We start from the raw sequence: 57,671 nt of genomic DNA on the forward strand, positions 1-57,671 counted from the left end.
CGTGACCGAGCCGGTCGACAGCAGCGTGGCCCCCTTGGGCTGGCGCACCAGCTGGTAGCCGACGAGACCGGGGACGATGAAGCCCAGGGCCCCTCCGGATTCCACGGACAGCTCGTACGCCCCGTCGGGACGGGCGTCCGCACCAACTTCGTCACCGCCCGGGCCGCCATCCGGCGCATGGCCGAGGCGGGCTCCGGTGTGGTGCTCACGCTCAACAGCGGCTCGGCGCACGCCGGTCCGATGACGGGCGGCACCGGACCGGCGGACGCGGCGATCGACACCCTGGTGCGGAACCTGGCGACGGAGCTGGGACCGCGCGGACTGCGGGTCGTGGGCCTGTGGGCGGCCGGGGTGCCCGAGACGGCGGACGCCCGTACGGCGGACAGCGGCGGGCGGGAGAACGGCGGCGGGCGGGAGACCTGTTCGGTCTCCCGCCCGCCGCCGTGGGCGCCGGCCCGGCAGGTCGGCGCCCCTGTGTTCGCGGACCGGCCGTCCGCGGATCACGCGGTCACGGACCACGCGTCCGCGGACCACCCGCTCACGGACTACGCGGTCGTCGCCTGCGCGTCCGCCGCCTGCGCCTTCAGGGCCCGCTCGACGCCCGAGCGGGACTCCGAGACGAGTCGGCGCAGGGCGGCGCTGGGCTCGGCCGAGGCCAGCCACGCGTCCGTCTTGGCGAGGGTCTCCTGGGCGACCAGGATGCCCGGGTAGAGACCGGTGGCGACCTGCTGCGCGATCTCGTGCGAGCGGGTGTCCCAGATCTCCTTGACCACGGCGAAGTACTTGTCCGTGTACGGGGCGAGCAGTTCACGCTGGTCGGTCTGGACGAAGCCCGCGATCACCGCTTCCTGCACGGCGTTCGGGAGCTTGTCGGACTCGACGACCGAGGCCCACGCCTCCGCCTTGGCCTCCTCGGAGGGACGGGCCGCACGGGCCGTGGCCGCGTGCCGCTCACCGGCGGCCGTCTTGTCGCGCTCGTACTCGGCGGTGATCTCCGCCTCGTCGAAGCGTCCGACGGCCGCGAGACGCTGCACGAACGCCCACCGCAGTTCGGTGTCGACCGCGAGACCCTCGATGGTCTCGCGGCCTTCGAGCAGCGCCTCCAGGAGGTCCAGCTGCTCCGGCGTGCGCGCGGTCGCCGCGAAGGCGCGCGCCCAGGCCAGCTGGTGGTCGCCGCCGGCCGCGGCCGAGCGCAGGTGGGCGAGCGTCGCGTCCGTCCAGCGGGTCAGCAGCGCCTCGCGGGCGGTCGGGTCGGCGTACAGCTCGATCGCCAGCTTCACCTGCCGGTGCAGCGACTGCACGACACCGATGTCGGACTCCTTGCCGATGCCGGACAGCACCAGCGCCAGGTAGTCACGGGTGGCGAGCTCCGCGTCGCGGGTCATGTCCCAGGCCGAGGCCCAGCACAGGGCGCGCGGGAGGGAGGACTCGAAGTCGCCGAGGTGCTCGGTGACGAAGGCCAGCGAGTCCTCGTCGAGGCGGACCTTGGCGTACGACAGGTCGTCGTCGTTGAGCAGGACCACGTCGGGGCGGCGCCGGCCGACGAGCTGCGGTACGGCGGTCAGCTCACCGTCCACGTCCAGCTCCAGGCGCTCGTCGCGCACCAGCTTGCCGCTTCCGCCGTCGAGGTCGTACAGGCCGACCGCGATGCGGTGCGGGCGCAGCGTCGGCTCGCCCTGGGCGCCTGCGGGCAGGGCCGGGGCCTCCTGGCGGATGGCGAAGGAGGTGATGACGCCGTCGGCGTCGGTCTCGACCTCCGGGCGCAGGATGTTGATCCCGGCGGTCTGGAGCCACTTCTGCGACCAGGTCCCGAGGTCGCGGCCGGAGGTCTGCTCCAGGGCGCCGAGCAGGTCGGAGAGCCGTGTGTTGCCGAAGGCGTGGGCCTTGAAGTAGGCCTGGACGCCGCTGAAGAACTCGTCCATGCCGACGTAGGCGACGAGCTGCTTGAGGACGGAGGCACCCTTGGCGTACGTGATGCCGTCGAAGTTGACGAGCACGTCGTCGAGGTCGCGGATCTCGGCCATGATCGGGTGGGTGGACGGCAGTTGGTCCTGCCGGTACGCCCACGTCTTCATGGAGTTGGCGAAGGTGGTCCAGGAGTGCGGCCACCGGCTGTCGGGGTGGTAGGCCTGGCACGCGATGGAGGTGTAGGTGGCGAACGACTCGTTCAGCCAGAGGTCGTTCCACCACTCCATGGTCACGAGGTCGCCGAACCACATGTGGGCCAGCTCGTGCAGGATCGTCTCGGCGCGCAGTTCGTACGCGGCGTCGGTGACCTTGGAGCGGAAGACGTACTGGTCACGGATGGTGACCGCGCCCGCGTTCTCCATCGCGCCCGCGTTGAACTCGGGCACGAAGAGCTGGTCGTACTTCCCGAACGGGTACGCGTAGTCGAACTTCTCCTGGAACCAGTCGAAGCCCTGCCGGGTGACCTCGAAGATCGCGTCCGAGTCGAGGAACTCGGCGAGCGAGGGGCGACAGTAGATGCCCAGCGGCACCGACTTCCCGTCCTTCTCGTACACGCTGTGCACGGAGTGGTACGGGCCGACGATCAGCGCGGTGATGTACGTCGAGATCCGCGGCGTCGGCTCGAAGACCCAGACGTCGTCCTTGGGCTCCGGGGTCGGCGAGTTGGAGATGACCGTCCAGCCGGACGGCGCCTTCACGGTGAACTGGAAGGTGGCCTTCAGGTCGGGCTGCTCGAACGACGCGAAGACGCGGCGCGCGTCCGGCACCTCGAACTGGGTGTAGAGGTAGGCCTGCTGGTCGACGGGGTCGACGAACCGGTGCAGGCCCTCACCGGTGTTGGTGTACGCGCAGTCCGCGACGACACGGACGACATTGCGCCCCTCCAGGAGACCGGGCAGCGCGATCCGGGAGTCCTTGAAGACCTCGGCCGGGTCGAGCGGATCGCCGTTGAGGGTGACTTCGTGGACGGCCGGGGCCACCAGGTCGATGAAGGACTCCGCGCCGGTCTCGGCGGAGTCGAAGCGCACCGTGGTCACGGACCGGTAGGTGCCGCCCTCCTGCGCGCCGGAGAGGTCGAGATCGACCTCGTACGAGTCAACGGTGAGCAGCTTCGCGCGCTGCTGCGCCTCTTCGCGGGTCAGGTTTGTGCCAGGCACGCGGTCATCTCCTCGTTATGTGTGGGTTGCGCCATCCTTCCACGGGACCCGCACGGAACGCGATGTCCGTTTCCCGCCGGTGCCGGGCACGCGCGGGCGCGAGCCTGGACGTATGACGACGTACACCGCACACCCCATCGGCCCAGCCGTCCTGAAGGAACTCCGCGAGAGCGACGACGCGGGCCGTCCGCTCGCCCCGCTGACCGACGAGGAGGGCGGCGCCCCGCTGCGCTGCTGCCTGCGCCGCAGCGAGCCCGGCGAGCGCATCGCCCTGGTCTCCTACGCTCCGCTGCGGCGCTGGGCCGCGGAGACGGGCGCCGAACCGGGCGCGTACGACGAGCAGGGGCCGGTCTTCATCCACGCGGACGAGTGCGCGGGCCCGGCCGGGGACGACCTCCCCTTCACGAACGCCCACCGCACGCTGCGCCGCTACTCGGCCGAGGGACGCATCCTGGGCGGACGGCTGGTCCCCACGCCGGACGCGTTCGACGAGGCCTTCACGGCGGCGTTCACGGACCCGGAGGTGGCACTGGTCCATGTGCGGGCAGTGGAGTACGGCTGCTTCCTGTACGAGGTGCGCCGGGGCTAGCTCCGGTAGGAGGAGCAGCGGGGCCGTCCCCGTACGGGGTACGCCGGGCCCGGGGACTCCGCTCGGGCCGGGGCGCCCCGGACGGCTCCCGGACGGCCGGGGCGGAGCCGGTGGCGGGCGGGGCAGGGCCGGTCACGGCCGGGGCGGACCCGGCGGCCGGGCGCACTCTCAGCTGGCCGAACAGCGTGGCCCCGAACGCCAGTGTCATGCCCGCCATTTGCACCGGCGTCAGCGCCTGCCCCAGCGCCGCCCAGCCGATCACCGCCGCGGTCAGTGGCGAGAGCGGGCCGAGGAACGTGACCTGGGTGGCGGTGAGCCGGCCGATGCCCCGGAACCACAGCCAGTACGCCACCGCCGTGTTCGCCAGCGCGAGGTACAGGTAGCCGCCGATCGCCCGGCCGTCCAGCGCGGGCGGCGCGCCCTCGGCCACCAGGGCGACCGGCGCGATCAGCAGCCCGCCGGCGGTCAACTGCCAGGCGGTCAGCGCCAGTGGGCCGATTCCGTCCGGCCGCCCCCACCGTTTGGTGAGCACGGTGCCGGTGGACATCGAGGCGGTGGAGGCGACCGCGGCGAGAACACCCACGGGGTCGAGCGCGCCCGCCGCCTTCAGGACGACGAGGCTGACACCGAGGGCCGCCGCGACGCCGGTGAGGAGCGTCCGCAGGGTCGGCCGGTCGCCGAGCAGCAGCACCGAGAGACCGGCCACGAACAGCGGACCGGCCGACCCGACCACGGCCGCCGTTCCGCCGGGCAGCCGGTACGCCGAGAGGAACAGCAGCGGGAAGAACGCGCCGATGTTCAGCGCGCCCAGCACGGCCGCCTTCCCCCACCAGACGCCGCGCGGCAGCACACGCGCGAGCGCGAGCAGCAGGAGCCCCGCGGGCAGGGCACGCAGCACGGCCGTGAACAGCGGCCGGTCGGGCGGGAGGAACTCGGTGGTCACGGCATAGGTGCTGCCCCAGGAGACGGGGGCGAGCGCGGTGAGGGCGATGACGGCGGAGCGGTTCGCGTCCACGGGACACCCGGTTTCGAGGAGGCCGGCGGATGAGGGCCGACGGGAGCGGGTCGGTGGCGGGTCGGCAGCGGGAAGGTGGCGGAGGCAGATCACCGGAGGTGACGTACAGGAGCTGAGCAGGCCGGCACTAAATAGCTTAGCTCTAATCTACTTAGAAGCAAGTTGCTTGCTGGCGACCCGCTCCGGGGTGATCCACTCGCTGCCGAGCCACTTCCTCCCGACCCACTCCCTTCCGAGCTACTTTCTTGCGGCCGACCTGCGACGCGGCGGATACTCGCCCCCATGAGCACCCCCAAGGACCCCGTCGACGCGATCATCGAGCAGTGGGCCGCTGTCCGGCCGGACCTCGACACCGCCGCGATGGAGGTCTTCGGGCGCGTCTTCCGGCTCTCTCGCGCCATGGGCGACCGGATGGAGAAGGCGTACGCGCGGTACGGGATCTCGCGCGGGGAGTTCGACGTGCTGGCGACCCTGCGCCGCTCCGACGCCCCCTACACGCTCTCGCCGCGCCAGCTCTCGGCCACGCTCATGCTGACCACCGGCGGCATGACCGGGCGCCTGGACAAACTGGAGCGCGCCGGACTGCTCCGCCGCTCCCCCGACCCGCACGACCGGCGCGGCCTCCGGGTCACGCTGACGGACGAGGGCCTGCGGCTGATCGACGAGGCCGTCGGAGCGGGGCTCGACGTCCAGACGGCCGCGCTCTCGGCCCTCGACAACGAGCAGGCCGTCCAACTGGCCGGCCTGCTGCGCCCGCTGCTGGCAGCCACCGCCTCCTAGGGCGCGTCCGGCGCACCCACGGCGGCGGCGAGGGCCGCCTCGACCTCGGTGGCGTCCGGGGACTCGGCGGCCCAGGCCACGTGTCCGTCGGGCCGCACCAGCACCGTCGTACGCCGCCCACCCGCCCAGCTCTCCACGGCGAGACGGCCCGCGCGTTCCCCGGCCCGCCCGACCTCCCCGATCTCCCCGGCCTCGTACGGCCGCGGGGCGATCAGGACGAACCTCCCGCCCCGCAGGGCCTCGTAGAGCCGGCCGCTCTTCAGGGCGATGTCGGGGGCGCGGGTGCCGACCATCGGGTGAGCGCCACGCGGCGCCCCGTACGCGTATCCGATGCCCGTGATCCGGCCTACCGCCCTGCGGCGCACGGGGCCGACATGCCCGAGGACCGCGGTGACCGCCGCGCGCAGCGCCCGTGTCCAGGGGCGCTTGGCCATCGCGAGCCGCACGATGCCACCGCTGCTGCGCACCACGGACGCGCCGACGGGGTGGCGTTCGGTCTGGTAGGTGTCCAACAGGGCCGGGTCCGCCTGCCCGTTGCAGACGGCCGCCAGCTTCCAGCCGAGATTCGCCGCGTCCTGGAGCCCGGTGTTCATGCCCTGGCCGCCGGCCGGGGTGTGCACATGCGCGGCGTCGCCCGCGAGGAAGACGCGGCCCACGCGATAGGCGGGCGCCTGGCGCTCGTCGCTGTGGAAGCGGGACATCCAGCGGGCGTCGCGCATGCCGTAGTCGCGCCCGAGTGCGAGCCGGGTGATCTCCTTGACCTCGTCGAGTCCGACCGGCTCGCTGTCCGGGACGTCCCGGCCGCGGTGCCAGCCGATCACTCGGTAGTAGCCGTCTCCGAAGGGCGCGATGAAGGCGAAGGCGTCACCGACGGCGTTGGCGGTCAGCACCGACTCCGGTCGCTCGTCGAGCCGGACGTCCGCGAGCACGACGGACCGGATGACCGACCTGCCGGGAAACGGCAGCCCGACCGCCGCCCGCACCGCACTGCGCATTCCGTCCGTCCCGACGACGTAGTCGGCCGCCAACCCCTCCGGCTCCCCGCCCGCGCCCCGGACTTCGAGCGTCACCCCGCCCGCGTCCTGCCTCAGCCCGGTCACCTCCGTCCCGTACGTGAACCGCACCCCGGCCTCCTCCGCCCGGTGCCGCAACGCCTCCTCCACCTCGTACTGCGGAATCACCAGCAGGTGGTTGAAGCGGGAGGGCAGCGTGTCCAGTACGAGCGCGAGTCCGCCGAAGAGCCGGATGCGGTCGAGGGCCTCACCCTTGCGCTCGAGGTCGTCGGCGAGTCCGCGGGCGTCGAGCTGCTCCAGGGTGCGGGCGTGCAGGACGAAGGCGCGGGAGAGATTGCTGATCCCGTGGGGGCGCTTCTCGACAAGCGTGACCGGGACGCCGGCGGCGGCGAGGTCGCCGGCCAACAGGAGGCCGGTCGGGCCTGAACCGACGACGACCACCTGCCGGGGGGCAGCGGGGGGCGTGTGCGTGTTGCCGGTCATGACGGCCTCCTCGTGATGCCAACGCTTGTTGGCCAACGCTTTGTTCGCCAACATAGGAGGGCGCTACTGGACTGTCAACACGTGTTGGCCTACGGTCGTTGGCATGCCAGTCGAGGAACAGCACGAGTCCGACTCCGGGTCCGGGTCCCGGTCCGGCTCCGGCGCACTCCCGGGGTCCGGCGTGGCGCCTGCGACACCCGTGTCCGCTGCCGGTCCGGCAGCGCGCCGCCCGGCAGCCGGCACCGCACCCGCGGTGGCACCCCGCCGCTCCGACGCCACCCGCGGCGCGATCCTCACCGCCGCCCGCGAGCGCTTCGCGGCCGACGGCTACGAGCGCGCCACGATCCGCGCGATCGCCAGGGACGCGCGCATCGACCCCTCGATGGTCATGCGCTACTACGGCTCGAAGGAGGGGCTGTTCGCGGCCGTGCTCGACGTCGATCTGCGGCTGCCCGATCCGGCGGCCCTCGACCCGGACGACGTGGGCCGTGTCCTGGTGAGCCACTTCCTCGACCTGTGGGAGGAGAACGAGGTCCTCACCGCCATGCTCCGGGTCGGCGTGACCAACCAGTCCGGCGCAGAACGGATGCAGAGCATCTTCAGGGACCAGCTCACGCCGGTGGCGCAGCGCGCCTGCCCCGACCCCGAACAGGCTCCGGCCCGCGCCGCGCTCTGTGCCTCACAACTGCTCGGACTCGCGCTCGCCCGCTACATCCTGCGACTGGCCCCGGCCGTCGCGCTGCACCGCGAGGAGATCGTGGCGTGGCTCGGCCCGACGATGCAGCGCTATCTGACGGCACCGCACCCCTAGGCCGCGTCCGGGCGGACGACCGCGGCGGACACAAGGCCCGTGACGCGCGGCTCGGGGCGCCGCGGGTCGGGGCGTGGCGAGTCGGGGCGTGGCGAGTCGTGAAAACGCGTCGAGGGAGTCCCCGCACCGGTGGGTGCGCGGACTCCCTCGACGGAGAGTTCGGTGCGAAGAGCGGGGCTCAGCCCTGCTTCGGCTGCTTGTCGGACTTGTCCAGGACCATCACGAGGCCGGCGATGACCAGGAACAGCGCGATCGGCGCCGCGACGTAGAGACCGAGCGTTTCGATCACGCTCAGGCCGGAGCCGGGGTCGTCGCCGTCGTCGCGGGTCAGCGCGAGCGCGGGGGACGACATGAGCAGCATCATCAGCGTCGTACCGGCGGCCAGGGCACCGGCGCGCAGAGCGTTCTTCTTGTCCACGGTGCAAACGTAGCGAACACCTGACTGAGCCGCGCGCCCGGGGGTGCCGTACGGAGGTCAAGGGGCACGGCGCGGAGGGGTCCCGGGCGCGCCGGCCCGGCCGCTCTCCGCCCGCACCACGTCGATCAGGGCGTGCAGCCGGGGTGACGCGGCGAGCTCCTCCAGAGTCACCGGACGGCCCTCGGCATCGGCGATCGGCAGGCGCCAGTTGGGGTACTGGTCCCAGGTGCCGGGGAGGTTCTGCGGGCGGCGGTCACCGACGGCGTCCGGGAGCCAGACGCCGATCATGTGGGCCGGGGTGCGCAGCAGGAAGCGGTGCACGGCCTGGATCTCGGCCTCCTCGGCCGTCGCGGGGGCCCCGCCGCCCTCGCCGCGCAGCAGCCCCAGCCGGGAGAGCAGCGCCAGCCACTCCCGGGTGTCCGCCGCGGCGGCCGCCCGCTCCTCGTCGAGGGAGCGGGTCAACAGGCCGAGCCGGTCGCGGAGTTCGACGTGTTCGCCGGTGAGCCGGGCCGCGGTGGGCGGCAGGTCGTGGGTGGTGGCGGTGGCCAGGCAGTCGGCGCGCCAGCGGTCGAGCGGCAGGGGCATGCCGTCGCCGTCCCAGTCGCGCTCGAACCACAGCACCGAGGTGCCCAGCACTCCGCGCTCCTGGAGCGCCTCGCGCACCCCGGGTTCGACCGTGCCGAGGTCCTCGCCGATCACCAGCGCTCCGGCCCGCGAGGCCTCCAGTACCAGGATCGCGAGCATCGCCTCGGCGTCGTAGCGGACGTACGAGCCCTCCGTGGGCGGCTGCCCCTGGGGGATCCACCAGAGCCGGAACAGGCCCATGACGTGGTCGATGCGCAGGGCGCCCGCATGCCGGAGGAGCGCGCGCAGGAGGCGGCGGTAGGGGGCGTATCCGGAGGCGGCGAGCCGGTCGGGGCGCCAGGGCGGCAGGCCCCAGTCCTGGCCGCGCGCGTTGAAGGCGTCCGGGGGCGCGCCGACGGACATGCCGGCCGCGAAGTACTCCTGCTGGGCCCAGGCGTCGGCCCCGTCGGGGTGGACGCCGACGGCCAGGTCGTGGACGAGCCCGATGGTCATGCCCGCGTCGCGCGCGGAGCGCTGGGCGGCGGCGAGCTGGGCGTCGGTGAGCCAGGCGAGCCGGCTGTGGAAGTCGACGCGGTCCATCAGTTCGCCCCGCGCGCGGGCGGTTTCGGACGAGCGGGGGTCGCGCAGGCCGGCGGGCCAGCTCCGCCAGTCGGAGCCGTGCGCCTCGGCGAACGCGCACCAGGTGGCGTGGTCCTCCAGCGCCTGGCCCTCCTCCGCGAGGAAGTCGGCGTACGCGGCCCGGCGTCCGGGTCCGAGCGGCACCGCGCGGACGGATTCGAGCGCCTCGCGCTTGAGGTCCCACACGGCGTCACGGTCGATCAACGCGCCCTTGCCCAGGACGGACTCGCGCAGCAGTCCGGCGCGCTCCAGCACCGTACGCAGGCCGTCGCGGTCCTCGGCGTACGGGTACTCGGGGATGTCCTCGACGCGCAGGTGCACCGGGTCGGGGAAGCGGCGGGAGGAGGGCCGGTACGGGGAGGGGTCGGTGGGGTCGCCGGGCACCGCCGCGTGCAAGGGGTTGACCTGGACGAATCCGGCGCCGAGCGCCCGGCCCGCCCAGGCGGTCAGTTCGGCGAGGTCACCGAGGTCGCCCATGCCCCAGGAGCGGCGGGAGAGCAGGGAGTAGAGCTGGACGAGCAGGCCGTACGTGCGTCCGGGCGGCGCGGGCAGCCGGGCGGGAGCCGCGACGAGGTGGGCGTCGGCGGTGCGGCCGTCGGGGGCGGTGGCGTGCAGCGCGTGGACGCCGGGCGGGAGCTGTCCGGCGGAGGTGCGGGTCTCGCCCTGTTCGGTGGTGACGCGCAGCCGGGTGCCGTCCGGCAGTCCGGCCAGCGCGGCGGGGGCGTGGCCGTCCCAGCTCACCAGCGTCGGCGGCAGCAGCCGTTCGGCCGTCTCGGCCTCATGGTGCGCGAGGGCGGCGCGTACGGCGTCCGGGGTGCTCGCGTCGACACCGAGGGACGCCAGGATCGCGACGAGCGCGGCGTCCGAGGCCGCGACCGTGCGGTCCGGGGAGGGGCTGTAGGCGGGGGCGACGCCGTGCAGTTCGGCGAGCCGGGACAGGGAGGTCCGCGGCGCCGGCTCCGATGGCGTCCGCGGCGGGTCGGCGGGCCCACTGTCTGCCATCAGACCCCCGACGCGGCGCCGGTCGAGGTGGGCTCACTCGTCAGGTGCGCGGCGTCGGCCAGCGGCGGCTCGCTGGTCAGCGGTTCCGCGTCGGGCAGCGGGGGTTCGCTGGTCAGCGGCACCTCGGTGCAGGCGCCTTCCGCGCTGAGCAGGCACAGGTGGGCGCCCTCGGGCTCGACGGACGCCCGTCCCGCGCGGGGGCCGGGGACGGACGGCTCCGTTCCGCGTTTGGACAGGGCCGAGAGGAGAAGGTGTGCCGATGCGGCCACGGGGGCCTCCTTGTCGAGGTCGGATACGGCGGCCGAGGGCATTCCGGCAGATCGTGCCGGAAACGGATGCCCTGGCGGTCACCGCAGCCCTACCCCGTGGGCACGACGGCAGACGCATACGGACGAACAACGTGCCTCTGGTCACATCCTGTCGCCGTCCCACACCTCCGGGCCGCCCCTCCAGGCTGGGGCAATCCTGGCACTTCGGCCACTCTCGTTGACACCTTCACCGCCCGGATGGTGGGCTCGGCGACACCCCGACGCTGCGGTCGGGGCGGCGAGACACCAGGGGGGAACGTGCGGCTCCGGCGTGGAACAGGGGCGACCGCGCTCGCGTTCGCCGTCGTCGCGAGCGCACTCGGCACGGCGCCCGCCGCTGTCGCGGCGCCTCCCGGCCCGACGGCCACCGCGGACGACCGCGAGCCCACCGGCAGCGGGGTGCCCGCCGTCTGGCCCCGCCCGCAGTCCCTGCGCGCGAACGGCGCTCCGGTCACCGTCACGGACGAGGTCGTCCTGATCACCGGCACGACGGGCCCGGCGGCGTCCGGCTCGCTCCGCGGCGCGCGCTCCGGCTCTCCGGCCGGCTCGTACTCCCCCGGCGTTCCCCTCGCTCCGTACGCCCCCGGCGTGGCCATCGACCCGCACGCCTCGGACACACCGCTCGACCCGTACGCCCTCGAAGCGTTGCGCGGCCTGCTGCGGCAGGCCGGCGCCCGCAGGATCACGACGGCGCGCGACGGCGACGCCCTCCCGGCGCACGCCCTGGTGGTGCGCGCGGGCGCGGAATCGGCGAACACCGGCGGGCGGGGCGCGCGGGGCGCGAGCTCCTTCTCCGGCACGCCGGCCGCGTCGGGCTCCCTGGAGCGGGCGCTCACGGCGCTCGGCGCCGCGCCCCGCGCCGATCTCCCCTCCGGCGGATACCGGCTGGCCGTCGGCCGGGCCGACGGCCGCGACACCGTCGCTCTCGCGGGGGTCGGCGAGGACGGCCTGTACCACGCGGTGCAGACGCTGCGTCAGCTCCTCGGGGCCGACCGCCGGATCGCCGGTGCCGTCGTCCGGGACTGGCCCGGCACCGCCGTGCGCGGCACGACCGAGGGGTTCTACGGCAGTCCCTGGACCCCCGAGCAGCGCCTCGCGCAGCTGGACTTCATGGGGCGGACCAAGCAGAACCGCTATGTCTACGCACCCGGTGACGACCTCTACCGGCAGGCGCGCTGGCGTGAGCCGTACCCGGCCGGGCAGCGCGCCCATTTCCGGGACCTGGCGGAGCGCGCGCGCCGCAATCACGTCACGCTGACCTGGGCGGTGGCCCCCGGGCAGGCGATGTGTTTCTCCTCGGACGCCGACGTGAAGGCACTCACGCGCAAGCTCGACGCCATGTGGGCGCTCGGATTCCGCGCGTTCCAGCTGCAGTTCCAGGACGTCAGTTACACCGAGTGGCACTGCGGGGCGGACGCGGACGCGTTCGGCTCCGGCTCCGGGTCGGCGGCGAAGGCGCAGGCGCGGGTGGCGAACGCCGTGGCCCGGCACCTGGCCGCACGCCACCCGGACGTGGCCGCGTTGTCCCTGATGCCGACGGAGTACTACGAGGACGGTTCGACCGCCTACCGCCGGCAGCTCGCGAGCGCCCTGGACGAGGGCGTCGAGGTCGCGTGGACCGGCGTCGGCGTCGTGCCGAAGACGATCACGGGCGGCGAACTGGCGCGCACCCGCGAGGTGTTCGGCAGCCACCCGCTGGTCACCATGGACAACTACCCCGTCAACGACTACGCGCAGGACCGGGTGTTCCTCGGCCCCTACCAGGGACGCGAACCGGCGGTGGCCACGGGCTCGGCGGCGCTGCTGGCGAACGCGATGCCCCAGGCGGAGGCCTCCCGCATCCCGCTGTTCACCGCGGCCGACTACGCCTGGAACCCCCGGGACTACCGGCCCCAGGAGTCCTGGGGTGCCGCGATCGAGGACCTCGCGGACGGCGACGCCCGGAGCGCGGACGCGTTGCGCGCGCTGGCCGGGAACGACGCCTCCTCCGTCCTGGGCGGCGAGGAGTCGGCGTATCTGCGCCCGCTCATCGAGGCGTTCTGGCAGGCGCGGACGACCACGGACCGGGCCGCGAACGAGAGCGCGGCCGAGCGGCTGCGCGCGGCGTTCACGGTCATGCGCGAGACGCCCCAACGCCTGGCGGGGCGTCCGATCGCCACCGAAGTGGAGCCCTGGACCGAGCAGTTGGCGCGCTATGGCGCGGCCGGCGAGACGGCCGTCACGCTGCTGAGCGCCCAGTCGAGCGGTGACGCGACGGCGGCCTGGACGGCGTACCGCACCCTGGAGCGGCAGCGCGCCGACCTCGCGGCGAGCGGGGTGACGGTCGGCAAGGGCGTGCTCGACCCGTTCCTGACGAAGGCCCGCACGGCGTACGAGCAGTGGGCGGGCCTCGACAACGATCCCTCCACGGGCCGCGACGCCGGGAAGGACACCGGAGCGACGGCGGACGGCGGCGCGAGGACCGGCGACGACGCGGCGGACGGCGGCGGTCCCCCGGACGACGGCGGGACCCCGCGGGACGGCCTGCCGCAGGACGACGGCACACGGGAGAACGGCGGCGCCGGTCAGGACGGGCGCGTCGTCCGCCTGACGCGCCCCCGCACGCTCACCGCGGTGAGCGTGCTCACCGATCCGGGCACGGCGGGTTTCGTCGAGGCGCATGTCCCGGGCGAGGGCTGGCGGTACCTCGGCGCGCTCGATGCCGGGGGTGCGACGGAGATCGGCGCGGCGGGCGTGCGCGCGGACGCGCTCCGGGTCGGCGGTCCTCCGCGTTCCCAGGTCCGCCATCTCGTGCCGTGGTTCGCCGACTCCCCCGCCGTGGCGCTGGAGCTGGCCCGCTCCGTGACGGACGTGGAGATCGGCGGTACGCAGCGGGTGACGGCCCGGCTGTCGTCGCTGCGTCCCTCAGACGTCAGGGGTGAACTGACCGCGCGGGCCCCGAAGGGCATCGAGGTCAAGGTCTCCCAGCCCTCGCCGACCCTCCCGCGCGGCGCCGTCGTCGACAGCCTCGTCGAGGTCACGGTCCCGCCGGGGACGCCGTCGGGCTCGTACGACGTCACGGTCGCCCTCGGCTCGCAGACCCGCACGCTGACCGTGCGCGCCTTCCCGCGCACGGCGGGCCCCGACCTGGCCCGCACCGGCACGGCCTCCTCGTCCGGCGACGAGACCCCCGACTTCCCGGCGTCGGCGGCCAACGACGGTGATCCGGGGACCCGTTGGTCCTCCCCCGTCGAGAACGGCGCCTGGTGGCAGGTACGGCTCGCCGAGCCGACGCGCCTCGGCCGGCTCGTGCTGAGCTGGCAGGACGCGTACCCGTCCACGTACCGCGTCCAGGTCTCCGCCGACGGACGCGTCTGGCGCACCGCGACGACGGTGACCGACGGCCGCGGCGGCCGCGAATCCCTCCGCTTCGACGAACGCGACGTCCGCTACGTACGCGTCCAGGGCGTCGAGCGGGCGACGCGGTACGGGTACTCGCTGTGGTCGGCGGAGGCGTACGCGGTCGCGGAGAAGGCCGCCGGGCAGGAATCCTCGGCGGAGTGAACCGATGACCCCGAGGTGATCGATAGACGGGGTGTGAGACTGTTCCGCCCCTTGAGGGGCCACCGGCAGGACGACTCGGACGCGGCGCTGCTGCGGGCCGTCTCGGACGGGGACTCGGCGGCGATGGCCGCGCTGTACGACCGGCACGCCGGCTGGCTGCACATGCGGCTGACCCGGCGCTGTGCCGATCCCGAGGTCGTGCGCGAGGTGCTGCAGGACACGTTCGTGACCGTGTGGCGGTCGGCCGGCACCCACCGGGGAGCGGAGGCCGGCGGCTGGCTGTGGACGATCGCCGCGCGGCGTCTGGTGGATGCGCGACGGGTGCAGGAGCGGGCGGCGCGCGTGGAGTACGCGGCGCCGGTGCCCGCACCGTCGGCCGAGGACCACGTGCTGGCGGAACTCGAGTACGGCGACGTGGGCACGGCACTGGACCGCATCTCCCCCGAACTGCGCGAGGTGCTGCGGGCCACGGTCGTGGACGGGCTGTCCACGCGCGAGACCGCTCGTCTCCTCGGCATCCCGGAGGGCACGGTCAAGACGCGTGCCATGCGGGCCCGCGCCGAACTCCGCGCCGCCCTCGCCCAGCTGAACCCGTCGCAGAACCCCTACCTGCATCCGTCCCTGGCTCCGTCCCCGCTGGGAGGCCCGGCATGACCGGTTGGCACGCCCCCGACGACCTCGTCGCCCGCTACGCGGACGGCTCCCTTCCGGAAACGGACGCCTGGTCCCTCGAGAAACACCTGGAACATTGCGGTTCCTGCGCCGCGCGCGTCTCGCACGCCGTCCGGGCGGGCTCGGCGGGCGTGGTGCTTGCGGAGGTCAGGGACGCGGTCCTGACCGCGGTGCGCGAACCGGCCCCGGCCGCCGCAACCGCCCAAGTCCCGGTCGCCGTACGTCCGGCTGCCGCACCCGTACCGGGCCGCGTGCCGATGCCGGTCCCGCCATCGGCCACGGAGCCCGCGCCGGTTCCGGCCTTCGGGCCCGCGCCGACGGTACCGAGGGCCGCGCGAGCCGTCGGGGGGCGGCTCGCGCGGCTCGTCTGGGCCGCCGGGCCCGCCGTACGCGGAGCCTGGGCCGGTGCCGTGGTGCTGGTCGCCGTGGGGGCGGTCGCGCTCGCGTACGGGGGCGGATGGACGAGCGCACGGCCCTGGCTGCTGGCCGCCGCCCCCGTCGTCCCCGTGGCCGGAGTCGCCCTCTCCTACGGACGGCACGCCGATCCGCTGCATGAGATCGCCGCGTCCGCCCCCTCCGGCGGGCTGCGCCTCCTGCTGACACGAACGGCCGCCGTGCTGGCGGTCAGCCTGCCGCTGCTGACGGTGGCGGGGCTGCTCCTGCCGTCCTCCGGCCCGCACCTGCCGACCGGACCCGCCACGGCCGGCTGGCTGCTGCCGGGACTGGCCCTGACCCTGGCCTCGCTCGTGCTCTGCGGGTACGTGGGCTGCCGTACCGCCACGGCGGTGGTCGGCGGGGGCTGGGTGCTCGCCGTCACGGCTCCGCTCTTCGCGGCCACCGGCACCCGTCTGACGGCCCGCCTCACCGATCAGCTCTCCCTCTACTTCACCGGTGCCTCGTCCCAGGGGGGCTGGGCCGCGGCCACCGTGCTGTGCGCGCTCCTCCTCGCCGCGCGCCGCACCGCGTACGACCGTCTGGAGACGATGTGAACATCCCTGGTACGACCGGTACACCGGCCCTCGACGGCGACGAACGCCCCGGAACCCACCCGGCCGAGCACGGCGGGGGCGGTCCCCGGACCGCCGCCGTACTGGTCTCCGGACTGACCGTCAGGCACCGCAGGACCACCGCCCTGGACGCCGTCGACCTGGACTTCAGCCCCGGAGTCCACGGCCTGCTCGGCCCCAACGGCGCCGGCAAGACATCCCTCATCCGCGTCCTCGCGACGGTCGCGGCTCCCACGGCGGGCCGGGTGGAGATGCTCGGCAGCAACCTTCGCGGCCACCGGGAGCGCAGCGCGGTGCGCCGGGAACTCGGCTATCTGCCCCAGGACTTCGGGTACTACCCGGGCTTCACGGTGCGGGAGTTCGTCGCCTACGTGGCATGGCTGAAGGAACTGCCGCCCGCGGCCGCCCCCGGCGCGGTCGAACAAGCCGTGGCCCGGGTCGGCCTCGCCGACCGCATCGACACGAAGGTCAAGACCCTGTCCGGCGGCATGATCCGGCGCGTCGGCATCGCCCAGGCCATCGTGAACGACCCCCGTCTGCTGCTGCTCGACGAGCCCACCGCGGGTCTCGACCCGGAACAGCGCGTCGAGTTCCGCGCGTTGCTGCGGGAGCTGGGCAGGACCGCCACCGTGATCGTCTCCACCCACCTGGTGGAGGACGTGGCCGCGGCCTGCACGGACGTGACCCTGATCGAGGCCGGACAGGTCGCCTACCGCGGCACGCCCCGCTCGCTCGCCGCGCTCGGCGCGGACGGCGACGAGTCCGACGGCAACGCCATCGAACGCGGCTACACGACGGCCCTGCGCGGCCACCGCACGGCGACGGGAGCCGGCCGATGAACATACGTGTCCAGTCCGGCGGGGACGGTCCGGTCGGCCCGCCCTCGCAGGCCGACGGAGACCTCGGTATGAGCCGGGGGACCGGGCCGGACGACGGCCGCCCGACGGTCGTACAGCCTCATGAAGGCCACCCGACCGACACGCTGACCGAGCAGAGCCCGGCGGGCCTCCGCGGTTCGCAGGCCGTGCGCCGGGGCACTGCCTCCGCCCCGAGCCCCGGCTCCGCCCCCCATCCCCTCCGCGTCGAGTCGCTGCGCGGCTTCGCCCCCTGGGCGGCCGCCGGTCTGCTGCTCGCTCTCGCGTGGGCCGTCGCCGCCAAGTCGGCCGAGTGGCAGGGCAGCTGGGGGTCGACGACCGACCTGCTGAGTACCGCGGCCGCCATGATCGGCGTTCCGTTCGCGCTCGCCGCGGGCTCCTGGCAGGGCGGCCGGGAGCGCAGGCTGCGGATGACGGAGCTGCGTTCCTCGTCCGCCCGTACACCGCTCGTCCAGCTCCTGGTGGCCGCACTGCCGCTCGCCGGCTGGCTGGCCGCGGCCTACCTGCTGGTGGTCGCGGGGGCCGTGGCGGCCTGCGCTCCGTACGCGTCGGCCGGCGGTCCGGCGTTCACCGTGTACGCCGGGAACGCCCTCTCGCTCGCCGCCTGCGCGGTCCTCGGTCACGTGGCCGGGCGGGTGATCTCCTTCCGGCTGACCGCTCCCCTGCTCGCGATCAGCGGGTACGTCGTCGCGGGCCTGCTCGGTACCCAGCGGTCGGACCTGCGCCACCTCGCGTTCTGCGCGGTCCATGTCTTCGGTGACAGCGACCTCGCCCGCTGGTGGTACCCGCTCGTGTCCGCCCTGTGGGCGGCCGGGCTCGCCACCGCCGCGGTCCTGGCCCTGGCCGCGCACCGCCGTGTCACCGCGCTGCTGCCGCTCGCGGCCGCTCTCGGCGCCGCCGTCCTCCTCGTCCAGACGGGCGACGGCCTGCTGCGCGACAACCCGCTCGCCCATCGCCAGGTGTGCGACAACTCGACCACCCCGGACGTCTGCGTCAACGCCACCTATCCGGGGATGCTGCCGAAGGTGACCCGGGCGCTCTCCGGCCTCACCGACCGGCTGAAGGACGTAGAGAACCTGCCGGTCCGCTACGAGGACCTGTGGCGGTCCCCGCGCCGGGACGAGGCGCAGCTGCCGAACCTCACTCCGCTCGGCTGGAGCGCCGTCCGCGGCGAGGTGGCCGATCCGGAGCGGTACGCGTGGGAGGCGGCCCACATGCTGGTCCGCCCGGACTGCGCCGGGTCGCCGACCGCGCAGCGGATCCAGGTCACCGACGAAGCCGTGCTGCGCTGGCTGGGCCCGGACGCATCGGCCGAGAAACTACGGGGGCGATTCGTGGCGAGGGCCCGGCAGCAGGGTGACACGAAGGAACTCGCGAGGTACCGGGCGGAGGACCGTGCGTACGCGCGACTCACGGCCATGACCGACCACGAACGCCGCTCCTGGCTCGGCCGCTACTTCGCGACGGCCGGCACGTGCGACCCGAAGCCGAGCGAGGTGCCCTCCCTGTGAACACCCCGCAGACACTCCAGAAGCCCGCGCACACGCCCGGGCTCCGCCCTCTCGCCCTCTACTCACGCTCGCGGGGTGTCCCGACGGCCCTGGCGGCCCTGGCCGGCGCCGCGCTGCTCACCGTGTGGGTGGCGGGCCGTCCGGACGCCTACCTCGACCCGAACCGCAGGGTGCCGCTGGTCGCGCTCGCGCCGCTGCTCGCCTCGGCCGTGATCGGCGTGAGCCTTCACACGTACACCCGCGACCTGGACGACACCGCCGTACGCCCCTGGTGGCCGAGGCGCCTGGCCCACCTGCTCGTCCTCGGCGCTCTGGCGGCGGCGCTGCTGGCCCTCGCCGTGCCGGGGCACTCCCAGGTGTTCGGCGCGGCGGCGATGGTCCGCAACACACTGGGGGCCGTCGGCCTCACGGCGACCGCGGCGGTGCTGCTCGGCGCCCGGCTCAGCTGGTTGCCGACGACGCTCTACTTCAGCGCCGTGTACCTCTCGGCCTCCTCGCCCCGTGTGAGTAACGCGACAGTCCTGGCCTGGTTCATGCAGCCCGGCCCCCAGCGTGCCGCCTGGGTCGCCGGACTCGCACTCTTCGTGACCGGGACGGCACTCTGCGCGGCCCGCGGTGCCCGCCCCGAAGGACCCCGCGGCTGACGCAGGGCCTCACGGGCCGGGCCTCGCGAGCCGACACAAAAGCCCGGATCGTCAGGCGGAAATGCCGTCGATCCGGGCCATCGCGTCGTCCGCGCCGTACGGCTGCAGGTAGGGCAACCAGCGTGGGTCCCGGTGCCCGGTTCCGATGATGCGCCATGCGAGCCCCGACGGCGGGGCCGGTTTGTGGCGCAGGCGCCAGCCGATCTCGACCAGGTGGCGGTCGGCCTTGGTGTGGTTGCAGCGGCGGCAGGACGCCACCACGTTGTCCCAGGCGTGCTGACCCCCGCGTGAGCGCGGGATGACGTGGTCGACGCTGGTTGCGACGCCACCGCAGTACATGCACCGGCCGCCGTCGCGGGCGAACAGAGCTCGCCTGGTCAGCGGGACGGGCCCTCGGTAGGGAACCCGTACGAACCTCTTCAGCCGGACCACGCTGGGTGCGGGGACAGTAACGGTCGCGCTGTGCATGAAGGCGCCGGATTCCTCGAGAGAGACGGCTTTGTTCTCAAGGACGAGGACGAGCGCGCGGCGGAGCGGTACGACGCCGAGGGGCTCGTACGACGCGTTGAGGACCAGGACATGCGGCACGGATGCCTCCTTGTACGCCGGCGGCGCGTGGCTCGCGCCGGGACGATCTGCAGTCAGTCTCCCCTCATGCCTGGTGGAAGCGCCACCATGTCCCGGTAACGGGCTGGGAGTGTTTTCGACCACACCCCCTTCATCCCCAGGTGAGCAGCGCCTCTCCCCTGAACATGGCAACAATCCACACACGATGCCCCGTTAGTGTGGTGGTTCTGCCCGAACGGCGCCCCTCATGTCCCCTGCCGTGGGCAGACCGCTACGCCTGGAGGTACCTGCTGTGTCCCTGCCCGTCCTATTGGCCCTGGCCACCGGTTCGACCCCGTCGCCGTCTCCCTCGACGACGACCGGTCCGGTGACCCCCACGCTTCAGGACGCCCAGGAAAGCGCGACCAACGCAGCCAGCTGGGTCGAGGAGAACTGGTCGACCTGGCTGGCGATAGGTCTGCGTGTACTGCTGATCCTGGTGATAGCCGCCGTACTGAGAGTGGCCGTGCGGCGGGCGATCACCAAGCTCATCGACCGGATGAGCCGCACCGCCGAGGCCGTCGACGGCACGGCGCTCGGCGGTCTGCTGGTGAACGTGGAGCGCCGCCGGCAGCGCTCCCAGGCCATCGGGTCGGTGCTGCGCTCCGTCGCGTCCTTCCTGATCATGGGTACGGCCGCGCTGATGATCCTCGGCACGTTCGAGATCAACCTGGCGCCGCTGCTCGCCTCGGCCGGTGTGGCCGGTGTCGCGATCGGTTTCGGTGCCCGCAACCTGGTCACCGACTTCCTCTCCGGTGTCTTCATGATCCTCGAGGACCAGTACGGCGTCGGCGACACGATCGACGCGGGCGTCGCCTCCGGCGAGGTCATCGAGGTGGGCCTGCGCGTGACCAAGCTGCGCGGCGACAACGGCGAGATCTGGTACGTCCGCAACGGCGAGGTCAAGCGCATCGGCAACCTCTCCCAGGGCTGGGCCACGGCGGGTGTGGACGTCACCGTCCGCGCCTCGGAGGACCTGGACCGCGTCCGGTCCGTCATCGACGACGTCGCCGAGACCCTCAGCAAGGAAGAGCCCTGGAACGAGCGCCTGTGGGGCCCGATCGAGATCCTGGGCCTGGACAGCGTCCTCCTCGACTCCATGGTGGTCCGCGTCTCGGCGAAGACCATGCCGGGCAAGGCCCTCTCCGTGGAACGCGAACTCCGCTGGCGCATCAAGCGGGCCTTCGACGCGGCGGACATCCGCATCGTCGGCGGCGCGGCGGCCGAGCCGGAGGAGGAGCCGGCCCCCGACCCGACGGAGAACGTGGCCGCACCGTCGGCCCAGGCGAACCCGGCGTCCCCGCAGGCCATGGCGGCTTCGCCGATCACACCGACGCCCGTTCCGAAGTAGGCGCGCGGACTCGACCGCACGAGCGGAAGGCGGCGCCCGGGATTCTCCGGGCGCCGCCTTCTGGCGTAGTGCTGCATGTGGAGCGCACGGCGCCGTCGCCGGTCGCCAGGAGGGACAGCTCGCCGCGGCGGGAGGTCAGGCCGGCACCGTCCCCGTCGACTCCAGTCCGGTCACCCGCGCTATCTGGCAGGCCGCGGCGAACGCGGAGCCTTTGCCCAGTCCGGCCACGCCCGGGAGCCCCTCCTGGTCGCGGACATCGAGCAGCACCGTCCCCGCGGTCGCGTCGAAGGCCATCGATCCCCATACGGAGCGGTCCCCACGCCCGGGCCGCCACCGGAAGTGGATCTCCTCGTCGCCCTTCTCCGCGACGAGGAACACCCGTTGCGACGAGGTCAGTTCCGCGCGCACCCGCTCCCGCCAACCGTCCGCGAGGGGCATCGGCCGCAGTAGCAGCCGCTGTCGCTCGCCCAGCGCGTCGTCGCGGAGCGACAGGCCGGAGGTCCGGGCCCGCCGCCGCAGCAGCAGAACCGCGACAGCCGCGAAGACGAAGCTGACGACCGCCCAGACCAGGACCGTGCCCGCGATCTCATGGCCCAGGGCGGGCCAGGAGATGCCGTCGTCCACCAGGTCGATGAGCAGCTTGGTGAGGGCCAGCGGAAGGCACCGGCCCGCGACCGTGCCCCAGCAGGCCATGAGCAGACGGGTCAGCGCCTCCCGTGTCGTCCGACGGTTCGCTTTCATGGAGTCACTTCCGGATGGTTCGGCCCAGGTTGCGCAGGGCCGGGGCCCCGGCCCGGCACCGTATGTCATCGAGGAAGCGGCGACCTGTGCGAGGCGCCGCGCGGGAGGGCCCGTGTCATCAGTTGGTGATCTCCGGCGGCGTCGGCGCCCTTGACCCGCGCGACGGGAGCGCACTCACTCCCTTCACGTCTGTGACGGAACTGTGCTTCGGCGCCACGGCAATCCACCGCAACACCGGACAGATGGGCGGCAACGGGCGGCATACGCCCCCGACCTGCGCCGACCGGCGATCGTGATCAACTCGTGACGCCCCCGGACCCCGCCCGAAGCCGCCGCACCCGCCCGGCCGGGACGGGGCGTCTTCACAGGTCACCCGCATGACGGCCACATTCACCCGCCCCTTATGGTCACCCTCAACAGCGGGTCCCTTGTTCTGGAGCGCAACGCCCAGGGGACCGCTTCGAAGGTGGGTAATCCATGCGCAAGTTCGCCATAGGCGCCGTCGTCTCCGGCGCCCTGGCCCTGTCCGCCCTGGCCGTGCCGGCCGCGTCGGCCACCACTCCGGACTTCACCTTCTCGAAGGTGGTCGTCAACGGCGGCAAGCCGATCGTCGTCGGCACCACGAACGTGGTGAAGGTTCCGGTCACGTACACCCTGACCCGCCCCTCGGACGTCGTGCTCGACAACAAGACGAAGGCCGCCGGCGTCCTGCTCTACCGGGGGACGCTCGCCAACAGCCGCAACACGATCGAGAACAGCGACCTCCCCACCTGCACCACCACCGCCACGACCGACACGACGGTGACCGAGTCGTGCAAGGAGACGATCGACCTCGACCCGTGGGCCTCGCTGTACGAGGCGGCGGACGCCACCACCTGGCACGCCGCCGGCTACTACGGGCGCCTCGACCTGGACGAGGACGACTCCGACGGCCACGTCAGCGTCAACTACGCCGACGACCTGTGGGGCCCCCTGGCCTCCGTGCAGATCAAGCGGGCCGCCAAGCTCACCGTGAACGCCGGCCCCGAGCCGGTCGCCAAGGGCAAGACCCTCACCGTCACCGGCAGCCTGACCCGCGCCAACTGGTACAACAGCGAGTACGCGGGCTACACCGGCCAGCCGGTCGCCCTGCAGTTCAAGGCCAAGGGCGCGAGCGCCTACACGACCGTCAAGACGGTCACGTCCGGCACTTCCGGCGCGCTCAAGACCACCGTCAAGGCCTCGGCCGACGGCACCTACCGCTTCTCCTTCGCCGGGACGTCCACGACCGGGGCCAAGGCGGCCACGGGTGACTACGTCGACGTGAAGTAGGCCGCGGCGCGCGGCGAACGCGCGCTGTCCAGCACCGACGCACCGCCCTCGAGGTAACGACTCTGTTGCCTCGGGGGCGGTTTCTCTTGACGCCCCCGCCTCCCCCGGCCTACTTTCCTCGCACCAGCAATAGGAAACTTTCCTAACAATGATCTTGCGGTGGACTTCCCGAAGGCACCCCTGGGAAGCTGGTCGGCCAAGAAGGGCAGGTGGCGACAGACATGGCAGGTTCCGCCGGTACGCCGGGCACTCCGCGTGTCCTGCGCGCGATGAACGACCGCGCCGCTCTCGATCTGCTGCTCGCGCACGGCCCGCTCTCACGGACCCGGATCGGGAAGCTCACCGGGCTGTCCAAGCCCACCGCCTCGCAGCTCCTCGCCCGCCTGGAAGCGGCGGGCCTGGTGCTCGCCACCGGCACGAGCGAGGGCCGGCCCGGCCCCAACGCCCAGCTGTACGTGGTCAATCCGGGCGCCGGCCACGCGGCAGGCCTGGACGTCACCCCCGAGCGCATCCTGGCCGCCGTCGCCGACATCACCGGCCGGACGGTCGGCGAGTACGAACTGCCCACTCCCGGCCGCCGCCCGGCCCAGCCCGTCGTACGCCAGGTCACCGACGCCCTCGACGGCGCGGTGAAGGCGGCCGGGCTCGCCCGGGACGACGTCCGCCGCCTGGTCATCGGCACCCCCGGCGCCTTCGACCCCAACACCGGCCGGCTGCGCTACGCCTCCCACCTGCCCGGCTGGCACACCCCCACCCTCCTCGACGAGCTGGCGGCCGCGCTGCCGATGCCCGTCGAGTACGAGAACGACGTCAACCTCGTCGCCATCGCGGAGCAGCGGCTCGGTGCCGCCCGGGGCCACGAGGACTTCGTCCTGCTCTGGAACGAGGGCGGTCTCGGTGCCGCGCTCGTCCTCGGCGGCCGGCTGCACCGCGGCTGGACCGGCGGCGCGGGCGAGGTCGGCTTCCTGCCCGTGCCCGGCGCGCCGCTGGTGCGCCAGGTGACCAAGGCCAACAGTGGCGGCTACCAGGAGCTGGCCGGTTCGCAGGCCGTCCCCAAGCTGGCGCGCGAACTCGGCATCAAGGACCTGCCCACGGGTCCGTACGCCGAGGTCGCGGCCACCGTCGTCGAACGGGCCGCCGCCGTCGACGAAGGCCCCTACCGACAGCTCCTCGAGACGTACGCGACCGGGCTCGCCACCGGTCTGGCCTCCCTCGTCTCCGTGCTCGACCCCGAGCTGGTGGTCCTCAGCGGATCGTCGCTCACCGCGGGCGGGGAACCGCTGCGCGCCCTGGTCCAGGCCGAGCTGGAGGAGCTGGCCGCGTCCCGGCCACGGCTCGTCGTCGGCGACGTACACGAACACCCCGTGCTGCGCGGCGCGTTGGAGAGCGCCCTGGCAGCCACCCGCGACGAGGTCTTCGACACCTCCCGCTGAACCCGCCCCAAGCCCTCAACTCCCCCCGTCCCGCCCCGTCCTTCGCAGGGAGACCTCGCCATGCCCGGAATGTCCCGAAAGGCGGCTGTCGCGCTCGCCGCTTCCGCCTCGATAGCCCTCCTCGCCACCGCCTGTACCGGCCAGTCCGACTCCGGCGCGAGCGACGACGCGTCCAAGGAGCAGACGATCAACTTCTGGCACGCCTGGAGCGCGCCGAACGAGGTCAAGGCCGTGAAGTCGCTGGTCGCGGGCTTCGAGAAGGCGCACCCCAACATCCACGTCAACGTCGTCGGCAACATGACGGACGACAAGATCAACCAGGCGCTGCGCGCGGGCGGCGACAAGGCCCCCGACGTCGTCTCCTCCTTCACCACCAACAACGTGGGCAAGTTCTGCTCGTCCGGCGCCTTCGTCGACCTGAACCCCTTCTTCAAGAAGGCGGGCGTCGACCCGGAGACGACGTTCCCGAAGGCGATGAACGAGTACACCCAGTTCGACGGCAACCGCTGCACGGTGCCGCTCCTCGGTGACGCGTACGGCCTCTACTACAACAAGGCCGCGTTCGAGAAGGCCGGGATCTCCTCCCCGCCGAAGACCTGGTCGGAGTTCGAGAAGGACGCCGAGAAGCTCACGATCGCCAAGGGCGACTCCTACTCCCAGCTCGGCTTCATGCCGAACTACCACGGCTGGGAGTCCACCACCGAGCACTACTTCGGGCAGTTCTCCCCGACGTACTTCGACAGCAGCGGCAAGTCGAACATCGCCAAGGACCCCGCCTTCACCGCCGGGTTCACCCTCCAGAAGAAGCTGGTCGACGCCCTCGGCGGCTTCAAGAAGCTGGAGACCTACCGCTCCAAGCTCGGTGACGAGTGGGGCCCCAAGCACCCCTTCCACACCGGTCAGGTCGCCATGCAGCTGGACGGCGAGTGGCGGCTCGGCATGGCCGAGGAGGCCAAGCCCGGCTTCGAGATCGGCGTCGCCCCGCTGCCGGTCCCGGACGACCGGGCGGACCAGTACGGCAAGGGCTACATCACCGGCACGATCGCGGGCATCGCGGCCACCAGCAAGAAGCGGAACGCGGCCTGGGAGCTGGTCAAGTACATGACCACGAACACGGACGCGGTGGTCGGCTTCGCCAACGACATCCACAACGTGCCCTCGACGCTCGAAGCCCTCAAGTCGCCGAAGCTGAAGTACGACCCGCGGTTCAAGACCTTCCTGGACATCGCGTCGAACCCGAACTCCACGACCACGCCGGCGTCCATCAACGGCGGCACCTACCTCGTGACGCTCCAGCAGTTCGGATACGACTACGAGAGCGGCAGGACGAAGGATCTGAAGGCGGGCCTGGAATCCACCGCCAAGCAGATCGACACGGACATCGCGCAGGCGAAGTAGCCGCACGATCATGAGCACTGTCACGCTGGCTTCGAAGCGCCGCCGGTCGGCGCTGCGGACCCTCGCCTTCATGTCGCCCTGGCTGATCGGGTTCGCGGTCTTCTTCGCCTACCCGCTGATCTCGACCGTCTACTTCTCCTTCATGCACTACGACGGCTTCAAGCCGCCGACATGGGCCGGGACGAAGAACTGGCGGTACGTCTTCGAGAACTACCCGCTGTTCTGGCCCGCGTTGCGGAACACGTTGTGGCTGGTTCTCGTGATGGTCACCCTGCGGGTCCTGTTCGGACTCGGCGTGGGTCTCCTGATCACGAAGATCAAGACGGGCACGGGTGTCTTCCGCACCCTCTTCTACCTGCCCTACCTCGCCCCGCCGGTCGCGGCCACCATGGCCTTCGCCTTCCTCCTCAACCCCGGTACGGGACCGGTCAATTCGCTCCTGGAGAAGGTCGGCGTCCCGGCTCCCGGCTGGTTCAACGACCCCACCTGGTCCAAGCCGGCCCTGACCCTGCTCGCCCTGTGGGGCATCGGCGACCTGATGGTCATCTTCATGGCCGCGCTGCTCGACGTGCCGACCGAGCAGTACGAGGCCGCCGAGCTGGACGGCGCCTCGGCCTGGCAGCGCTTCCGGTACGTCACCCTGCCGAACATCTCGCCGATCGTGATGTTCGCTGTGGTCACCGGCGTGATCCAGACCATGCAGTACTACACGCAGCCGCTGATCGCCGGGAAGGTCGCCTCGGGAGTCATCCAGGGCGCCGGTACGCAGTTCGAGCCCGGCTATCCCGACAAGTCGACGCTCACCCTGCCGCAGCTCGTCTACAACCTCGGCTTCCAGCGCTTCGACTACGGCTCCGCCTGTGTGGTCGCGCTCGTGCTGTTCGCCCTGTCCATGGTGTTCACCGCGTTCCTGATGCGGCGCCGGGGCGGTCTCATCCAGGCAGGTGACTGACCGATGACTCAAGTACTCGACAAGCCGGTGAGGTCGGCGGCTCCCGTCTCCCCCGCCGAGCGCACCGCCCGCCGCAAGGCCCTCCTGGAGTGGGTCGCGGTCCACTCCCTCGGCGTGGCGGCCGCCCTCTTCTTCGTCCTGCCGTTCGTGTTCGTGTTCCTGACCTCGCTGATGAGCGACACCCAGGCGCTCAGCCGCGATCTGATCCCGCACACCTGGGAGTGGGGCAACTACAAGAAGGTCTTCGACACCCCGGGCTTCCTCACCTGGTGGAAGAACACCCTGCTCTACGCCGGCTTCGGCACCGTTCTGACGGTCGTCTCGTCGATCCCGGTCGCCTACGCGCTCGCCAAGTTCCGCTTCCGCGGCCGGAATCTGTCGCTGATGCTGGTCATCTCGATGATGATGCTGCCGCCGCAGGTAGTGATCATCCCGATGTACCTGTTCTGGGCGAAGCAGCTGGACCTGTCCGGCACGCTGTGGCCACTGATCATCCCGATGGCGTTCGGGGACGCGTTCTCCATCTTCCTGCTGCGCCAGTTCCTGATGACCATCCCGAACGAGTACCTGGACGCGGCCAAGGTGGACGGGTGCGGGGACCTGCGGACCCTGCTGAAGGTCGTCCTGCCGATGGCGAAGCCGGGTATCGCGGCCGTCGCGCTGTTCCAGTTCTTCTACGCCTGGAACGACTACTTCGGACCGCAGATCTACGCCTCCGAGAACCAGGGCGCCTGGACCCTCTCCTACGGCCTGGAGTCGTTCAAGGGCGCGCACCACACCGACTGGAATCTCACCATGGCCGCGACCGTCCTGGTCATGGCCCCCGTGATCCTCGTGTTCTTCTTCGCGCAGAAGGCGTTCGTCGAGGGCGTCACGCTCACCGGAGTGAAGGGTTAACCATGAAACTCACCGTGGTCGGCGGAGGGTCGACCTACACCCCCGAACTCATCGACGGCTTCGCGCGGCTCAGGGACACCCTGCCCGTCGAGGAGCTGGTCCTCGTCGACCCGGCCGCCGAACGCCTGGAGCTGGTGGGGGGCCTGGCCCGCCGGATCTTCGCCAAGCAGGGCCACCCGGGCCGGATCGTCACCACGTCCGACCTGGACGCGGGTGTGGAGGGCGCCGACGCGGTGCTCCTGCAACTGCGCGTCGGCGGTCAGGCGGCCCGCGAGCAGGATGAGACCTGGCCGCTGGAGTGCGGCTGCGTCGGGCAGGAGACGACGGGCGCGGGCGGCCTGGCCAAGGCGCTGCGCACGGTTCCGGTGGTGCTGGACATCGCCGAGCGGGTCCGCCGCACCAACCCGGACGCGTGGATCATCGACTTCACCAACCCGGTCGGCATCGTGACCCGCGCCCTCCTCCAGGCGGGCCACAGGACGGTCGGCCTGTGCAACGTGGCGATCGGCTTCCAGCGGAAGTTCGCCGGCCTGCTCGGCGTCTCCCCCGCCGAGGTGCACCTCGACCACGTGGGCCTCAACCACCTCACCTGGGAGACCGGGGTGCGCCTCGGCGGCCCCGAGGGCGAGAACGTCCTGCCCAAGCTGCTCGCGGAGCACGGCGACGCCGTGGCCGAGGACCTGCGTCTGCCGCGTGCCCTGGTCGACCGCCTGGGCGTGGTCCCGTCGTATTACCTCCGCTACTTCTACGCGCACGACGAGGTCGTCCGGGAGCTGCGCACCAAGCCCTCCCGTGCCGCCGAAGTGGCGGAGATGGAGCGGCAGTTGCTGACGATGTACGGCGACCCGGCGCTCGACGAGAAGCCGGAGCTGCTGGCCCGGCGCGGCGGTGCCTTCTACTCGGAGGCCGCCGTGGACCTGGCCGCCTCGCTGCTCGGCGGGGGCGGCAGCCCCTACCAGGTGGTGAACACGTACAACCGGGGGACGCTGCCGTTCCTGCCGGACGACGCGGTGATCGAGGTGCAGGCCGCGGTCAGCTCCAAGGGGCCCTCGCCGCTGCCGGTGCCGGCCGTGGACCCGCTGTACGCGGGCCTGATGGCGAACGTGACCGCGTACGAGGACCTCGCGCTGGAGGCCGCCCTGCGCGGTGGCCGCGACCGGGTCTTCCGGGCTCTGCTCGCCCACCCCCTGGTCGGCCAGTACGCCTACGCCGACGCCCTGACCGACCAGCTGATCGCGCACAACCGGGAGCACCTCGCGTGGGCATGACGTCAACGGAATCCGGCGCCGGGACGGCCGCCGGGTCCGGCCCCGCGACCGCGGGCCTCGTGCTGGCCATCGACGCGGGGAACAGCAAGACCGACGTCGCCGTGGTGGCCTCGGACGGCCGGGTGACCGGCACCGCGCGCGGAGGCGGCTTCCGGCCGCCGGCGGTCGGCGTGGAGGCGGCGGTGGACGCGGTCGCCGACGCCGTACGGCGGGCCTTCGCCGAGGCCGGGGTCACCTCGGTCGACCATGTCTCCGCCTGCCTCGCCAACGCCGATCTGCCCGTGGAGGAGGAGCAGTTGGCGGCCGCGCTGCACGCCCGCGCCTGGGGCGCCGGAGTGGAGGTGCGCAACGACACCTTCGCGATCCTGCGGGCCGGGATCGCCGAGCCGCGCGGCGTCGCCGTCGTCTGCGGGGCCGGCATCAACTGCGTCGGCATGCGGCCCGACGGCCGCACCGCCCGCTTCCCCGCCATCGGCCGTATCTCCGGCGACTGGGGCGGCGGCTGGGGTCTGGCGGAGGAGGCCCTGTGGCACGCTGCGCGGGCCGAGGACGGCCGGGGCGGACCGACCGCCCTGGCCCGCACCCTGCCCGCGCACTTCGGCCTGGACTCCATGTACGCGCTCATCGAGGCGCTCCATCTGGAGCACATCGGCAACGCGCGGCGCCACGAGCTGACCCCGGTCCTGTTCGCCACGGCGGTGGACGGCGATCCGGTGGCCCGCGGACTCGTCGACCGGCTCGCGGACGAGGTGGTCGCGATGGCCACCGTGGCCCTGACCCGCCTCGGTCTCCTCACCGAGGAGACCCCGGTCCTCCTCGGCGGCAGCATTCTCGCCGCCCGTCACCCCCAGCTCGACGACCGCATCCACGAACTCCTGGCCGCCCGCGCGCCCAAGGCGGTCCCCCGGGTGGTCACGGTCCCTCCGGTGCTGGGGGCGGCGCTCCTGGGCCTGGACCATGTCCGGGCCGGGGACGCGATCCACGCGCGGGTGCGGGCGTTCTACGAACGGGGCTGAGGAGACTCGCGGAACGCGGGGGGCCGATGCGGGTGCGCGAAGGCTCCCGGACCCTCATGACCTGCCGCGCAGGGGCGGGAACCAAACAGAACCGGAACACGTGTTCATGGGAAGGGGGGTGGCGCGGGGAATCGTGCTGCGCCGTGATCCGAACAAGATCCAGGCAAGGCCTGTGCGGATGTCGGTCCCGGCGGCGATACTTGCCGCCGTGCACGTACGCCGACCGGCCGCGCTTCCCGCGTCCGCGGCGAGCGTGACCGACCGGATGACCATGGGGGAGGTCAAGAGTGACACACCCGCCGAAGGGCAACGCGGCGCCACCGGGGCGGGGCGCGCCGACGATGCCGGCCGTGCCGCCGCAAGCCGGGCCCCCCGTGCCGCCGGGCGGATCCATCGTGCCGCAGGCCGGGTCCGGCGCCCCGGGGGGCGTCTCCCCGTCCCCCGGCACGGCGCCGCGGCGTACGGCGTGGGCTGAGGGCGTGGACCGGCTGCGGGCCTCGGCGACGACGGAGCCGGGGCGGCTGCGGATCATCGGTGCCCTCCTCGCCCTGCTGGTCGTCGCGTTCGGCGCGGTCACCGCCTGGCAGATGACACAGCGTTCGGACGCCGCGGACAACGTGCTGCACAGCAGCCAGCCGCTGAGCGCGAGCGCGGCGGACATCTACCGCTCCCTGGCCGACGCCAACACCGCGGCCTCCAGCGGCTTCCTGGCGGGTGGTCAGGAGACGAAGGAGTCCCGCGACCGCTATGAGCGGGACATCAGGACGGCGGCCGCGAAGCTGATCACCGCGGCCAACAGCTCGGAGCCGGGCTCCCCTTCGGCCGCCACCATCTCCCAGCTGAACAAGCTGCTGCCCGAGTACAAGGGCCTGATCGAGCGGGCCCGCGCGAACAACCGGCAGGGCTACCCGCTGGGCGGCGCGTATCTGCGGTACGCGAACGACAAGATGCAGCACGAGATGCTCCCGAAGGCCGAGGAGCTCTACCAGCGGGAGAACCAGCGGCTGAGCGCCGACTACGCCGACGCGAAGCCCTATCCGTGGGCGGCGATCGCCCTCGGCCTCGTCGCGCTCGGCGGCCTCCTGTGGGCTCAGCGGCGCAACTACCGCCGTACGAACCGGGTGTTGAACCAGGGCATGGCCACCGCCACCGCGGCGTCCGTGGTCGTGCTCCTGTGGCTCGTCGTCGGGCACAGCGTCGCCCGAGCGGGACTGAGCGAGTCCTACGACCACGGGGTCCGTTCGCTGAACGTGCTGCACGACGCCCAGATCGCCTCCCTGAAGGCGCGCGGCAACGAGAACCTCACGCTGGTCAGCCGGGGCGCCGAGACCAAGACCCTGGCCGACGGCAAGACGACCGTTGACCTGTACGACTACAACTTCGACCAGGACATGAAGACGCTCACCAAGGGCCTCGCGGTGGCGGCCGATCTCGCGGACGACCAGTCGGGCGAGAAGCCCGTGAAGGCCGCGACGTCCAACATGAAGGTGTGGAAGCTGCGTCACCAGGACGCCCGCAAGGCCGACGACGACGGCAAGTACCAGCTCGCCCTGGACCGGGTCATCGGCTCCGCCGACAAGGAGCCCACGGGCCAGTGCTTCGACGGCGTCGACCAGAACCTGACGCTCGCGCTGACGCATGAGGAGAGCGAGTTCCAGCGGGCGGCGAGCGACGGCCTGGGCGCCATGACCGGCCTCCCGGCCGGTGCGGCGGTCCTCGCGGTACTGGCCGCGGCGGGCGCGGTGCTCGGCATCGGACGCAGGCTTTCGGAGTACCGGTGAGAGGGGGAGCGGCGATGACCGCACGACGCCTGAGGACACGCCTGAAGGGCTGGGGCGGCGTGGGCGCGATGGCCGTGGCCTGCGTGATGGCCCTGGTCCTCGCCCTGACGCTCCCGCTCGGCGACGCACAGGGGAACGGAAGCACCGGCATCGGCGGGCAGGGCATCGCCCGGGGTACCCAGGCAAGGGCCGCCGAGTGCACCGACCCGCAGAACCAGAGCCTCGCCCCGTCGGGCGCGGACGGGGCGACGATCGAGGCCATCAAGAACCGCAAGGACCGGCGGCTGATCGTCGGCGTCGACCAGAACAGCTACCGCTGGGGCTACCGCGACCCGAACAACCCGAAGGCCGGCAGCGACCTGGAGGGCTTCGACATCGACCTGGTCCACGCGATCGCCAAGGACATCCTGGGCGACGAGAACGCCGTCCAGTTCCGGGCCATCCCGACCAGCCAGCGCATCCCCGCGATCCAGAGCGGCAAGGTCGACATGGTGGTGCGCACCATGACGATCACCTGCGACCGGCTGCAGCAGGTCGCGTTCTCCGCGCCCTACTTCAAGACCGGCCAGCAGGTGCTGGCCCCCGCGAAGTCCGGCATCAAGGGGTACGACGGGACGCTCGCGAAGCAGAGGATCTGCTCGGCGGCGGGATCGACGGCGTACGACCGGCTGAAGGCGGACCGGGACGCGGGCAAGCTCGTCTCCTCCGCCGTCATCGCCCCTCCCGTGCCCAACCAGCTCGACTGCCTGGTGCGCCTCCAACTCGGCGAGGCCGACGCGGTGGTGACCGACGGTGCGCTCGCCGCGAGCCAGGCGGCCCAGGACCCCACGGTCGCGCTCAAGGGCGCCACCTTCACCACCGAGTACTACGGCGTGGCGATGAAGCTGGGTTCCGACGACCTGGTACGCCGGGTCAACCGGGTCCTCGCGGACTACCGCAAGGACGGCTGGCGGCAGTCGTACGACGAGTGGCTCGCCCCGACCCTCGGACAGGACTCCCCCTCGGAGAACCCGCCCACCGCCCAGTACAAGTGACCGACCTGATACCACTGGAGAGTTGCCCGGGCGCGCACATCGAGCGCGTGGGGGACGCACGAGAACGAGAGGTGATCGATGGGCGTCACGGGACCCCCCGGGCCGGTGATGGACCGGGACGAGGCGGACCGTGCGCTGGCGCGTCTCGGCGCGGAGTACGAGGCCATCGAGACCTCGCTCCTCGCCCTGCAGGACCACGCGGGCCGCAGACTCCTGGAAGGCGCCGAACTCACCGGCACCACCAAGGAGCGCTGGACCTCCGCGGAGGCCTCGATCACCTTGCTGTGGGCGTACTTCGACGCGTACACGGACGCGCTGCGCTCCGCGCGCGAGATCCGTTCCCGCAGACGCTGGTCCAGCCGTGAGGACCTGGTCGAGCTGACCGAGCTGCTGCGCGGTTCGGCCATCACGGTCGCCGGTTCCACCACGGCCACCGCGAACGCGCCGACCCTGGCCGGCACCGGCAAGCTCAGCGAGCAGTTCTCGCTGGCCGCCCTGGTGGACCGGATGAACGAGCTGTACGCGTCCTCGCTCGACATGGTCGTCACCGCGGACGCCGTGTGGTCCGCGCTGCCCGCCCGGATAGATTTACTGGCCGCGGAGCTCCAGCGCACCCGCACGCTCGCGCACTCCGTGGGCGTGCGCCCCGGCGAGCATCCCTCCGGCGACGACCTGGAGCGGATCACCCGGACGCTGACCGTCCTGCGCGAGCGGGTCGTCTCCGACCCGCTGGCCTTCTGGGTTCCCGCGCAGGGGAGTTCGGCCCCGGGCGGCGGACGCCCGGACACGACGGTGTACGACCGTGAGGCGCGCGCCCTGGAGGAAGTGCGCCGGGAGATCGACGCGGTGCTCACCGTGCGGCAGGACGCGGAGGCACGGCTGGTGAAGCTGCGGGACGTGCTCAGCCGCGCGGACCGCACGCTCGCCGAGGCGAGGAGTGCCCGCGGTGAGGTGCTGGCGAAGATCGCCGCGTCCGAGGTACCGGCCGTCAGCGGTCCGCCGACGGCGTTGCAGGAGCAGCTGGCGGCGGCCGCGGAGTACCGCAGGCACGCGCAGTGGCACCGCCTCTCGCCGCTCCTGGAGGCACTGGAGGAGAAGGCGGAGGACGAACTCCTTCGCGCCCGCGAGTCGTTGACGGCGGTAACCGCGCCGCTGGCGGTCCGTGCGGAGCTGCGCGGCCGTCTCGACGCGTACAAGGCGAAGGTCGCCCGGCACGGCCTCGCCGAGGACCCGTTCCTGGTGGAGCGCTACGACGCGGCCCGGCGCATGCTGTGGAGCGCTCCCTGCGATCTGCGGGTGGCGGAGGAGGCGGTGCTGCGCTTCCAGCGGGCGGCCGCCGAGCTGCTGAGCCCGCGGGTGCCCGATCAGGGCGGGCCTCAGGACCATGCGGACCGGAGGGGGCCCGACGCGTGAGCGTTGAAGGGGATGCGGCGTGAGTGAGCAGGCTGTGAGTGAAGAGCGGAAGTGTCAGCGGCCCGGTTGCGAGGGGTCGTACGAGGACATGGGGGGCGGCGAGCTGTACTGCGACACGTGCGGGCTCGCCCCGGTCGTGCCGTCGAAGGGCACGCTGAGTTCGCCGCCGACCGGCATGACAGCGGGCGGCAAGGGCTCGCGGGGCTCCAACAGCAGCAGTGCGCGCAGCAGTTCACGCGCCAGCTCGCGTACGTCGTCGCGCTCCTCGCAGTCGCGGCGCTCGGTCTCCGGCCGGCTGTCGCGGTCGCTGTCGCTGTCGGGCAGTTCGACGGGCCGTTCGGTGTCGGTGCGCAGCTCCGGTTCGACGGCGTCCTCCTCCGGCCGGGGACGGCTCGGTGCCGGGCTCGTCCTGGTCCCGGACGTGCCGCGGCCCGCCCCGCGCGAGATGGTCCTGGAGAACCCGGAGGTGCCCGAGCGCAAACGGTTCTGTTCGCGCTCCGACTGCGGTGCCCCGGTGGGGCGTTCGCGCGGTGACCGGCCCGGCCGCACCGAGGGGTTCTGCACGAAGTGCGGCCACCCGTACTCGTTCGTGCCGAAGCTGCACACCGGTGACATCGTGCACGGCCAGTACGAGGTGGTGGGCTGTCTGGCGCACGGCGGGCTCGGCTGGGTCTACCTCGCCGTCGACCGCGCGGTGTCCGACCGCTGGGTGGTCCTCAAGGGTCTGCTCGACACGGGCGACCAGGACGCGATGGCGGCCGCGATCTCCGAACGGCGCTTCCTCGCGGAGATCGAGCACGCCAACATCGTGCGGATCTACAATTTCGTCGAGCACCTGGACCAGCGGACGGGTTCGCTGGACGGGTACATCGTCATGGAGTACGTCGGCGGCAAGTCGCTCAAGGAGATCGCCAACGGACGCCGTACGGCGGACGGCAAGCGCGACCCGCTGCCGGTGGAGCAGGCCTGCGCGTACGGCATCGAGGCCCTGGAGGCCCTCGGTCATCTGCACAGCCGCAACCTGCTGTACTGCGACTTCAAGGTCGACAACGCGATCCAGACCGAGGACCAGCTCAAGCTGATCGACATGGGCGCGGTGCGCAGGATGGACGACGACGAGTCGGCCATCTACGGCACGGTGGGCTACCAGGCCCCCGAGGTGGCCGAGGCCGGCCCGTCGGTCGCCTCCGACCTCTACACCGTCGCCCGTACGCTCGCCGTCCTCACCTTCGACTTCCAGGGCTATACGAACGTCTTCGTGGACTCCCTGCCCGACCCCGACAACATCGAGGTCTTCCGCCAGTACGAGTCCTTCTACCGGCTCCTCGTCCGGGCCACCGACCCGGACCCGGCCCGCCGTTTCGCCTCCGCGCAGGAGATGTCCGAGCAGCTGACCGGCGTGCTGCGCGAGGTGGTCTCCCTGCAGACGGGGCGGGCGCGGCCGGCTCTGTCGACGCTGTTCGGACCGGAGACCAAGGTCACGGACACGGAGCTGTTCGGGAAGGCGACCGAGGACGTGTCGCGGCTGGGGGCCCGCGTGGTCCCCGTACGGGGCAGGAAGGGCGCTCCCCGGCCGGCCGCCGGGACGAACGGTGCCCTGCCGCTGACTGCGGCTCCGGCCTCCGCCCCCACCCTGGTCAAGTCCGTTCAGGCGGCGGTCACCGCGCTCGCGCTGCCCATACCTCGGGTGGACCCGGGAGACCCGAACGCCGGTTTCCTCGCGGGACTCATCGCGTCCGCGCCCGGTGAGCTGATAGCCGCGCTGCACGCGGCGCCGGCCGGTTCGCCGGAGCTGCGGCTGCGGGAGCTGCGGGCCCGGCTGGAGATGGGCGAACTGGTCAGCGCGGGCAGGGCCGTCGAGGCGCTGGAGACGGATCACCCGGACGACTGGCGGGTCGTCTGGTACCGCGGTGCCACGGCACTGGCGACCGGGCAGAACGAGGTCGCCGCGCTGTCCTTCGACGCGATCTACGACGCCTTCCCCGGCGAGCCCGCGCCCAAGCTGGCGCTCGGCCTGTGCGCGGAGGTGCTCGGCCAGCTGGACAACGCCGCCGAGTACTACCGCCTGGTGTGGACGACCGACCCCAGCTATGTGAGCGCGGCGTTCGGGCTGGCCCGTGTGCAGCTCGCGGCGGGGGACCGCCGTGGCGCCGTACACACCCTGGAGTCCGTACCGGAGTCGTCGATCCACTACACGGCGGCGCGGGTCGCGGCCGTACGGGCGCGGCTGCGGCAGCGGCCGGTCGCGGAGGCGGCGGCTCCGCCGTTCCTGGACGATCTGACGGCCGCCGCCGGGCAGGTCGAGGCCCTCGACGGATTCGGCCTGGACGCGGTGCGACGTGAGCAGTTGTCGACGGAGGTCCTCGGCTGCGCGCTGGACTGGGTACTCTCCGGTAGCCAGGGTTCCGCTCCGGCCTCCGGAGGCGGACCCGCGCTGCTCGGCAGCGCGTTGGACGAGCGCGGCCTCCGCTTCGGCCTCGAACGCTCGTACCGGACGCTGGCCCGGCTCGCGCGGGGCGGCGAGGAGAGGATCGACCTGGTGGAACGTGCAAACCGTTACCGCCCCCGGACGTGGGTGTGATTGATGTCCCAGATGCCCCAGCCGACGGCCCTTTCGCGGTGCCCCAGTTGCGAGGAGCCGCTGGAGGCGGCTGACCGTTTCTGCGGTGCGTGCGGCTACGACCTGGCGGCGGTGCCCGCACCGCCGCCGGACCACCCCACGATCGCCATGAACGGCAGCCCGGCGGCTCCCACGCCCGCCGGCCCGTCCGTGGACTGGCCCGTCGCGCCGGAGGTCGGCAGCTCCGACCTGCCCGCACCGGTGCACCGCGCCGCCGACATCCTGGGCACCGATTCGGGTGGTTCCGAACTCCCCCATCCGGAGCACCCGCACGGCGATCCCGCGGGCGTCCGCCCGTCCGTTCCCAAGCGGCCCGGCGGGCAGCCGTCGGGCGTACGGTTCGACCGGCCGTCGGAGCCCGACGAGTACCCGCTCGCTCCGCCGGCCGGCGAGGCCAGGACGGCGGAGGGCCGTCCGGCCGAGGGCCCGGACCCCGAGATCCCCGCCGATCCCCGGACCGCCGATCTCCCCGCGCCCCCCGCGGGTGCCAAGCTGTGTGTGGCCTGCCGTGAGGGGCATGTCGACCTCGACGGCTACTGCGAGAACTGCGGGCACGCGCAGCCACGGGAACGGGATCACATGGAACAGGAGTTGGACGCGGTCGCCGCGGTCAGCGACCGGGGTCTGCGCCACCACCGCAACGAGGACGCCTTCGCGATCTCCTCGACCGCGCTGCCCGACGGTTCCCCCGCCGTCGTCGCGATCGTCTGCGACGGGGTCTCCTCCGCGACCCGCCCGGACGAGGCCTCGCTCGCCGCGTCCCGTGCGGCGAACGAGTCGCTCCTGGCCGCACTTCCGCTGGGCACGCATCCGCAGCAGGCCATGCACGAGGCGATCGTCGCGGCCGCGGAGGCCGTCAACGCGCTGGCCGACCCGTCCACCGCGCAGGGCGACCACGCGCCGCACGTGAACGCGCCCGCCTGCACCATCGTCGGCGCCGTCGTGACGCCCGCCCTGCTGATCGTCGGCTGGGTCGGCGACAGCCGCGTCTACTGGGTTCCCGTGGACCGCTCCTCGCTGCCCGCCCGGCTCACCGAGGACGACTCGTGGGCCGCCCAGATGGTCGCCGCGGGTCTGATGAACGAGGCCGAGGCGTACGCCGACGAGCGCGCCCACGCGATCACCGGCTGGCTCGGCGCCGACGCCTACGAACTGGAGCCGCACACCGTCTCGTTCAAGCCGGACCGGCCCGGTGTGGTCGTGGTGTGCACCGACGGACTGTGGAACTACGCGGAGGCGGCGGAGGACATGGCCGAGGTCGTCCCCCTCGACGCCGCCGAGAGGCCGCTGCACAGCGCCCAGGTCCTGGTCGGCCACGCCCTGGACGGCGGGGGCCACGACAACGTAACAGTGGCCGTCATGCCGTTCCCCGCCCCCTCGCAGGGGGCAGGATCGGCCTGAGGCCGCGAACGAACGGGGGCGGCCGCGGACCGGAGGGGACCGGTCCGCACACAGTCATCACCTCCGCCAGAGCCGGAGGCCCGAGGGGGACAGAGAAGGCATGGCCAATTTCTCGAAGTCGAACGTGCCGCAGTTCTCGGTCGACGTGTACCAGAACGCCTACCTGCCGGAGGGCGGCCGCGAGGTCAACGCGATCGTCACGGTGAGCTCGACCGGCGGCGGCACCATCGGAAGCGCGGTCGGCGCGCCGCACCTGTACACGGCGGGGCAGGGCCCGGACGCCGCCGTGGCGATCATGGTCGACTGTTCGGGCTCGATGGACTACCCGCCGACCAAGATGCGCAATGCCCGCGACGCGACGGCCGCCGCGATCGACACCCTGCGCGACGGAGTCCACTTCGCCGTGATCGGCGGCACGCACGTCGCCAAGGAGGTCTATCCGGGAGGCGGACGGCTCGCGGTGGCCGGCACGGCCACCCGCGACCAGGCCAAGCAGGCGCTGCGCAAGCTGAGCGCGGGCGGCGGTACGGCGATCGGCACCTGGCTGCGGCTCGCCGACCGGCTGCTGTCCTCGGCGGAGGTCTCGATCCGGCACGGCATCGTGCTCACCGACGGCCGCAACGAGCACGAGTCGCCCGAGGACCTGAAGGCAGCGCTGGACTCCTGTGCCGGACGCTTCACGTGTGACGCGCGTGGAGTCGGCACCGACTGGGAGGTCAAGGAGGTCACCGGGATCGCCTCGGCGCTGCTCGGCACCGCGGACATCGTCGCCGACCCGGCCGCCCTCGCCGCCGACTTCACGCAGATGATGGAGACGGCCATGGGCAAGGAGGTCGCCGACGTGGCCCTGCGAGTGTGGACGCCGGTCGGCACCGAGATCAAGTTCGTGAAGCAAGTGGCGCCCACGGTCGAGGAGTTGACCGACCGTCGCACCGAAGCCGGCCCCCGCGCGGGCGACTACCCGACCGGCTCCTGGGGCGACGAGTCCCGCGACTACCACGTGTGCGTCCAGGTCCCGACGGCGGGACTCGGCCAGGAGATGCTCGCCGCCCGGGTGTCGCTGGTGATCCCGCAGAGCGACGGCGGCGTGCAGAGCCTCGGCGCGCAGGGGCTCGTACGGGCCGTGTGGACCGACGACATGGTCGCCTCGACGTCCATCAACCCGCAGGTCGCGCACTACACAGGCCAGGCCGAACTGGCACAAGTCATCCAACAGGGCCTCGATCTCCGCAAATCGGGAGATGTCGATGGAGCAACGGCCAAGCTGGGACGGGCCGTTCAGCTCGCCAGCGCCTCCGGCAACGCCGATACTGCGAAACTGCTCGCGAAGGTGGTGGACGTGGTCGACGCCGCGGCAGGTACTGTGCGATTGAAGGCAAGGGTCGAAGAGGCTGACGAAATGACCCTCGAGACACGGTCCACAAAGACTGTTCGTGTAAAGAAGTAGCGAGCCCGGTTCCCGCGGGGAACCGGAGAAACCCGGTCACAACGGCCGGAAAAGGAAAGGGGGAAGCGCCGACATGCCGACATGCCCGAACGGACACCAGTCGGGTTCCGACGACTGGTGCGAGGTCTGTGGTCACCGCATGGCCGGTGCCGTGCCCCCGCTGCCTCCCCCGCCGCCGCAGGGCGCCGGTTACGGCTATCCGGCGCCCGGTTCGCCGCCTCCCGGCCCCGACGGCCGGTCTCACCTGTCCGGCGTGCCGGGCGCCGCGCCGGAGCTCTGCCCGCAGTGCCGTACGCCCCGTGAGGGCGCCGCGCCGTTCTGCGAGGAGTGCCGGTGGAACTTCCTCACCAACACCGCGACGTCGTACACACCGGCGGCACCGCGTCCGCCCGCCTCCGCGCCGGGCGGTCCCGGCGCGCCCTCGCCGTACGGCGGCCCCGGTGGTCCGGGCGGCTCCGGCGGTCCCGGTGGACCGAACCCCGCGCTGCGGTTCCAGCAGCAGGGGCCGGGACAGCCGGGCGGTCCGGGTGCCGGTGGCCACGGTCACGACCCGTTCGAGTACCAGAGCTCGCGGCCCTCGCAGATGAACCGGCCCGCCGAACCGATTCCGTCGGGTCCGCCGGCCCAGCCGTACGGCGGCCCCTCGGGTTACGGCGGCGACCCGTCACGTCCGGTTCCGCCGCCGCCCGGGCCCACGCCCGGCATTCCCGGTGCCCAGCAGCAGGCCTACACCCAGCAGCCCGCCTCGCCCTTCACACAGGGCGGACCGCCCCAGCAGGGCGGCCCGCAGTCCGGCGGCCCCTCGGGCTTCGGCGGCGGTGAGGACGACTGGGTGATCCCCCCGCCGTCGTCCGGTTCGCCCGGCGGTCAGGGCGGCCCGAACGGCCCGGGTCAGGGCGGTGGCTACGCCTACCCGCAGCCCGGCACCACCCAGGCCCCGCCCGGTCCCGGCTACCAGCAGCAACAGCAGCCGCTGTCCTGGAGCGCGACCATCGCACCGGACCGCGAGTACTTCATGGCGATGATGCAGCGCTCCGGGCCCGAGGCCGCGGGCCTGAACCTGCCCGCGTACTCGCCGGAGCAGCAACGCCGGCTCGTCGGCAACCAGATCACCATCGGCCGCCGCCGGCATTCCACCGGCGACACCCCGGACATCGACCTGTCGGTGCCCCCGGAGGACCCGGGCGTCTCGCACCAGCACGCGGTCCTGGTCCAGCAGCCGGACGGCACCTGGGCGGTCGTGGACCAGAACTCGACGAACGGCACCACGGTCAACGGCGGCGAGGAGCCCATCCAGCCGTTCGTGCCGGTGCCGCTGCAGGACGGGGACCGGGTGCACGTCGGCGCATGGACGACGATCACGATTCGCAGGGGCTGAGCAGGGTCCCGGGGTCCGGGCACCGGGCCCCGGCCGCGGGCGGGCTCACGGCAGCGGCCAGACGTACGGCCCCTCGGGGTCGTCCAGCCAGGCCCGGGCGTGCTCCTCGCCGACCGTGATCCCGTACCGCTCGCGTGTCGGCTGCCCCTCGCGTTCCCACAGCGCGTACGCGTCGTGCGGGTCCAGGCTGCCCGCCGTCAGGGCCAGCAGGAACCGGAACAGGTCGTGCCCGCGGGCCCGGCGCGGCAGCCCGTCGAGCCGGGCCGGCTCCGGCACGGACCGGGTGGCGCCGCGCAGCGGCACGAAGAAGGCTGGCGTGTGCAGGAAGCGTCCCTCGGCGTGCCCGGCGTCCCGCACGCGCAGCACGATCAGGCCGGTGGCCAGCGGCGCGAGGATACGGGCGCCGGGGCGGCACTGGGGCAGCCAGGCGCGCGGGATCGTGGTCAGCGTGCAGGTGGCGATGATCCGGTCGAAGGGAGCGCGCCCTGGCACTCCGCGGGCGCCGTCGCCGGTGACGACGGTCGGGTGGTACCCGGCGACGGCCAGATGCTGTCGCGCGGCCTCGGTGATCTCCACGTCGAGGTCGATCGTGGTCACCAGGTCGTCGCCCAGGCGGTGGGCGAGCAGGGCCGCGTTGTAGCCGGTCCCTGCGCCGATCTCCAGGACGGCGTCCCCGTCCCGTACCGCCAGCTCGGTCAGCATCTTCGCCATCAGCGACGGCTGGCTGCTGGAGGAGACCAGCTCCCCGTCCCGCACCCGGGTCGCCAGCGGGGCGTCCGCGTACGCTCCGCGCAGCCAGCGGTCCCTGGCCCGCGGGTCCGGGTCCTCGCCCCACACGCGTTCGAAGCCGCCGGTGACGCCGATGTAGTAGAAAGGCACGAAGAGGTGGCGCGGGACGGCCTCGAAGGCCTCCCGCCAGACCGGGTCGCTCTCCCAGGCGCCGCTCCGCTCGATCTCGCGCAGCAGGGACGCCCGCGCCAGATCGGCGAGGTCCTCGGGGTCGGTGTCGAGAGCGTGCGCGCCCATACCTCCACTGTGCTGCGGGACGGGCCGCGAGGCGAACGCCGGACCCGGCCGACCCGGAGCGGGTCCGTCCCCGCACTGCGCGTGGTCCTAAGCCTTGAGTCCTCGGTCACCCCGTCTGAGAACATGGGGGCGTGAAAGAGATTCGGCGCGGCACGCTTCAGGAGCAGACCTTCTACGAGCAGGTCGGCGGCGAGGAGACCTTCCGGCGCCTCGTGCACCGTTTCTACGAGGGTGTCGCCGGTGACCCACTGCTGAAGCCCATGTATCCCGAGGAGGATCTGGGCCCGGCGGAGGAGCGCCTCACCCTGTTCCTGATCCAGTACTGGGGCGGCCCGACGACGTACAGCGAGAACCGCGGCCACCCCCGGCTGCGGATGCGGCACGCGCCCTTCAAGGTCGACCAGGCCGCCCACGACGCCTGGCTCAAGCACATGCGCGCCGCCGTCGACGAGCTCGGCCTCTCCGAGGAGCACGAGCACACGCTGTGGAACTACCTGACGTACGCGGCCGCTTCGATGGTGAACACGGCGAGCTGATCACCGGTTCCCGACGGTGAACACAGCGAGCTGATCACCGGTCGCTGACGCGCGCATTCCGGTCGCGCGACGTCGGATTCCGGTCACAATCCGGTCTGGGCCCCTACCAGCGCTCATCCCCGGGCCCGGGTCGGAGTGGGGGCGGGCACGGGCGGGAGAGGCGGTGGTGGGCGTGGAACCGGGGACCACCACATCGGCGTACGGCCGGACGAGCGCCCACCTGAGCGAGGCGGTCCCGAGCCGGGACGGACGGGACCGGCGGGACGACTCACTGCCGGGTGGCGGATTCCAAGGACCGCGTGTGCAAGGACCGCGTGTGCAAGGACCCGGTCAGTGGACGCTGACGTCCAGCGCCCCGAGTCCCGCTCTGCGGACGGCGACCGACCCGAAGGGCGTTCGCAGGCGCAGCCAGGCCCCCGACGAGTACAGCGCCAACGGGCTCTCGCCGGAAGGGACTTGCTGTGCGGCGGGCGAAGCCGCGGGCGGTACGGGCCGCAGGAATCCCATTGACTGGGCGGCGTGCGCGGCCCGCACGGGAAGTCCGGTGTCACCGATCGGCCGGGACCATATCTCCCGCCCGACGCGGTCGAGTTCGGCACGGGTCCGCCGCTCGGGCGCCAACTCTTCGGTACGGGACCGGAATTCGGCCACGGCGGCGGCGACCATCGCCCGTACGGCGTCCGGGGCGGGCAGCCCCGACTCCTGCGACCAGCCGCCGCGGGGCGGCAGCACGCCGGCCCACGGTGGCCCGGTGACGGCGCCCGGCACGGTGGCGGTGGCCGCCGACTCGTCGACGGACTCCAGGAGTTCACCGGCCGACACGGTCACGTCGAGGGTGACCTCCAGCCCGTTCTCGTACGGCTTGGCCAGGCGCGCCGTGCGGATCGCGAGGACCTCGAACGACGGCGGGCGGCCGAAGACCGCGAGCGTGGTGCCGTGCGCCTGAAGGCGCACGGCGGCCGCACGGTCGTAGTGGACGAGCCGGGAGAGGAAGGCGGCGAGATCCGCCGCCTCCCCCGCGTCGGCGAGGTGCAGGACCGTCATGCCGCGACGGCCTCGTCCTCGTCGTCGCGGTACGACTCCAGGAAATCGCGCTCCTCGGCCGTGATCCGGCGCGGGCGCTGCGACGCGAAGTCGAACGGCACGATCACCGTCGAGGCCGTGACGTAGACCTGATCAGGGTCCTTGACCTCGTAGGTGATCGTGAAGGACGCCGCCCGGATCTGCGTCACCCACAGTTCGACGTCCACCGGCGTGTGCCGGTGGACCAGCTGCCGCTTGTAGTCGATCTCATGACGCGCCACCACGGACCCCTGCTTGAAGTCCTTCTCGGGGCGGAACAGGAAGTCGATACGGGCTTCCTCCAGGTAGCGGAGGAAAACCACGTTGTTGACGTGGCCGTACGCGTCCATGTCCGCCCAGCGCAGCGGGCATCGGTAGATGTGGCGCAAGACCGATCAGCCCCGGGTCAGCTTCTTGTAGGTGGCGCGGTGCGGGCGCGCGGCGTCGGCACCGAGCCGCTCGACCTTGTTCTTCTCGTACGAATCGAAGTTGCCCTCGAACCAGAACCACTTGGAGTCACCCTCGTACGCGAGGATGTGGGTCGCGACCCGGTCCAGGAACCACCGGTCGTGGGAGACGACCACGGCCGCACCCGGGAACTCCAGCAGCGCGTTCTCGAGCGAGGACAGCGTCTCGACGTCGAGGTCGTTGGTGGGTTCGTCGAGGAGCAGCAGGTTGCCGCCCTGCTTGAGGGTCAGCGCGAGGTTGAGGCGGTTGCGCTCACCACCGGAGAGGACACCGGCCGCCTTCTGCTGGTCGGGGCCCTTGAATCCGAAGGCGGAAACGTAGGCGCGGGACGGCATCTCGACCTGGCCGACGTTGATGTAGTCCAGCTCGTCGGAGACGACGGCCCACAGCGACTTCTTCGGGTCGATGTTCTCGCGGCTCTGGTCGACGTACGAGATCTTGACGGTCTCGCCGACCTTGATCGTGCCGGAGTCCGGCGTCTCGAGCCCCTGGATCATCTTGAAGAGCGTGGTCTTGCCGGCACCGTTCGGGCCGATGACGCCGACGATGCCGTTGCGCGGCAGCGTGAAGCTGAGGTCGTCGATGAGGACCTTGTCACCGAACGCCTTGGAGAGGTTGTTGACCTCGACGACGATGGAGCCCAGGCGCGGGCCCGGCGGGATCTGGATCTCCTCGAAGTCCAGCTTCCGCATCTTGTCGGCCTCGGCCGCCATCTCCTCGTAGCGGGACAGACGCGCCTTGGACTTGGCCTGGCGCCCCTTGGCGTTGGACCGCACCCACTCCAGCTCTTCCTTGAGCCGCTTGGCGCGCTTGGCGTCCTTCTGGCCCTCGACCTTGAGACGGGAGGCCTTGTTGTCGAGGTACGTGGAGTAGTTGCCCTCGTACGGAATGGCGCGGCCGCGGTCGAGCTCCAGGATCCACTGGGCGACGTTGTCGAGGAAGTACCGGTCGTGGGTGACGGCTACGACGGTGCCGGGGTACTTCGCGAGGTGCTGCTCCAGCCACTGCACGGACTCGGCGTCCAGGTGGTTGGTGGGCTCGTCGAGAAGCAGCAGGTCGGGGGCCTCGAGCAGCAGCTTGCACAGCGCGACGCGGCGGCGCTCACCACCGGAGAGGTTGGTGACGGGCCAGTCGCCGGGCGGGCAGCCGAGGGCGTCCATGGCCTGCTCCAGCTGGGTGTCCAGGTCCCACGCGTTGGCGTGGTCCAGGTCGTCCTGGAGCTTGCCCATCTCCTCCATGAGCGCGTCCGAGTAGTCGGTCGCCATCAGCTCGGCGACCTCGTTGAACCGGTTCAGCTTGCCCATGATCTCGGCGGCGCCGTCCTGGACGTTCTGCAGAACCGTCTTGGACTCGTCGAGCGGGGGCTCCTGGAGCAGCATGCCGACGCTGTAGCCGGGAGACAGGAACGCGTCACCGTTGGAGGGCTGCTCGAGGCCCGCCATGATCTTGAGAACGGTGGACTTACCGGCACCGTTCGGACCGACCACACCGATCTTCGCACCCGGGAGGAAGCTCAAGGTGACGTCGTCGAGGATCACCTTGTCGCCGTGCGCCTTGCGCGTCTTGCGCATGGTGTAAATGAACTCAGCCAAGAGAAACCGTCCGGACGCTTGAAATCGGCAGTGGGCAGATACACCCCATCTTGCCTGACGGCTACCCCTCGGGGGAAACCAGTCTCATCGGGGCGCTGTGACCTGCCGCTTCCCCGGCCACGCTCGTATCCGACTGTCGCCGCCGGTCACTGCCGGTCGCTGCCGAGCACCCGCGCACGCCCCAGAGACGGCCCAGACCCACCAACTCTCCTCGCGGCCGGTCAGGGAACGGACGCGGCTCCCCGGTGATCGTCGGTCGGTGAGGGCGGCCGATCCGACGACGGATCGCACGGGGGATCCGACGACGGATCGCACGGGGGATCGGACGACGGATCGGACGGCGGCCGCGGTCGCAGCATCGGCATCACGACGCCACGGCGCGTGACCCTCCGCGCCCCCACCTCGTGCCAGGACGGCCGGAGGGGCACACTTCTTCTGAGGGGCTTCAGCGGGGGGCGGCGGCTTCGGAGGTGATCGCGATGACACAGACGCAGACACGGACCACGGTCGGATGGCACGTCGAGATGGAATTCCAGGAGGACGAACACCGCACCCGTGCGGCCGCCCTTCTGCGACTCCCCGACGGAAGCGAGGTGCGCGCCCACGGGTACGCCAGCCGCCATCCTTCCGACTCGAACCAGCCCAGGGTCGGCGAGGAGGTCGCGGGCGGGAGGGCCCTGAACGAACTCGCCATGCAACTGCTGACCAAGGCCCACGACGAGATCGACGCGGCATCGGGCAGAACGTCACACTCGCTGAGGTGACCCGGGCCGCCATTTCGCGTCGCCCGGCGGCACGCCCGAAGCGGACTTGCCCCGGGCAGCAAAAAGGCCCTCCCCAACGGGAGGGCGGAGACTGGCGCCCCCGGCAGGACTCGAACCTGCGGCCAAGCGCTTAGAAGGCGCCTGCTCTATCCACTGAGCTACGGGGGCCGGGTGTGTCGGCCTGTGTCCTGGTGCCCGGGTGTGGGCTGATCCGTGACCTTGCCGGGGACAAGAATAGGGCTCCCGCATCCCTGTCCCTGATGCTTCGCCTCCGTGGCTCGATGTGGAGGTTCAGTGAAGCGGTCCTGATAATCGCAGGCGGGTACGAATCGTGCACCGCTTTTGGCGTCTCGCGCATCGGGTGTTGTGCACTCGTTATGCCTGCGCCCCCAGTCATCCCTTCCGCCCCGAGTGTCCTGTCGGCGCGCAGACATGCCCATATGCTTCAGAAAGACTCCAAAATTGGGCATTCTTCACATGTGGTGACCTTGGACGTACGGCCTCAGCTGCTCGATGCACTTTCCGCCCTGCGCGACCGTGTCGCCGCCGCACGCTTTCCGCTGCCCCTGGCGGGGGCTCCACGCGCGCGTGCCAACCGCGACGAACTGCTCGCACAACTCGACGACTATTTGGTGCCCCGGTTGAGAGAACCCGAAGCACCGCTTCTCGCCGTCATCGGAGGATCCACCGGTGCGGGCAAGTCGACCCTCGTCAACTCCCTTGTGGGGCGCCGGGTCAGCGAGGCGGGCGTACTGCGCCCGACGACCCGTACGCCGGTGCTGGTGTGCCATCCGGAGGACCACCACTGGTTCAGCGGCATGCGCGTACTGCCCCAGCTCACCCGCGTATGGGTGCCCCACCGGGAACCCGGCGACGATCTCCCCGCCCTCACCGACCGCGGGGAGCGGGTGCTGCGCGTCGAGACCGCCGACACACTCCCCCGTGGACTCGCCCTTCTCGACGCGCCCGACGTCGACTCCCTGGTGGCCGACAACCGCGTGCTGGCCGCCGAACTGATCTGCGCTGCCGACATCTGGGTGATGGTCACCACGGCCGCACGGTACGCCGACGCCGTGCCGTGGCATCTGCTGCGCACCGCCAAGGAACACAAGGCGACCCTGGTGACCGTCCTGGACCGGGTGCCGCACCAGGTGGTGTCCGAGGTCTCGCGGCAGTACGGCGCGCTGCTCGCCAAGGCCGGACTCGGTGAGGTACCCCGCTTCACCGTGCCCGAACTGCCCGAGTCCGCCTGGGGCGGTGGCCTGCTGCCGGCCACCGCCGTCGCACCGCTGCGCACCTGGCTCACGCACCAGGCCCAGGACCCGGGCGCCCGACACGGTGCGATGGCCCGTACGGCCCACGGAGTCCTCGACTCCCTGAAGTCGCGGATGCCGGAGCTGGCCAACGCCACCGCCGCGCAGTACGCCGCCGCGACACGGCTCACCGCGGCCGTCGACGGGGCGTACGACAGCGAACACTCACGCGCCAGGGGGCGTCTGCAGGCCGGGGCCGTGCTCTCCGGGGACGCCCTCAAGCGCTGGCGTGCCTATCCCCTCGACTGCACCGCCGACGAACTGCTGGACGCGCTCGTGGAGAGCCTGTCCGCCCTGCTGCTCTGCTCCGTCACAGCCGCCGACGAACGCGTGGACGACACCTGGCGCCGCGAACCGGCCGCGGGCGCGCCCGGGCTGACGGATCGTGATCCGGCCCTGGAGAGCGCCGAGCACCGGATCGGCCTGGCCGTACGACGCTGGCGGCGCGTCCTGGAGGAGTACGCCGAGGACGAAGTGCGCGACCTCGACAAGAGTGTCGCGCCGGACGCCGCGGTGGTGGCCGCGCTGGTCGCCACCGCACTCCTGGGCGGCCGCAGGGCACGCAGCGCGGGCGAGGGGCTCGCCGAGCGGATCGGGGCGCACGGCGCGCTCCGGCTGCGCGACAAGGGCGGCCGGCTGCTCACGGACTTCATCGACAAGGCCCTGCACACCGAGCGCGAGCGCCGTCTCGCGCCTCTCGAAGCGCTCGACGTCCATCCAGAACCCCAGGCCGAACTCATCGCCGCGCTGTCCGTACTGCAGAAGGAGAGGTGACCGCGGTGACTGCCGTCACTGACCACACGGATCAGGCCGACCGTCCCGGAGACAAGCGACCCGGGGACGGCCGTCCCGGAGACGACCGCTCCGAGGGCGGCGCCCCCGAGAACGTCCCCTCCGCGGCGGCCACCGCGGGCGCCGAGGACCACGACCGCGCCGAGGACGCTTCGGAGAACGGTCGCCCGAATACGGCGGGTTCCGGGGCCGGGTCCCCGGACCGCACCGAAGAGGCCGAGGGGGGCAGGAGCGGCGACGGCGGCCGGGCCGCGCGGAGCGACGACGCGTCGGGGAGGGACGCTCCGGAAGACGCCTCCGAAGCGAAACCCCGCGCGCGCGGGGAGGGCGACGACCCCGCGCGGGCGGAGGACGGCCCGGTCTGGGACGACGGCCTCATCGCGCGCCGCGTGACCGAGACGGCCCCCGGCAGGTACCAGACGCCGGTGGTGGCGGAGGCCGCGACCGCCGTCCCGGCCCTGCCCGCCCCCCTCGCGTACGACGGGCCGCTCCGCTTGCGCCTGGACGCGCTACGCGAACTGGTGGGCCTCTCCCGCACCCGGCTCGACAGCAGGACGCTCGCGGAGGCGGGCCGGGTCCTGGACGAGGCGGCGGCCCGCCGCAGGCTCTCCGGCGAGCACACCGTCGTGGCCATCGCCGGGGCCACGGGCAGCGGCAAGTCGCAGCTCTTCAACGCGCTCGCGGGCGTGGCCATTTCGGAGACCGGCGTCCGCAGGCCGACGACCTCGGCACCCATCGCCTGCAGCTGGAGCGACGGCGCGGCCACCCTCATCGACCGGCTCGGCATCCCCGGGCGGCTGCGCAGACGCCCGCTGCAGAGCGCGGAGGCGGAGGCACAGCTGCGCGGCCTGGTCCTGGTCGACCTGCCCGACCACGACTCCGCGGCAGTCCAGCACCGCGAACAGGTGGACCGCGTCCTGGCGCTCGTCGACGCGGTCATCTGGGTGGTGGATCCGGAGAAGTACGCGGACGCCGTCCTCCATGAGCGCTATCTGCGGCCCCTGGCCGGGCACGCCGAGGTCACCTTCGTGGTCCTCAACCAGGTGGACCGGCTCCCCGGCGAAGCCGCCGACCAGGTGCTCGACGATCTGCGGCGGCTGCTCGACGAGGACGGTGTCGCGCTCGGCGAGTACGGCGAACCGGGCGCGACCGTCCTCTCGCTGTCCGCGCTCACCGGGGAAGGGATCCCAGAACTACGGGAGTGTCTCGGCCAGTTCGTGGCCGAACGCGGTGCCGCGGCACGGCGAATCTCGGCCGATCTCGACGCGGCCGCCGCACGACTGCGGTCCGTCTACGCGACGGGGCGGCGGGTCGGGCTCAGCGAGGAGGCGCGCGACGAGTTCGCGGACCGGCTCGCGGACGCGGTGGGCGCCGTCGCGACCGGTGAGGCCGCCGAGCGGGCCTGGCGCCGCAACGCCAACCGCGCGTGCGGCACGCCCTGGCTGCGGCTGTGGCGCTGGTACGAGGACCGGCGCGAACCCCAGACCGGTCGCCTGCCCGTGCGTACCCCCGCGGACGAGGAGGCCACCGCGCGCCAGCGCGTCGAGCAGGCGGTGCGGACGGTCGCGGACCGGGCCGCGTACGGACTTCCCGCGCCCTGGGCCCAGGCGGTCCGCGAGGCGGCGGTACGCGGCGCGCAGGGGCTGCCCGAGGCGCTGGACGACATGGCGACGCGCGCGACGACACCGGGGGGACGGCCGCCGCGGCCCGGCTGGTGGCCCGTCGCGGTGCTCGCGCAGGCCTCGATGACGATCCTCCAGCTCATCGGCGGGCTCTGGCTGGTGGGGCAGATCGTCGGAGTCATGTCGCCGAATCTCGGGGTTCCGGTGCTGTTGATGGTGTCCGGCATCATCGGCGGCCCGGCCGTGGAGTGGAGCAGCAGGATGGCGGCGCGCGGGCCCGCCCGGCGCTACGGCCTCGAAGCGGAACGGCGATTGCGCGAGGCGTCCGCCGGATGCGGAAGAGCCCGGGTGCTGGACCCCGTGGCCGCGGAGCTGCTGCGGTACCGCGAGGTCCGGGAGCAGTACGGGCGGGTCATGGGAACGGCGCCGGCGGGTGCCCCGGTCGGGTGACGCGGTTTTCCACAACCGGCCGGTAGCGCACAGCGCTCGGCGGGTCCGGCCCGGCGGAGGCAGTCTGATCCCGCGGCGATCGCAGCGCATGCGCTCGCCGCGGCAGACACATCCGCACGGGAGGGATTCACGATGAACGAGACGATGGTGTGCGCGGTGGGCAATGTGGCGACACGGCCCGTGTACCGGGAACTGGCGAACGGCGCGTCGGCGCGGTTCCGGCTGGCGGTGACTTCGCGGTACTGGGACCGCGAGAAGAGCGGGTGGACGGACGGGCACACCAACTTCTTCACGGTGTGGGCCAATCGCGCGCTCGCCACGAATGTGGGGGCTTCGGTGTCGGTGGGCGATCCCGTCATCGTGCAGGGCAGGCTGAAGGTGCGCACCGAGACACGCGACGGGCAGAGCTGGACGTCGGCGGACATCGACGCGGTGGCGATCGGCCACGACCTCTCCCGCGGTACGTCGGCCTTCCGGCGTCCGTCCAAGGAGGGCGAGCCGGCTTCGGCGCACCGGCCTGAACCCAGTTGGGAATCGGCTCCGGACGCCCGGCCGGAGGACGTGTCCCAACAGCATCCCGAGCCAGCTGGGGTGACGTGATGTCAGAGACGTCCACGATCTGACCGAACTGCGCCTTATCGACAAATACGCTCCGTCGATTCTCGTGGATTTGTCGATAGGCGCAGCTCACGGGCGTGCTCGCGATAACGATTCCGAGTCGGATCGGTTATCGGACGACATGACCGAGGAGAGCGATGCGGCGCTTCCTTAGGATGCCCAACACAGCTCTCGGGGCTTCTGATTCTGCTGGCGGGACCGTCCCCCATGTCAAAGGGTCCTGCCTGAAGGGGAATTCTGTGTCTTCTGCGTTCTCGGTGTTGTCCGCGCGCGGGCGAGGGGCGGCACGCCTCGCCGCCGCGACGTTGGTGTGGGGGCTCGCCACCGTGGGGACGATCGCCTGCGCCGGTACGGCCTTCGCCGACGGGACACCGCAGAGCCCGGGTGGAGCGACCGCCACCCTGGGTGAGCTGAAGACATACGGCTCCGCGGTCATCCACGACAACGGCGAGGACTCCTGGGTCTCGGCCGGTCTGTTCGAGATGTCCGTCGACGGCGGCGGCATGCTGCAGACCTACTGCGTCGACCTGCACAACCCGACGCAGCGGGACGCCAAGTACCAGGAGACCTCCTGGAGCGGCACCTCGCTGAACGGCAACAAGGACGCGGGCAGGATCCGCTGGATCCTGCAGAACTCCTACCCGCAGGTGAACGACCTGGCGGCACTGGCCGAGAAGGCCGGTGTCACCGGCCTCACCGAGCAGGACGCGGCGGCCGGCACCCAGGTGGCCATCTGGCGGTACTCGGACGGTGCCGACGTGGACGCGGCGGACCCGCAGGCGGAGAAGCTCGCGGACTATCTGCAGAAGAACGCGCGGAATCTTCCGGAGCCCGCGGCCTCGCTGACGCTCGACCCCGCCGCGGTCTCCGGCCACGCTGGCGAGCGGCTCGGCCCGGTCACGGTGCACACCAACGCGGGCAGCGTGACGGTGACGCCGCCCGCGGACACCGCCGCCAGCGGAGTGAAGGTCGTCGACAAGGACGGCAAGGCGGTCACCTCCGCCGCCGACGGCGGCAAGCTCTTCTTCGACGTCCCGAAGGACAGCCCCGACGGTTCCGCCTCGCTCAGCGTGCAGGCCTCCACGACCGTGCCGGTCGGCCGCGCCTTCGCCTCGGAGACCCGTAGCCAGACGCAGATCCTCGCGGGCTCCAGCGAGTCCACCGTCTCCGCCACGGCGGCCGCCGACTGGGCGGAGAAGGGCGCGATACCCGCCCTGTCCGCCCAGAAGAACTGCGCCAAGGGCGGCGTGGACATCACGGCCGCCAACAAGGGCGACGAGCCGTTCACGTTCGAGCTGATGGGGATCGAGCACACCATCGAGGCGGGCGTGTCCCAGCGGATCACCATCCCGCTGCAGGAGGACCAGGCGTACGACTTCACGATCGCCGGCCCGAACGGCGTCGAGAAGCGCTTCAAGGGCGTGCTGGACTGCAAGACCCAGGGCGGTGCGAGCGACATCTCGACCCAGACGCTGAGCGAGCCGAGCCCGGCGTCGGTCGGCGGCTCCGGCGGGGGCACCGACCTCGCCGAGACCGGCGGCTCCAACACGACTCCGGTCATCGCGGGCGTGGCCATCGCCCTCGTCGTGATCGGCGGGGCAGTGGTCGTCCTCCTCCGCCGTAAGCAGACACCGCCGCAGGCCTGAACGACCCGGGACCCCGGCCGACCCGTCACGAGGTCACGAGGTCACGAGGTCACGAGGTCACGAGGTCACGAGGTCACGAGGTCACGCGGCAGGGTTCCGGCCTCGGCACGGCATCTCGATGTGGTGATCCACGAGGCCGGAGCGTGACCGTGGGGGCTTCCGCCCCGCCGACGGGAGTTGACACCGGCGAGGCGGCGGCCGCGCACCGGGCGGTTGCTAGGAGCGGGCGCTCCGGCCGCGTACGACGGCGAATCCGGCCGCGGTCAGGCCGAGGACGCCGACGACCAGGCCCGCCGTGCCCAGAGCACGCGCGGTGGAGTCACTGCTCTTGTCACTCGCGTTCGATTCCTTGCCCTCGGAGGAGGACGACGAGGCCGCGTCGGATCCGGAGGCCCCGTCCGCGCTCTCCTCGGCCGCGCCCTTGGCGGTGAGGGCCAGTACCGGAGCGGGGCTCTCCGGCTCCTCGCCGCCCTTCTTCGACTCCTCGATCCAGCGGACGACATTGCCGTCCGAGTAGGTCTGCAGCGTCTTGAAGCTCAGCTGGTCGGTGTCGTCCGGCAGCTGACCGAAGGCGACGTCGAAGTCCTGGAACTCGCCGTGGCGAATCCTGCCGCCGGTCCAGGTGATCTCGGAGACGGCGTCGGTGATCGTGCCGTCGTCCGTCTTGATGGGCTTCTTCAGCTTGATGGTCGTCACCTTCGCGGTCCAGCCCGCCTGCGGGGTGACCAGGACGCCCAGGACCGGGTGATCGGTGGGCAGGAAGACCTGCACCTTGGTGGTGCTGGCGGTGTCCTCCTCGTTGGGGACACGGAAGCTCAGGACACCGTCCGTGGCTCCCTCGGCGTAGCTCTCGGGGTGGACGGTCACGTGCGCGAAGGCCGCGCCGGCGGCGGCCAGGACACCCACGGTGGTGAGGGTGGCGAGCGTGCCGGTCCGGCGCAGGGTGGTACTCATCGGGGACATCCGGGGAACTCCGTACGGAAGGGGAACGTGGTCAGGGCGTGTGGGCGAGCCCTGCCGGCGGTCCCCGACGGGAGACGGCGTGCCGCAGCAGTGCCTGCCGAAGCGGCCACGGCTCGGCCGGTGTCCGGCCCGCGGCGTCCTCGCGCGGCCGGACGGGAGACAGCCCCCTCCGCACCCTCCACCAAGCGGCGAGCCCCGGCACGAACGCGACCGCCCGGCGCAGCAGGGACCACAGGGCGGCCTCCCCGCGCCGCAGCCACCAGGTCGCCAGCAGGGCGGCGGCGACATGCGCGGCCGTGGCATGGGGCGTCAGGGCATGGGTGTGCGGATGCGTCATGTAGGCCCCGTGCATGGGCATCGCCATGCGCGGCCGGGCGGCCGCGAACCCGAGGTGGAGTCCGGCCTGCGCGGCCAGCATGGCGCCGCCTATCCCGAGGAGGGACCGTTCCCGGCCGCCCAGCGAACAGCCGACGGCGAAGACGACGAGGAGCCCCGCACCGTCCGCCCAGCCCGGCGGCGCCTGTCCGGTGGCGAGCGCATGCCCCCCGGCGGCCAGCAGCACGCACAGCGCGGCGAACACCGCCGCGCGCAAGCTCCGTACCGCCAGGGACGCACTCATGAAGCCCAGATACTGCCATGGGGAGCGAGTGACCGTCGCGGCTTCCCCCCGAGGCGTCGGTCACGGACCGCCCGGCTCTCTGGGCCACCGCTCGGGTAGGGTCCGGCTGAGCCCGGGAGGGACCTGACATGCGACTTCGCTGTGCCGTGCTGGACGACTATCAGAGCGTCGCGACCGAGATCGCCGACTGGTCGCCCGTCGCGGACACCGTGGAAGTCACCGCGTTCGACCGGCACTTCGCCGACGAGGACGCGCTGGCCGCCGCGCTGGCGGACTTCGACATCGTCGTCACCCTGCGCGAACGCGTGCCCTTCCCGGCCTCTCTGCTGGCCCGGCTGCCCAGGCTGAAGCTGTTGATCGCCTCCGGAATGCGCAACACGGTGATCGACTACGCGGCCGCAGAGGCGCACGGGGTGACCGTGTGCGGCACCCCGAGTTCCTCGACGCCCCCGGTGGAGCTGACCTGGGCGCTGCTGCTCGGTCTGGCGCGGGGGATCGTCGCGGAGCACGACGGGTTGCGGGCGGGCGGCCCCTGGCAGAGCACGGTCGGCGCCGATCTGCACGGCCGTCGGCTCGGCCTGCTCGGTCTGGGCAGGATCGGCGGCGGGGTGGCGCGGGTGGGCCTCGCCTTCGGCATGCGGGTCAGCGCGTGGAGCCAGAACCTCAGCAGGGAGCGGGCCGACGAGGTCGGGGTGGAACTCGCCCCCTCCAAGGAAGAGCTGCTGGCGGGCAGCGACTTCGTCTCCGTCCACCTCGCGCTCGGCGACCGCACCCGGGGCCTGGTCGGCGCCGCCGAACTGGCTCTCCTCAAGCCGACCGCCTTTCTCGTCAACACCTCGCGCTCGGCGATCGTCGACCAGGACGCGCTGCTGGCCGCGCTGCGCGCGGGGCGGTTCGCCGGAGCGGGCCTCGACGTGTTCGACGTCGAACCCCTGCCCGCCGACCACCCGATGCGCTCGGCCCCCCGCCTGCTGGCCACCCCGCACCTCGGCTATGTGTCGCGTTCCAACTACGAGGCGTACTACGGCGCGGCGGTCGAGAACATCCAGGCGTACCTGGCGGGCACACCCCTGCGCCGCCTCGGCTGACCGAGCCCGGTCGGCGGATTGCCCGGTCGGCGGATTGTCCGGTCGGCGGATTGTTCGGTCGCCCTGCCTGACAGGCCGGTTGAAGCGACGGTGCGGGCCCGAGGGCGTGTACGAACACCCGTCCGACCCTGATCAAAGGGTGATCCACCGGTGAACGCCCGTGACCAGCTGTGGGTGGACGCGTTGAAGGGGGAGTGCGGTCGCGTCCGAGCCACCGCACTCATCGAGTCGAAGGAGAACGTGATGTCTCGCATCGCGAAGGCCGCCGCAGTCGCCGTGGGCACGGGTGCCGTGGCGCTCAGCGGGGCCGGTCTGGCCATGGCTGACGCCGGCGCCCAGGGCGGGGCCGTCGGCTCGCCCGGTGTACTTTCGGGCAACGTCATCCAGGTCCCGATCCACGTGCCGGTCAACGTGTGCGGCAACACGATCGACATCGTCGGTCTGCTGAACCCGGCGTTCGGCAACACCTGCGTGAACGACGGTGGCCACCACAAGGACCACAAGGACCACAAGAACCACAAGGCGCACAAGGACAACAAGGACAAGAGGGCGCACAAGGCGCACAAGGACCGCGGCGGCTACGGCAACTGAGCCCAGGCACGCGAGAGGCCCCCGGCAGGAAGTCCTGCCGGGGGCCTCTCCATGGCCGTACGCGTACCGCTGGACGCCCCCTACGCGTAACGGTAGATACGGCTGTGGTCCTCCATCGCGTCCGGCGTCACGCCCCACGGGGGCATCTTCTCGTGCCGGGCGACGATGCGGCCGTGCTGGGAGTTGCCGGGACCCGGGGGCTTCGCGGGCAGGTAGCGCGCGCCCGCGTGCCGCTTCTGCCAGCGGGTCCACTGCAGGTCGACGAAGGCGTGGTGCAGCCAGAAGACGGGGTCGTTGACGGAGGCGCCGCCCAGCATGTGGCCGCCGACCCAGCGGTGGACGCGGTTGTGGGTGCGCCAGGAAGTGTGGCCCGACCCGGGCCCCCACCCCTCCAACCGGTTCCGGAAGCCCCGCGTGGACGTCGAGTTCCAGGGAGCCGTGTCGTAGACGGGGTCCTCCAGGGCGGCGTTCAGGTCGCGCTGCGTCGGCAGTTGGAGCGACTGCTGGGGGCGGCCGAACTCGCGCGTGAGGAACTTGACGTCGGTCACCCCTTCCTTGATCGTCCAGTTGCCCTGCGCGTAGGCGAAGGGTCCGGTCATGACCTGCCGGTCCGAGCTCCGCCCGTCACCGCCGAGCAGATCCTTGGTCCACGGCGCGGACTTCGTCGTACGGTCCCGCGTCCAGTCCCAGTAGGGCACGCTCACCCCGGAGTCCACGCGGCGCAGCGCCCGCTCCAGGTCCAGCAGGAACCGCCGGTGCCAGGGCAGGAAGGAGGGCGCCATGTGCGCCGAGCGCAGTCCGCCGTCGCCGTCCGCGACGTAGTACTTGATGTGCATCCGGACGAACTCGTCGTACTCTCCGCGGCGTTTGATCGCCAGCATCGCGGTGACGAAGCGGCGCCGCTCCGCGCTCGTGAGGGTGCTGACGTTCTTACGCGTGTACACCATGGTGGTGGCCACCCCCCTCCGTACCGCTCTCCCGCGTGCCGCTTCCTCCGACGCCACGTCCACCGACGCCACGTCCGCCGAGGCCTGGTTCCTCCGCGTCGCTCCCCGGCGCACCGCCGGCGGCCGCGCCGGCCTCCTCGTCCTCCGCATCCCGGAGACGCTCGGCGGGGCTCAGCTCGTCGACGGCGGCACGTGTCGCCGCCAGCGGTGTCGGATACGACTCGTAGTGGTCCACCATGCTGAGGTAGCTGCCGTCCGCGCGGCGCATCAGGTGCAGCGGCCGGCCGTCCACCGTGACCTGCCACTCGCCTCCGAAGAACGCTGCCGTGCCGTCCGAACCGCTCTTGCTGCCGAGGATGCGCCGGCCGCGGTACACCTCGTCGAAGGAGAGGCCCTCGGACCGGAGCAGGCGCGGCCGCCGCGAAGCCGCGACGACCGGGGCCAGCGCCACGGCGACGGCCGACACGAGCAGACCCCGCATCGCACCGCGCCGGGTCACCGCCACGCCACCCGCCACACGCTCCGCCC

Annotated in this window: 48 protein-coding genes, 1 tRNA gene and 2 pseudogenes (1 of these 51 running past the window's edge); 33 read left to right on the plus strand and 18 right to left on the minus strand. The window is 72.3% G+C overall.

Going from position 1 to position 57,671, the window contains the following annotated elements:
* Positions 1 to 87 (minus strand): annotated as a pseudogene (locus tag ACWD68_RS31890) (poly-gamma-glutamate biosynthesis protein PgsC/CapC); the annotation flags it as partial.
* Between the two features lie 33 nt (positions 88 to 120).
* Here ACWD68_RS31890 and ACWD68_RS31895 point away from each other — a divergent pair.
* Positions 121 to 363, plus strand: a pseudogene (locus tag ACWD68_RS31895) (SDR family oxidoreductase); the annotation flags it as partial.
* A gap of 182 nt (positions 364 to 545) precedes the next feature.
* On the opposite strand, the gene pepN reads toward ACWD68_RS31895, so the two are convergent.
* On the minus strand, positions 546 to 3,125 hold the full coding sequence (gene pepN / locus ACWD68_RS31900; protein WP_451809926.1) for an aminopeptidase N: 2,580 nt from the start codon (positions 3,123 to 3,125) through the stop codon (positions 546 to 548).
* Positions 3,126 to 3,237: 112 nt separating this feature from the next.
* Between pepN and ACWD68_RS31905 the strand changes: the two genes are divergently transcribed.
* Positions 3,238 to 3,714, plus strand: coding sequence for a DUF1203 domain-containing protein (locus ACWD68_RS31905; RefSeq protein ID WP_451809927.1), 477 nt, complete (start codon positions 3,238 to 3,240; stop codon positions 3,712 to 3,714).
* Here ACWD68_RS31905 and ACWD68_RS31910 read toward each other — a convergent pair.
* On the minus strand, positions 3,635 to 4,729 hold the full coding sequence (locus ACWD68_RS31910) for an EamA family transporter (RefSeq protein ID WP_451809928.1): 1,095 nt from the start codon (positions 4,727 to 4,729) through the stop codon (positions 3,635 to 3,637). The two genes, ACWD68_RS31905 and ACWD68_RS31910, sit on opposite strands and share 80 nt — an antisense overlap.
* Before the next feature lie 282 nt (positions 4,730 to 5,011).
* On the opposite strand from ACWD68_RS31910, the gene ACWD68_RS31915 reads away from it, so the two are divergent.
* Entirely contained in the window at positions 5,012 to 5,509 is a 498-nt protein-coding gene (locus ACWD68_RS31915) for a MarR family winged helix-turn-helix transcriptional regulator (RefSeq protein ID WP_451809929.1), read from the plus strand.
* Here ACWD68_RS31915 and ACWD68_RS31920 read toward each other — a convergent pair.
* Complete coding sequence (locus ACWD68_RS31920) at positions 5,506 to 7,005, minus strand: FAD-dependent monooxygenase (protein WP_451809930.1); 1,500 nt, start codon at positions 7,003 to 7,005, stop codon at positions 5,506 to 5,508. The genes ACWD68_RS31915 and ACWD68_RS31920 overlap by 4 nt on opposite strands.
* 103 nt (positions 7,006 to 7,108) lie before the next feature.
* On the opposite strand from ACWD68_RS31920, the gene ACWD68_RS31925 reads away from it, so the two are divergent.
* Positions 7,109 to 7,816 carry a TetR/AcrR family transcriptional regulator gene (locus ACWD68_RS31925; RefSeq protein WP_451809931.1) on the plus strand — a complete coding sequence of 236 codons (708 nt, stop codon included), beginning with the start codon at positions 7,109 to 7,111 and terminating at the stop codon, positions 7,814 to 7,816.
* A 178-nt stretch (positions 7,817 to 7,994) separates the two neighbouring features.
* Here the strand turns inward: ACWD68_RS31925 and ACWD68_RS31930 are convergent, their stop codons facing one another.
* From ACWD68_RS31930 to ACWD68_RS31940, 3 genes are read right to left on the minus strand one after another with little or no spacing between them, the layout of a single operon-like run.
* Positions 7,995 to 8,234 (minus strand): hypothetical protein, encoded by a 240-nt coding sequence (locus ACWD68_RS31930; protein WP_451809932.1) that lies wholly within the window; start codon positions 8,232 to 8,234, stop codon positions 7,995 to 7,997.
* Between the two features lie 57 nt (positions 8,235 to 8,291).
* Positions 8,292 to 10,439, minus strand: coding sequence for a 4-alpha-glucanotransferase (malQ, locus tag ACWD68_RS31935; protein ID WP_451809933.1), 2,148 nt, complete (start codon positions 10,437 to 10,439; stop codon positions 8,292 to 8,294).
* A complete protein-coding gene (locus tag ACWD68_RS31940; protein ID WP_385707310.1) occupies positions 10,439 to 10,708 on the minus strand; it encodes a hypothetical protein in 270 nt (89 codons plus the stop codon). The genes malQ and ACWD68_RS31940 overlap by 1 nt, the downstream gene beginning before the upstream one ends.
* 297 nt (positions 10,709 to 11,005) lie before the next feature.
* Between ACWD68_RS31940 and ACWD68_RS31945 the strand changes: the two genes are divergently transcribed.
* From ACWD68_RS31945 to ACWD68_RS31970, 6 genes are all read left to right on the plus strand, one after another.
* Positions 11,006 to 14,290 carry a beta-N-acetylglucosaminidase domain-containing protein gene (locus ACWD68_RS31945; RefSeq protein ID WP_451809934.1) on the plus strand — a complete coding sequence of 1,095 codons (3,285 nt, stop codon included), beginning with the start codon at positions 11,006 to 11,008 and terminating at the stop codon, positions 14,288 to 14,290.
* Between the two features lie 33 nt (positions 14,291 to 14,323).
* Positions 14,324 to 14,944, plus strand: a complete 621-nt coding sequence (locus ACWD68_RS31950) for an RNA polymerase sigma factor (protein WP_451809935.1) — start codon at positions 14,324 to 14,326, stop codon at positions 14,942 to 14,944.
* A complete protein-coding gene (locus ACWD68_RS31955; RefSeq protein ID WP_451809936.1) occupies positions 14,941 to 15,951 on the plus strand; it encodes a zf-HC2 domain-containing protein in 1,011 nt (336 codons plus the stop codon). The genes ACWD68_RS31950 and ACWD68_RS31955 overlap by 4 nt, the downstream gene beginning before the upstream one ends.
* A gap of 101 nt (positions 15,952 to 16,052) precedes the next feature.
* Complete coding sequence (locus tag ACWD68_RS31960) at positions 16,053 to 16,808, plus strand: ABC transporter ATP-binding protein (RefSeq protein ID WP_451809967.1); 756 nt, start codon at positions 16,053 to 16,055, stop codon at positions 16,806 to 16,808.
* On the plus strand, positions 16,805 to 18,355 hold the full coding sequence (locus tag ACWD68_RS31965; protein ID WP_451809937.1) for a hypothetical protein: 1,551 nt from the start codon (positions 16,805 to 16,807) through the stop codon (positions 18,353 to 18,355). The genes ACWD68_RS31960 and ACWD68_RS31965 overlap by 4 nt, the downstream gene beginning before the upstream one ends.
* Positions 18,352 to 18,999: a hypothetical protein gene (locus tag ACWD68_RS31970; protein WP_451809938.1), complete on the plus strand. Its 648-nt coding sequence runs from the start codon at positions 18,352 to 18,354 to the stop codon at positions 18,997 to 18,999. Before ACWD68_RS31965 ends, ACWD68_RS31970 begins: the two co-directional genes overlap by 4 nt.
* A gap of 51 nt (positions 19,000 to 19,050) precedes the next feature.
* On the opposite strand, the gene ACWD68_RS31975 is transcribed toward ACWD68_RS31970, so the two are convergent.
* Positions 19,051 to 19,587, minus strand: a complete 537-nt coding sequence (locus ACWD68_RS31975; RefSeq protein WP_266758820.1) for an HNH endonuclease — start codon at positions 19,585 to 19,587, stop codon at positions 19,051 to 19,053.
* Between the two features lie 271 nt (positions 19,588 to 19,858).
* Here ACWD68_RS31975 and ACWD68_RS31980 point away from each other — a divergent pair, with 271 nt between their 5' ends.
* Positions 19,859 to 20,956, plus strand: a complete 1,098-nt coding sequence (locus ACWD68_RS31980; RefSeq protein WP_451809939.1) for a mechanosensitive ion channel family protein — start codon at positions 19,859 to 19,861, stop codon at positions 20,954 to 20,956.
* 135 nt (positions 20,957 to 21,091) lie between these two features.
* Here the strand turns inward: ACWD68_RS31980 and ACWD68_RS31985 are convergent, their stop codons facing one another.
* Entirely contained in the window at positions 21,092 to 21,697 is a 606-nt protein-coding gene (locus ACWD68_RS31985; RefSeq protein ID WP_451809940.1) for a hypothetical protein, read from the minus strand.
* 477 nt (positions 21,698 to 22,174) lie between these two features.
* Between ACWD68_RS31985 and ACWD68_RS31990 the strand changes: the two genes are divergently transcribed.
* From ACWD68_RS31990 to ACWD68_RS32055, 14 genes are all read left to right on the plus strand, one after another.
* Entirely contained in the window at positions 22,175 to 23,008 is an 834-nt protein-coding gene (locus ACWD68_RS31990; protein WP_451809941.1) for a hypothetical protein, read from the plus strand.
* Positions 23,009 to 23,229: 221 nt separating this feature from the next.
* A complete protein-coding gene (locus ACWD68_RS31995) occupies positions 23,230 to 24,441 on the plus strand; it encodes an ROK family transcriptional regulator (protein ID WP_451809942.1) in 1,212 nt (403 codons plus the stop codon).
* A 60-nt stretch (positions 24,442 to 24,501) separates the two neighbouring features.
* The gene (locus tag ACWD68_RS32000; protein ID WP_451809943.1) at positions 24,502 to 25,839 is read left to right on the plus strand and encodes an ABC transporter substrate-binding protein; all 1,338 of its coding nucleotides are present in this window, start codon (positions 24,502 to 24,504) and stop codon (positions 25,837 to 25,839) included.
* Positions 25,840 to 25,849: 10 nt separating this feature from the next.
* The gene (locus ACWD68_RS32005; protein ID WP_451809944.1) at positions 25,850 to 26,791 is read left to right on the plus strand and encodes a carbohydrate ABC transporter permease; all 942 of its coding nucleotides are present in this window, start codon (positions 25,850 to 25,852) and stop codon (positions 26,789 to 26,791) included.
* Between the two features lie 3 nt (positions 26,792 to 26,794).
* On the plus strand, positions 26,795 to 27,688 hold the full coding sequence (locus ACWD68_RS32010) for a carbohydrate ABC transporter permease (protein WP_451809945.1): 894 nt from the start codon (positions 26,795 to 26,797) through the stop codon (positions 27,686 to 27,688).
* A 2-nt stretch (positions 27,689 to 27,690) separates the two neighbouring features.
* The gene (locus ACWD68_RS32015; RefSeq protein WP_451809946.1) at positions 27,691 to 28,956 is read left to right on the plus strand and encodes a 6-phospho-beta-glucosidase; all 1,266 of its coding nucleotides are present in this window, start codon (positions 27,691 to 27,693) and stop codon (positions 28,954 to 28,956) included.
* A 59-nt stretch (positions 28,957 to 29,015) separates the two neighbouring features.
* The gene (locus ACWD68_RS32020; RefSeq protein ID WP_451809968.1) at positions 29,016 to 29,972 is read left to right on the plus strand and encodes an N-acetylglucosamine kinase; all 957 of its coding nucleotides are present in this window, start codon (positions 29,016 to 29,018) and stop codon (positions 29,970 to 29,972) included.
* A gap of 341 nt (positions 29,973 to 30,313) precedes the next feature.
* Positions 30,314 to 31,753 (plus strand): hypothetical protein, encoded by a 1,440-nt coding sequence (locus tag ACWD68_RS32025; RefSeq protein ID WP_451809969.1) that lies wholly within the window; start codon positions 30,314 to 30,316, stop codon positions 31,751 to 31,753.
* 14 nt (positions 31,754 to 31,767) lie between these two features.
* Positions 31,768 to 32,787 carry a glutamate ABC transporter substrate-binding protein gene (locus ACWD68_RS32030; protein ID WP_451809947.1) on the plus strand — a complete coding sequence of 340 codons (1,020 nt, stop codon included), beginning with the start codon at positions 31,768 to 31,770 and terminating at the stop codon, positions 32,785 to 32,787.
* A gap of 78 nt (positions 32,788 to 32,865) precedes the next feature.
* Positions 32,866 to 34,200, plus strand: coding sequence for a hypothetical protein (locus ACWD68_RS32035; RefSeq protein WP_451809948.1), 1,335 nt, complete (start codon positions 32,866 to 32,868; stop codon positions 34,198 to 34,200).
* 88 nt (positions 34,201 to 34,288) lie between these two features.
* Positions 34,289 to 36,781 (plus strand): tetratricopeptide repeat protein, encoded by a 2,493-nt coding sequence (locus tag ACWD68_RS32040; RefSeq protein ID WP_451809970.1) that lies wholly within the window; start codon positions 34,289 to 34,291, stop codon positions 36,779 to 36,781.
* 3 nt (positions 36,782 to 36,784) lie between these two features.
* The gene (locus tag ACWD68_RS32045) at positions 36,785 to 38,221 is read left to right on the plus strand and encodes a protein phosphatase 2C domain-containing protein (RefSeq protein ID WP_451809949.1); all 1,437 of its coding nucleotides are present in this window, start codon (positions 36,785 to 36,787) and stop codon (positions 38,219 to 38,221) included.
* A gap of 100 nt (positions 38,222 to 38,321) precedes the next feature.
* Complete coding sequence (locus ACWD68_RS32050) at positions 38,322 to 39,668, plus strand: vWA domain-containing protein (protein WP_451809950.1); 1,347 nt, start codon at positions 38,322 to 38,324, stop codon at positions 39,666 to 39,668.
* Positions 39,669 to 39,741: 73 nt separating this feature from the next.
* Entirely contained in the window at positions 39,742 to 41,046 is a 1,305-nt protein-coding gene (locus ACWD68_RS32055) for an FHA domain-containing protein (protein ID WP_451809951.1), read from the plus strand.
* Between the two features lie 45 nt (positions 41,047 to 41,091).
* Here the strand turns inward: ACWD68_RS32055 and ACWD68_RS32060 are convergent, their stop codons facing one another.
* Positions 41,092 to 42,072, minus strand: a complete 981-nt coding sequence (locus ACWD68_RS32060) for a methyltransferase domain-containing protein (protein ID WP_451809952.1) — start codon at positions 42,070 to 42,072, stop codon at positions 41,092 to 41,094.
* 131 nt (positions 42,073 to 42,203) lie between these two features.
* Here ACWD68_RS32060 and ACWD68_RS32065 point away from each other — a divergent pair, with 131 nt between their 5' ends.
* Positions 42,204 to 42,608 carry a globin gene (locus ACWD68_RS32065; protein ID WP_451809953.1) on the plus strand — a complete coding sequence of 135 codons (405 nt, stop codon included), beginning with the start codon at positions 42,204 to 42,206 and terminating at the stop codon, positions 42,606 to 42,608.
* 330 nt (positions 42,609 to 42,938) lie between these two features.
* Here ACWD68_RS32065 and ACWD68_RS32070 read toward each other — a convergent pair whose 3' ends face one another.
* The 3 genes from ACWD68_RS32070 to ettA are packed head-to-tail and all read right to left on the minus strand — an operon-like array spanning position 42,939 to position 45,730.
* Positions 42,939 to 43,652 (minus strand): hypothetical protein, encoded by a 714-nt coding sequence (locus tag ACWD68_RS32070; protein ID WP_451809954.1) that lies wholly within the window; start codon positions 43,650 to 43,652, stop codon positions 42,939 to 42,941.
* Entirely contained in the window at positions 43,649 to 44,059 is a 411-nt protein-coding gene (locus ACWD68_RS32075; protein ID WP_451809955.1) for an acyl-CoA thioesterase, read from the minus strand. Before ACWD68_RS32075 ends, ACWD68_RS32070 begins: the two co-directional genes overlap by 4 nt.
* A gap of 6 nt (positions 44,060 to 44,065) precedes the next feature.
* Positions 44,066 to 45,730, minus strand: coding sequence for an energy-dependent translational throttle protein EttA (gene ettA, locus ACWD68_RS32080; RefSeq protein WP_451809956.1), 1,665 nt, complete (start codon positions 45,728 to 45,730; stop codon positions 44,066 to 44,068).
* Positions 45,731 to 46,209: 479 nt separating this feature from the next.
* Between ettA and ACWD68_RS32085 the strand changes: the two genes are divergently transcribed.
* A complete protein-coding gene (locus tag ACWD68_RS32085; protein WP_451809957.1) occupies positions 46,210 to 46,494 on the plus strand; it encodes a DUF1876 domain-containing protein in 285 nt (94 codons plus the stop codon).
* Positions 46,495 to 46,586: 92 nt separating this feature from the next.
* On the opposite strand, the gene ACWD68_RS32090 is transcribed toward ACWD68_RS32085, so the two are convergent.
* A tRNA-Arg gene (locus tag ACWD68_RS32090) sits at positions 46,587 to 46,662 on the minus strand.
* Between the two features lie 311 nt (positions 46,663 to 46,973).
* Between ACWD68_RS32090 and ACWD68_RS32095 the strand changes: the two genes are divergently transcribed.
* From ACWD68_RS32095 to ACWD68_RS32110, 4 genes are all read left to right on the plus strand, one after another.
* A complete protein-coding gene (locus tag ACWD68_RS32095) occupies positions 46,974 to 48,581 on the plus strand; it encodes a dynamin family protein (protein WP_451809958.1) in 1,608 nt (535 codons plus the stop codon).
* Positions 48,578 to 50,671 (plus strand): GTPase, encoded by a 2,094-nt coding sequence (locus ACWD68_RS32100; protein WP_451809959.1) that lies wholly within the window; start codon positions 48,578 to 48,580, stop codon positions 50,669 to 50,671. Before ACWD68_RS32095 ends, ACWD68_RS32100 begins: the two co-directional genes overlap by 4 nt.
* Positions 50,672 to 50,803: 132 nt before the next feature.
* Entirely contained in the window at positions 50,804 to 51,271 is a 468-nt protein-coding gene (locus tag ACWD68_RS32105) for a single-stranded DNA-binding protein (RefSeq protein ID WP_385701693.1), read from the plus strand.
* A gap of 257 nt (positions 51,272 to 51,528) precedes the next feature.
* Positions 51,529 to 52,935, plus strand: a complete 1,407-nt coding sequence (locus ACWD68_RS32110) for a Cys-Gln thioester bond-forming surface protein (RefSeq protein ID WP_451809960.1) — start codon at positions 51,529 to 51,531, stop codon at positions 52,933 to 52,935.
* 216 nt (positions 52,936 to 53,151) lie between these two features.
* Here the strand turns inward: ACWD68_RS32110 and ACWD68_RS32115 are convergent, their stop codons facing one another.
* Positions 53,152 to 53,898 carry a YcnI family copper-binding membrane protein gene (locus ACWD68_RS32115; RefSeq protein WP_451809961.1) on the minus strand — a complete coding sequence of 249 codons (747 nt, stop codon included), beginning with the start codon at positions 53,896 to 53,898 and terminating at the stop codon, positions 53,152 to 53,154.
* Positions 53,899 to 53,929: 31 nt separating this feature from the next.
* A complete protein-coding gene (locus tag ACWD68_RS32120; RefSeq protein WP_451809962.1) occupies positions 53,930 to 54,517 on the minus strand; it encodes a hypothetical protein in 588 nt (195 codons plus the stop codon).
* A gap of 128 nt (positions 54,518 to 54,645) precedes the next feature.
* On the opposite strand from ACWD68_RS32120, the gene ACWD68_RS32125 reads away from it, so the two are divergent.
* Positions 54,646 to 55,605, plus strand: coding sequence for a D-2-hydroxyacid dehydrogenase family protein (locus tag ACWD68_RS32125; RefSeq protein WP_451809963.1), 960 nt, complete (start codon positions 54,646 to 54,648; stop codon positions 55,603 to 55,605).
* 243 nt (positions 55,606 to 55,848) lie between these two features.
* On the plus strand, positions 55,849 to 56,196 hold the full coding sequence (locus ACWD68_RS32130; protein WP_451809971.1) for a chaplin: 348 nt from the start codon (positions 55,849 to 55,851) through the stop codon (positions 56,194 to 56,196).
* 80 nt (positions 56,197 to 56,276) lie between these two features.
* Here the strand turns inward: ACWD68_RS32130 and ACWD68_RS32135 are convergent, their stop codons facing one another.
* Together ACWD68_RS32135 and ACWD68_RS32140 are read right to left on the minus strand one after the other, a co-directional pair.
* Positions 56,277 to 57,143 carry a tyrosinase family protein gene (locus tag ACWD68_RS32135; protein WP_451809964.1) on the minus strand — a complete coding sequence of 289 codons (867 nt, stop codon included), beginning with the start codon at positions 57,141 to 57,143 and terminating at the stop codon, positions 56,277 to 56,279.
* A protein-coding gene (locus ACWD68_RS32140) for a tyrosinase cofactor (RefSeq protein ID WP_451809965.1) crosses the window boundary here: on the minus strand, positions 57,127 to 57,671 show its 3' portion. Its footprint extends 67 nt past the window's final position; only the last 545 of its 612 coding nucleotides appear in the window; its start codon lies off the right edge, out of view — the gene reads right to left on this strand; its stop codon occupies positions 57,127 to 57,129. The genes ACWD68_RS32135 and ACWD68_RS32140 overlap by 17 nt, the downstream gene beginning before the upstream one ends.

This window comes from Streptomyces sp. NPDC005141, from assembly GCF_053599975.1.

Bases quoted from the DNA above. Each gene is read 5' to 3' on its own strand.
- ACWD68_RS31905 (WP_451809927.1), top strand. From the start codon at position 3,238: ATGACGACGTACACCGCACACCCCATCGGCCCAGCCGTCCTGAAGGAA.
- ACWD68_RS31915 (WP_451809929.1), top strand. From the start codon at position 5,012: ATGAGCACCCCCAAGGACCCCGTCGACGCGATCATCGAGCAGTGGGCC.
- ACWD68_RS31920 (WP_451809930.1), bottom strand. From the start codon at position 7,005: ATGACCGGCAACACGCACACGCCCCCCGCTGCCCCCCGGCAGGTGGTC.
- ACWD68_RS31925 (WP_451809931.1), top strand. From the start codon at position 7,109: ATGCCAGTCGAGGAACAGCACGAGTCCGACTCCGGGTCCGGGTCCCGG.
- malQ (WP_451809933.1), bottom strand. From the start codon at position 10,439: ATGGCAGACAGTGGGCCCGCCGACCCGCCGCGGACGCCATCGGAGCCG.
- ACWD68_RS31955 (WP_451809936.1), top strand. From the start codon at position 14,941: ATGACCGGTTGGCACGCCCCCGACGACCTCGTCGCCCGCTACGCGGAC.
- ACWD68_RS31965 (WP_451809937.1), top strand. From the start codon at position 16,805: ATGAACATACGTGTCCAGTCCGGCGGGGACGGTCCGGTCGGCCCGCCC.
- ACWD68_RS31985 (WP_451809940.1), bottom strand. From the start codon at position 21,697: ATGAAAGCGAACCGTCGGACGACACGGGAGGCGCTGACCCGTCTGCTC.
- ACWD68_RS31990 (WP_451809941.1), top strand. From the start codon at position 22,175: ATGCGCAAGTTCGCCATAGGCGCCGTCGTCTCCGGCGCCCTGGCCCTG.
- ACWD68_RS31995 (WP_451809942.1), top strand. From the start codon at position 23,230: ATGGCAGGTTCCGCCGGTACGCCGGGCACTCCGCGTGTCCTGCGCGCG.
- ACWD68_RS32000 (WP_451809943.1), top strand. From the start codon at position 24,502: ATGCCCGGAATGTCCCGAAAGGCGGCTGTCGCGCTCGCCGCTTCCGCC.
- ACWD68_RS32005 (WP_451809944.1), top strand. From the start codon at position 25,850: ATGAGCACTGTCACGCTGGCTTCGAAGCGCCGCCGGTCGGCGCTGCGG.
- ACWD68_RS32010 (WP_451809945.1), top strand. From the start codon at position 26,795: ATGACTCAAGTACTCGACAAGCCGGTGAGGTCGGCGGCTCCCGTCTCC.
- ACWD68_RS32015 (WP_451809946.1), top strand. From the start codon at position 27,691: ATGAAACTCACCGTGGTCGGCGGAGGGTCGACCTACACCCCCGAACTC.
- ACWD68_RS32025 (WP_451809969.1), top strand. From the start codon at position 30,314: ATGCCGGCCGTGCCGCCGCAAGCCGGGCCCCCCGTGCCGCCGGGCGGA.
- ACWD68_RS32030 (WP_451809947.1), top strand. From the start codon at position 31,768: ATGACCGCACGACGCCTGAGGACACGCCTGAAGGGCTGGGGCGGCGTG.
- ACWD68_RS32035 (WP_451809948.1), top strand. From the start codon at position 32,866: ATGGGCGTCACGGGACCCCCCGGGCCGGTGATGGACCGGGACGAGGCG.
- ACWD68_RS32040 (WP_451809970.1), top strand. From the start codon at position 34,289: ATGGGGGGCGGCGAGCTGTACTGCGACACGTGCGGGCTCGCCCCGGTC.
- ACWD68_RS32045 (WP_451809949.1), top strand. From the start codon at position 36,785: ATGTCCCAGATGCCCCAGCCGACGGCCCTTTCGCGGTGCCCCAGTTGC.
- ACWD68_RS32050 (WP_451809950.1), top strand. From the start codon at position 38,322: ATGGCCAATTTCTCGAAGTCGAACGTGCCGCAGTTCTCGGTCGACGTG.
- ACWD68_RS32055 (WP_451809951.1), top strand. From the start codon at position 39,742: ATGCCGACATGCCCGAACGGACACCAGTCGGGTTCCGACGACTGGTGC.
- ACWD68_RS32060 (WP_451809952.1), bottom strand. From the start codon at position 42,072: ATGGGCGCGCACGCTCTCGACACCGACCCCGAGGACCTCGCCGATCTG.
- ACWD68_RS32070 (WP_451809954.1), bottom strand. From the start codon at position 43,652: ATGACGGTCCTGCACCTCGCCGACGCGGGGGAGGCGGCGGATCTCGCC.
- ACWD68_RS32085 (WP_451809957.1), top strand. From the start codon at position 46,210: ATGACACAGACGCAGACACGGACCACGGTCGGATGGCACGTCGAGATG.
- ACWD68_RS32105 (WP_385701693.1), top strand. From the start codon at position 50,804: ATGAACGAGACGATGGTGTGCGCGGTGGGCAATGTGGCGACACGGCCC.
- ACWD68_RS32115 (WP_451809961.1), bottom strand. From the start codon at position 53,898: ATGTCCCCGATGAGTACCACCCTGCGCCGGACCGGCACGCTCGCCACC.
- ACWD68_RS32120 (WP_451809962.1), bottom strand. From the start codon at position 54,517: ATGAGTGCGTCCCTGGCGGTACGGAGCTTGCGCGCGGCGGTGTTCGCC.
- ACWD68_RS32125 (WP_451809963.1), top strand. From the start codon at position 54,646: ATGCGACTTCGCTGTGCCGTGCTGGACGACTATCAGAGCGTCGCGACC.
- ACWD68_RS32130 (WP_451809971.1), top strand. From the start codon at position 55,849: ATGTCTCGCATCGCGAAGGCCGCCGCAGTCGCCGTGGGCACGGGTGCC.
- ACWD68_RS32135 (WP_451809964.1), bottom strand. From the start codon at position 57,143: ATGGTGTACACGCGTAAGAACGTCAGCACCCTCACGAGCGCGGAGCGG.